The organism is Citrobacter sp. Cpo221, from assembly GCF_030332345.1.
GTDB lineage: Bacteria > Pseudomonadota > Gammaproteobacteria > Enterobacterales > Enterobacteriaceae > Citrobacter > Citrobacter portucalensis.
The window spans coordinates 303,378-347,537 of the sequence record NZ_JAOWIA010000057.1; the positions used below are offsets into that span (position 1 = coordinate 303,378).

Annotated in this window: 44 protein-coding genes, 2 tRNA genes and 1 pseudogene (1 of these 47 cut by a window edge); 30 read left to right on the forward strand and 17 right to left on the reverse strand. The window is 51.3% G+C overall.

The window, feature by feature from the left end; genetic code table 11:
- The 7 genes from OGY72_RS17090 to OGY72_RS17120 all read left to right on the forward strand — a co-directional run.
- On the forward strand, window positions 1-691 hold the 3' portion of the coding sequence (locus tag OGY72_RS17090) for an ABC transporter substrate-binding protein (RefSeq protein ID WP_003832024.1). Its footprint begins 365 nt before the window's first position; 691 of the gene's 1,056 nt are visible here — the last part of the coding sequence; its start codon lies beyond the left edge, outside the window; the stop codon is at window positions 689-691.
- A 66-nt stretch (window positions 692-757) separates the two neighbouring features.
- Complete coding sequence (locus OGY72_RS17095; RefSeq protein WP_003832023.1) at window positions 758-1,825, forward strand: FecCD family ABC transporter permease; 1,068 nt, start codon at window positions 758-760, stop codon at window positions 1,823-1,825.
- A complete protein-coding gene (locus tag OGY72_RS17100; RefSeq protein WP_003832021.1) occupies window positions 1,822-2,637 on the forward strand; it encodes an ABC transporter ATP-binding protein in 816 nt (271 codons plus the stop codon). The genes OGY72_RS17095 and OGY72_RS17100 overlap by 4 nt, the downstream gene beginning before the upstream one ends.
- Before the next feature lie 10 nt (window positions 2,638-2,647).
- Window positions 2,648-3,088, forward strand: a complete 441-nt coding sequence (locus OGY72_RS17105) for a pseudoazurin (protein WP_032934409.1) — start codon at window positions 2,648-2,650, stop codon at window positions 3,086-3,088.
- A gap of 27 nt (window positions 3,089-3,115) precedes the next feature.
- Window positions 3,116-3,667: a ubiquinol-cytochrome c reductase iron-sulfur subunit gene (gene petA / locus OGY72_RS17110; protein ID WP_286548451.1), complete on the forward strand. Its 552-nt coding sequence runs from the start codon at window positions 3,116-3,118 to the stop codon at window positions 3,665-3,667.
- A 1-nt stretch (window position 3,668) separates the two neighbouring features.
- Window positions 3,669-4,829 (forward strand): cytochrome b, encoded by a 1,161-nt coding sequence (locus OGY72_RS17115; protein ID WP_286548453.1) that lies wholly within the window; start codon window positions 3,669-3,671, stop codon window positions 4,827-4,829.
- Window positions 4,830-4,831: 2 nt separating this feature from the next.
- The gene (locus OGY72_RS17120) at window positions 4,832-5,635 is read left to right on the forward strand and encodes a cytochrome c1 (protein WP_286548454.1); all 804 of its coding nucleotides are present in this window, start codon (window positions 4,832-4,834) and stop codon (window positions 5,633-5,635) included.
- A 152-nt stretch (window positions 5,636-5,787) separates the two neighbouring features.
- Here the strand turns inward: OGY72_RS17120 and OGY72_RS17125 are convergent.
- A tRNA-Ser gene (locus OGY72_RS17125) sits at window positions 5,788-5,875 on the reverse strand.
- Between the two features lie 142 nt (window positions 5,876-6,017).
- A complete protein-coding gene (locus OGY72_RS17130; RefSeq protein ID WP_286548456.1) occupies window positions 6,018-7,646 on the reverse strand; it encodes an ABC transporter substrate-binding protein in 1,629 nt (542 codons plus the stop codon).
- Between the two features lie 270 nt (window positions 7,647-7,916).
- On the opposite strand from OGY72_RS17130, the gene yccA reads away from it, so the two are divergent.
- A complete protein-coding gene (yccA, locus tag OGY72_RS17135) occupies window positions 7,917-8,576 on the forward strand; it encodes an FtsH protease modulator YccA (protein WP_008784297.1) in 660 nt (219 codons plus the stop codon).
- An 88-nt stretch (window positions 8,577-8,664) separates the two neighbouring features.
- Window positions 8,665-8,994, forward strand: coding sequence for a sulfurtransferase TusE (tusE, locus tag OGY72_RS17140; RefSeq protein ID WP_003832010.1), 330 nt, complete (start codon window positions 8,665-8,667; stop codon window positions 8,992-8,994).
- On the opposite strand, the gene yccX is transcribed toward tusE, so the two are convergent.
- Complete coding sequence (yccX, locus tag OGY72_RS17145) at window positions 8,991-9,272, reverse strand: acylphosphatase (RefSeq protein WP_003832008.1); 282 nt, start codon at window positions 9,270-9,272, stop codon at window positions 8,991-8,993. The genes tusE and yccX overlap by 4 nt on opposite strands.
- 94 nt (window positions 9,273-9,366) lie before the next feature.
- On the opposite strand from yccX, the gene rlmI reads away from it, so the two are divergent.
- Together rlmI and hspQ are read left to right on the forward strand one after the other, a co-directional pair.
- On the forward strand, window positions 9,367-10,557 hold the full coding sequence (gene rlmI / locus OGY72_RS17150; RefSeq protein WP_008784294.1) for a 23S rRNA (cytosine(1962)-C(5))-methyltransferase RlmI: 1,191 nt from the start codon (window positions 9,367-9,369) through the stop codon (window positions 10,555-10,557).
- Window positions 10,558-10,614: 57 nt separating this feature from the next.
- Window positions 10,615-10,932 (forward strand): heat shock protein HspQ, encoded by a 318-nt coding sequence (hspQ, locus tag OGY72_RS17155; RefSeq protein WP_003035905.1) that lies wholly within the window; start codon window positions 10,615-10,617, stop codon window positions 10,930-10,932.
- Between the two features lie 67 nt (window positions 10,933-10,999).
- Here hspQ and OGY72_RS17160 read toward each other — a convergent pair whose 3' ends face one another.
- Window positions 11,000-11,413, reverse strand: a complete 414-nt coding sequence (locus OGY72_RS17160; RefSeq protein ID WP_032942909.1) for a CoA-binding protein — start codon at window positions 11,411-11,413, stop codon at window positions 11,000-11,002.
- A gap of 172 nt (window positions 11,414-11,585) precedes the next feature.
- On the opposite strand from OGY72_RS17160, the gene csgI reads away from it, so the two are divergent.
- Window positions 11,586-12,248 carry a curli synthesis inhibitor gene (gene csgI / locus OGY72_RS17165; RefSeq protein ID WP_008784291.1) on the forward strand — a complete coding sequence of 221 codons (663 nt, stop codon included), beginning with the start codon at window positions 11,586-11,588 and terminating at the stop codon, window positions 12,246-12,248.
- 93 nt (window positions 12,249-12,341) lie between these two features.
- The gene (gene mgsA / locus OGY72_RS17170) at window positions 12,342-12,800 is read left to right on the forward strand and encodes a methylglyoxal synthase (RefSeq protein ID WP_003035897.1); all 459 of its coding nucleotides are present in this window, start codon (window positions 12,342-12,344) and stop codon (window positions 12,798-12,800) included.
- A 32-nt stretch (window positions 12,801-12,832) separates the two neighbouring features.
- Here mgsA and helD read toward each other — a convergent pair whose 3' ends face one another.
- Entirely contained in the window at window positions 12,833-14,887 is a 2,055-nt protein-coding gene (gene helD / locus OGY72_RS17175) for a DNA helicase IV (RefSeq protein WP_149281423.1), read from the reverse strand.
- A 125-nt stretch (window positions 14,888-15,012) separates the two neighbouring features.
- Between helD and OGY72_RS17180 the strand changes: the two genes are divergently transcribed.
- A complete protein-coding gene (locus tag OGY72_RS17180; RefSeq protein WP_003831998.1) occupies window positions 15,013-15,459 on the forward strand; it encodes a YccF domain-containing protein in 447 nt (148 codons plus the stop codon).
- 18 nt (window positions 15,460-15,477) lie between these two features.
- On the forward strand, window positions 15,478-17,631 hold the full coding sequence (gene yccS, locus OGY72_RS17185; RefSeq protein ID WP_003831997.1) for a YccS family putative transporter: 2,154 nt from the start codon (window positions 15,478-15,480) through the stop codon (window positions 17,629-17,631).
- Here yccS and OGY72_RS17190 read toward each other — a convergent pair.
- On the reverse strand, window positions 17,609-18,223 hold the full coding sequence (locus OGY72_RS17190; protein ID WP_003831996.1) for a TfoX/Sxy family DNA transformation protein: 615 nt from the start codon (window positions 18,221-18,223) through the stop codon (window positions 17,609-17,611). The two genes, yccS and OGY72_RS17190, sit on opposite strands and share 23 nt — an antisense overlap.
- Window positions 18,224-18,440: 217 nt before the next feature.
- On the opposite strand from OGY72_RS17190, the gene sulA reads away from it, so the two are divergent.
- Entirely contained in the window at window positions 18,441-18,950 is a 510-nt protein-coding gene (gene sulA, locus OGY72_RS17195; protein WP_008784287.1) for an SOS-induced cell division inhibitor SulA, read from the forward strand.
- A 357-nt stretch (window positions 18,951-19,307) separates the two neighbouring features.
- Entirely contained in the window at window positions 19,308-20,354 is a 1,047-nt protein-coding gene (gene ompA, locus OGY72_RS17200; protein WP_063940603.1) for a porin OmpA, read from the forward strand.
- 88 nt (window positions 20,355-20,442) lie between these two features.
- On the opposite strand, the gene matP is transcribed toward ompA, so the two are convergent.
- Window positions 20,443-20,895 (reverse strand): macrodomain Ter protein MatP, encoded by a 453-nt coding sequence (gene matP, locus OGY72_RS17205; RefSeq protein WP_003831992.1) that lies wholly within the window; start codon window positions 20,893-20,895, stop codon window positions 20,443-20,445.
- 185 nt (window positions 20,896-21,080) lie between these two features.
- Here matP and OGY72_RS17210 point away from each other — a divergent pair, with 185 nt between their 5' ends.
- Window positions 21,081-22,841 (forward strand): AAA family ATPase, encoded by a 1,761-nt coding sequence (locus OGY72_RS17210; protein ID WP_286548466.1) that lies wholly within the window; start codon window positions 21,081-21,083, stop codon window positions 22,839-22,841.
- A 68-nt stretch (window positions 22,842-22,909) separates the two neighbouring features.
- Window positions 22,910-23,428: a bifunctional 3-hydroxydecanoyl-ACP dehydratase/trans-2-decenoyl-ACP isomerase gene (fabA, locus tag OGY72_RS17215; RefSeq protein ID WP_003035875.1), complete on the forward strand. Its 519-nt coding sequence runs from the start codon at window positions 22,910-22,912 to the stop codon at window positions 23,426-23,428.
- Window positions 23,429-23,535: 107 nt separating this feature from the next.
- On the opposite strand, the gene rmf is transcribed toward fabA, so the two are convergent.
- The 6 genes from rmf to rlmKL all read right to left on the reverse strand — a co-directional run bounded on the left by rmf (window position 23,536) and on the right by rlmKL (window position 31,462).
- On the reverse strand, window positions 23,536-23,703 hold the full coding sequence (gene rmf / locus OGY72_RS17220) for a ribosome modulation factor (RefSeq protein WP_003035871.1): 168 nt from the start codon (window positions 23,701-23,703) through the stop codon (window positions 23,536-23,538).
- Between the two features lie 256 nt (window positions 23,704-23,959).
- Entirely contained in the window at window positions 23,960-24,523 is a 564-nt protein-coding gene (gene pqiC / locus OGY72_RS17225; protein ID WP_003831985.1) for a membrane integrity-associated transporter subunit PqiC, read from the reverse strand.
- Window positions 24,520-26,160: an intermembrane transport protein PqiB gene (gene pqiB / locus OGY72_RS17230; protein WP_149281421.1), complete on the reverse strand. Its 1,641-nt coding sequence runs from the start codon at window positions 26,158-26,160 to the stop codon at window positions 24,520-24,522. Before pqiB ends, pqiC begins: the two co-directional genes overlap by 4 nt.
- Window positions 26,161-26,164: 4 nt before the next feature.
- The gene (gene pqiA, locus OGY72_RS17235; RefSeq protein ID WP_003831981.1) at window positions 26,165-27,418 is read right to left on the reverse strand and encodes a membrane integrity-associated transporter subunit PqiA; all 1,254 of its coding nucleotides are present in this window, start codon (window positions 27,416-27,418) and stop codon (window positions 26,165-26,167) included.
- Window positions 27,419-27,433: 15 nt separating this feature from the next.
- Window positions 27,434-29,341: an ABC transporter ATP-binding protein gene (locus OGY72_RS17240; RefSeq protein ID WP_003831978.1), complete on the reverse strand. Its 1,908-nt coding sequence runs from the start codon at window positions 29,339-29,341 to the stop codon at window positions 27,434-27,436.
- Between the two features lie 12 nt (window positions 29,342-29,353).
- On the reverse strand, window positions 29,354-31,462 hold the full coding sequence (gene rlmKL, locus OGY72_RS17245; RefSeq protein ID WP_003831977.1) for a bifunctional 23S rRNA (guanine(2069)-N(7))-methyltransferase RlmK/23S rRNA (guanine(2445)-N(2))-methyltransferase RlmL: 2,109 nt from the start codon (window positions 31,460-31,462) through the stop codon (window positions 29,354-29,356).
- Between the two features lie 98 nt (window positions 31,463-31,560).
- Between rlmKL and OGY72_RS17250 the strand changes: the two genes are divergently transcribed.
- Window positions 31,561-32,667 carry a YcbX family protein gene (locus OGY72_RS17250; RefSeq protein WP_286548471.1) on the forward strand — a complete coding sequence of 369 codons (1,107 nt, stop codon included), beginning with the start codon at window positions 31,561-31,563 and terminating at the stop codon, window positions 32,665-32,667.
- Here the strand turns inward: OGY72_RS17250 and zapC are convergent.
- Window positions 32,664-33,206, reverse strand: a complete 543-nt coding sequence (gene zapC / locus OGY72_RS17255; protein WP_286548475.1) for a cell division protein ZapC — start codon at window positions 33,204-33,206, stop codon at window positions 32,664-32,666. The genes OGY72_RS17250 and zapC overlap by 4 nt on opposite strands.
- 165 nt (window positions 33,207-33,371) lie before the next feature.
- On the reverse strand, window positions 33,372-34,382 hold the full coding sequence (pyrD, locus tag OGY72_RS17260; protein ID WP_003831973.1) for a quinone-dependent dihydroorotate dehydrogenase: 1,011 nt from the start codon (window positions 34,380-34,382) through the stop codon (window positions 33,372-33,374).
- 243 nt (window positions 34,383-34,625) lie between these two features.
- Between pyrD and ssuE the strand changes: the two genes are divergently transcribed.
- The 5 genes from ssuE to ssuB are packed head-to-tail and all read left to right on the forward strand — an operon-like array spanning window position 34,626 to window position 38,876.
- Window positions 34,626-35,201, forward strand: a complete 576-nt coding sequence (ssuE, locus tag OGY72_RS17265) for an NADPH-dependent FMN reductase (RefSeq protein WP_286548477.1) — start codon at window positions 34,626-34,628, stop codon at window positions 35,199-35,201.
- Entirely contained in the window at window positions 35,194-36,168 is a 975-nt protein-coding gene (locus OGY72_RS17270; protein ID WP_286548479.1) for a sulfonate ABC transporter substrate-binding protein, read from the forward strand. The genes ssuE and OGY72_RS17270 overlap by 8 nt, the downstream gene beginning before the upstream one ends.
- The gene (ssuD, locus tag OGY72_RS17275; RefSeq protein WP_003831965.1) at window positions 36,165-37,310 is read left to right on the forward strand and encodes an FMNH2-dependent alkanesulfonate monooxygenase; all 1,146 of its coding nucleotides are present in this window, start codon (window positions 36,165-36,167) and stop codon (window positions 37,308-37,310) included. The genes OGY72_RS17270 and ssuD overlap by 4 nt, the downstream gene beginning before the upstream one ends.
- A gap of 10 nt (window positions 37,311-37,320) precedes the next feature.
- Window positions 37,321-38,112, forward strand: a complete 792-nt coding sequence (ssuC, locus tag OGY72_RS17280) for an aliphatic sulfonate ABC transporter permease SsuC (RefSeq protein WP_149384723.1) — start codon at window positions 37,321-37,323, stop codon at window positions 38,110-38,112.
- Window positions 38,109-38,876 carry an aliphatic sulfonates ABC transporter ATP-binding protein gene (gene ssuB, locus OGY72_RS17285; protein WP_149384724.1) on the forward strand — a complete coding sequence of 256 codons (768 nt, stop codon included), beginning with the start codon at window positions 38,109-38,111 and terminating at the stop codon, window positions 38,874-38,876. Before ssuC ends, ssuB begins: the two co-directional genes overlap by 4 nt.
- Window positions 38,877-38,947: 71 nt before the next feature.
- Here the strand turns inward: ssuB and pepN are convergent, their stop codons facing one another.
- Window positions 38,948-41,560: an aminopeptidase N gene (gene pepN, locus OGY72_RS17290; RefSeq protein WP_286548481.1), complete on the reverse strand. Its 2,613-nt coding sequence runs from the start codon at window positions 41,558-41,560 to the stop codon at window positions 38,948-38,950.
- A 408-nt stretch (window positions 41,561-41,968) separates the two neighbouring features.
- Here pepN and OGY72_RS17295 point away from each other — a divergent pair, with 408 nt between their 5' ends.
- The 4 genes from OGY72_RS17295 (at window position 41,969) to OGY72_RS24810 (ending at window position 43,556) form a co-directional block, all read left to right on the forward strand.
- Window positions 41,969-42,613: an SOS response-associated peptidase gene (locus OGY72_RS17295; RefSeq protein ID WP_257661566.1), complete on the forward strand. Its 645-nt coding sequence runs from the start codon at window positions 41,969-41,971 to the stop codon at window positions 42,611-42,613.
- Window positions 42,614-42,823: 210 nt separating this feature from the next.
- Entirely contained in the window at window positions 42,824-43,087 is a 264-nt protein-coding gene (locus tag OGY72_RS17300) for a hypothetical protein (protein ID WP_128317703.1), read from the forward strand.
- A 47-nt stretch (window positions 43,088-43,134) separates the two neighbouring features.
- Window positions 43,135-43,216 (forward strand) — tRNA-Pro (locus OGY72_RS17305).
- Between the two features lie 223 nt (window positions 43,217-43,439).
- Window positions 43,440-43,556 (forward strand): YnaM/YnfT family protein, encoded by a 117-nt coding sequence (locus tag OGY72_RS24810; protein WP_352446998.1) that lies wholly within the window; start codon window positions 43,440-43,442, stop codon window positions 43,554-43,556.
- Window positions 43,557-43,603: 47 nt separating this feature from the next.
- On the opposite strand, the gene OGY72_RS17310 is transcribed toward OGY72_RS24810, so the two are convergent.
- On the reverse strand, window positions 43,604-43,993 hold the full coding sequence (locus tag OGY72_RS17310; protein ID WP_191235002.1) for a HumD family translesion DNA polymerase: 390 nt from the start codon (window positions 43,991-43,993) through the stop codon (window positions 43,604-43,606).
- A gap of 78 nt (window positions 43,994-44,071) precedes the next feature.
- On the opposite strand from OGY72_RS17310, the pseudogene OGY72_RS17315 reads away from it, so the two are divergent.
- Window positions 44,072-44,160, forward strand: a pseudogene (locus OGY72_RS17315) (DinI family protein); the annotation flags it as partial.

A 44,160-nucleotide genomic window follows, 5' to 3' on the forward strand; every position in this document is an offset into this window, starting at 1 on the left:
GTTTGAGTGGCAAATCGGCCCGGCTGGCACAGTTGCCTCTTATGAACAGTTTAGTGAACTGAAAGTTCCTGTTTACACCGCGCCAGCTGACTGTGCGAAAGATAACGAAGATGGTGGTGATGGTGTCCGTAAAGGGATGTTTGATATCACCATGGTGTATCAGGAAGTCGCCGATCTGGCAAAAATCTTCGATGTTCAGGATAAAGGCGAAGCGCTGATTGCCAGCCTTAAAGCACGTGAAGCCGCAGCGAAAAATAAAATTACCGGTATTGATAAGAATGTTTCCGCCGTGTTCTGGTTTTCAAGCGCCGATTTACAGCTCGATCCTTACGTTGCCGGGAAGTTTGGCCCAGCAGCATGGATAGCCCAAACACTGGGTGTGAAGAATGTGATTGATTCTGCCGAAGAATGGCCAACAGTGGGCTGGGAAACTATCGCTAAAGCTAATCCTTCTGTCATTGTGCTCGGCGAGATGAGCCGTCGCCGCTTCCCGGCAGATGACTGGAAGGTCAAGATGGAATACCTCAAGTCCGATCCTGTCACCAGGCTGGTTCCTGCCGTTAAGGAAAACCATCTGCCGGTCATTGACGTACAGACAATGAATGCTGGGATCAGAACTATTGATGGGCTGGAAAAACTGGCTGATGCCCTTGTTGAATATGGCTTAGCGCATCCGCAGGCTGCTCATTAATCTACGTTTTGCGCTATATCCTCGCACGGTATAGCGCATCTCTGTTACTCAGGAACGCAGATAATCATGAGTGATCCACGCAGGATGCGTCGTGCCGTTGGTCTGCTTGCGGTGAGAGTCGGTGGGCATGCCGTCTGGGTCAGTGCGCTGATGTGCTGCGTGCTGCTGGCGGGGATTTCCATCGGCGAAACGCTGATCCCCTGGCGGCATGTGCTCAGTACGCTGGCAAATCATCTTTTTGATACCCACTATCCTGTCGATGCGCTGGATGCTGGGATCGTCTGGAACTATCGCCTGACCCGAGCGCTGGTCTCTGCCAGTTGCGGTGCCTGCCTGGCTGTTTCCGGCGTAGTGTTACAGTCGTTGCTACGCAATGCGCTCGCCGAACCTTATCTACTGGGGATTTCTGCCGGAGCATCCACCGGAGCGGTGCTGATTGCTCTCACCGGGCTTGGGGCCGGCATTATCAGCATGTCATTGGGGGCTTTCATTGGCGCGCTAACGGCATTTATGTTCGTTGCACTATTGGCAATGGCTGCTGGCGGTAGACAAGGCGGCGGTGTGACAACCCAAATCATTCTTGCCGGCATCGCCAGCTCGCAGCTTTTCAATGCAATTACGTCGCTAATCATCACCCGCTCAGCAAATGCCGAGCAAGCGCGCGGAATTATGTTCTGGTTGTTAGGTAATTTGAGCGGTGTACGCTGGCCCGATGTTGTCTTAGCCATTCCTACCGCTCTGGTCGGTATTGCGCTGTGCTTTTGTTATGCCCGCCATCTCGACGCCTTCTCCTTTGGCGCTGAGTCTGCAGCATCGTTGGGCATTCCAGTAAAACGTACCCGTGCAGTACTGATTGCCGCCGTCACCGGCATGACGGCAATTATGGTCTCCATCGTTGGTGCGATCGGCTTTGTCGGTCTGGTTATCCCGCATGCCGCTCGTCTGCTGGTCGGCAACCAGCATCATCGACTGCTGCCAGTCAGTGCGCTTACCGGCGCGATTTTCCTCATTATCGCAGATGTTATTTCCCGCACGTTACTCCCCGGTCAGGTTCTACCAATAGGCGTGATCACCGCTCTGGTTGGCGCCCCTGCGTTTTCAATCATTCTGATTAGAGGAAACCAGAACAAATGACGGTGAATCTCGTATCCCCCCTTGTGAACTCTGCACAAGCCGTTATTGAAGCCTGTAATCTGCGATGGAAGGTAAAAGGCAAGACGATTGTTGATGATATTTCACTCAGCGTAACGCCTGGTGAGTTTGTCGGCATCATAGGTCCCAACGGCTCGGGCAAAACGTCACTGATTTCACTGCTGGCCGGTTTATTGAAGCCGACTTCCGGGCATATCACTCTGCAGCAAAAGGCGCTCCAGCATTATTCGCGGCGTCATCTTGCGCAACAGGTGGCGCTGGTCGAACAACAGGCTGAAACCAGCGAGCGTCTTACTGCTTTACAAGCCGTTTCTCTGGGGCGAACCCCCTGGCTTAGCATGCTCTCCCCCTGGTCCGCCAAAGATGACGATATTGTGCAAACTATGCTGGAAAAGGTCGATCTCAGTGAATTACAGCATCGCTGCTGGCATACCTTTTCAGGGGGAGAAAAACAGCGCCTGCATATCGCCCGGGCGCTGGCGCAACAACCACAGTTGTTGCTGATGGATGAACCCACCAACCACCTCGACATTCAACATCAGATTGGCCTGTTGAGTCTGGTTAAACGTGAAAAGCTCACGGTGATTGCCGCTCTGCACGATCTTAATCATGCCGCGATGTTCTGCGATCGCGTCATCGTCATGACGTCCGGACATATGGCGATGCAGGGGAAACCTTGCGCCGTTTTTACCCGCGAAAACCTCCACTCCTGGTTTGGAATCGACGCCATCATTGAAAAGGATGCGGGTGGTGAAAATTGTTTTATTCGTTATCAACGGCCTGATGAATTTTAAGGAAGAATCAATGAAATACCTCAAACAGAGTCTGCAAATTTTGTGTTTACTCGCCTTCGCCTCTTCTGCCTTCGCACAAACTCATGAAGTGTTGATGAAAAATCGTGGGACTGGGGGACCAATGGTCTATGAGCCAGATTATCTGGAGATCCAGCCAGGGGATACGGTGAAGTTTATCCGTAAACATAAGAGCCACAACGCGGCGTCAATCGCTGAATTGTCTCCGGCTGGCTATCCTGGATTTATGGGAAAAATAGATGAAGAGATCGAAGTTACTTATGACAATGCCGGGTTCTACGGCATCAAATGTACACCGCATTACGCTCAGGGCATGGTGATGCTGATTAAGGTTGGAGATGCCTCGTTACCAGAAAGCTACCGCGCGTTCAAAGCGCCGGGTATTGCTGACAAGCGCTTTCAGGAAATTTACGCGCGTATCGATAAACGTTAATCCGCGATACTCAGGGAGGTATACGAGGTGGCAGATAATAAACTTCCAGATGGCGAAATCCAGGAACAGCGTAGGGAATGCCTGTGTAAACTGACTAAATTTGTCGGTGCCGCAGGCGTCGCGGCTGCCGTCTGGCCGCTGGTTTCGGCCTTGGGCCCGGATGAAAAAACGCTTGGGGAAAATGAACCGATTGATGTCTCTCTTGCAGGTGTTGCTGCTGGACAAACAGTCAGACGTGTATGGCAAGGAAGCTTGATTCTTATACACCATCGCACCCCGGATGAAATTATTACTGCCAGAAGTGCCGACCTGGATACGCTTATCGACCCACAGCCAGACAGCGCCAGGGTCTCTGCAGCCCATCCTCAATGGCTGGTGGTTCAAGGTTATTGCCCACATGCCGGGTGTGTACCCAACGCCCGACCGGGGGGGATGGGTTGGATCTGTCCGTGCCACGGTTCAGAGTTTGATACCTCCGGGCGCGTGACGCGCGGGCCCGCAACTGCCAACCTGGCAATCCCAGACTACGTTATTCATTCCGATGGGCAGGTCGTGCGTATTGGCACGAAGGAAGCCTGAAATGAGGAATGAGCTTGTCTATTCGCTTCGCGGGCGTATCCCCTTCCCTCGCTCTGTTGCTGGACTCTGGGTATTTGCAATCGGCGCTATCCTGCTAATTATGCTCGGGGTGCAGATCTTTACGGGTATCGTGCTGGCGATGTTTTACGTGCCGACAGCTGAGCTGGCATTTGACTCCATTATTCATATTATGCGCGCGGTTCGCCATGGAGAGCTGTTACGCAACATGCATGCTATTGGCGCGTCGCTCTTTTTCTTTGCCTGCTATCTGCATATTTTTCGTGGTATGTACTACAACGTTTACCGCAAGCCCTGGACGACAATGTGGATGGTTAGCGTCACGCTGTATATCCTGCTGATGATAACTGCGTTTCTTGGTTATAGCCTTATCTGGGGGCAAAAAAGCTACTGGGCGGCAACGGTCATTACCCGCTTTGCCCAGGCTATCCCGCTGGTGGGTGATTCAATTTACGCATATTTAGTCGGCAGCCATACGCCGGGGACACCGATGCTTGGCCGCTTTTTTGTTATCCACTTTATTCTTCCCTTTGTGATTGTCGTCGCCACGGTTATCCATATACGTACCGTACAGTCGGCGTTTGCCCAGGCGATGAAAAAGAAGTTTAGTGAGAAAGAGTCCAGGAGTCTGTTGTTCGATTACAAAATTACCGATCTCGATGCTATCAAAATCACCCTTTTTTTAATGGTTTTCGCCTGGTTTTTATTCTTCGCTCCGCACTATCTGAGCAGCGCCGACAACTTTATTGCTGCGGACCCAACGATTACACCCGCGATTGTTGCGCCAGAATGGTATTTCCTTCCCTTCTTCTCTATCTTGCGCTGCTTCCCGAATGAATTCGTGGGGCTAGTCGCGATGTGCGGCTCAATACTGATTTTCTATTTTCTACCCTGGCTTGATACTTCCCGGGCTCGTTTTCGCCATTACAGCAAACTGGTTAAGTGCGGATTCTGGCTATGGGTTATTAATGCCTGCTTTTTAGGCTGGTTAGGGTCGAAAGCGCTGGTAGGCCCGGACCTTTTTGATGGCTTTCGTAATGAAGAGGGCTGGATCCGTGCCGCATCCCAGCTTTCGACACTGATTTGGTTTGCCTGGTTTTTAATCGTCTTACCTTGCCGTCGTTTTTTGGAAAAACAGGATTGAGGATGAAACAACTATTGAAATTCAGCGTCCTGTTCTTTTCTCTGTTGGGGCTGGGTTCCTCATATGCGCAGGAAGCCACGCCTGAACGCCAGGAATGGAGCTTCAGTGGTATTACCGGTCAATATGATAAGGAACAGCTTAGACGTGGTCTGCAGGTTTATGAAGAGAAGTGTCGCGCTTGTCACGGCATGAAACACCTTACCTTTCGGACGTTGACCAGGCCCGGTGGTCCGGAACTCACGGTTGAAGAAGCGAGAAGTATCGCCAGCGGCTATCAGTTTCCTGCGATTCAGGATGACGGCCAGATAAGTGAGCGCGACGGTACGCTAAATGACAGCTTTATATCACCATATCTAAACGACCGGGAAGCAAGATACCTTAACAATGGCGCTGAACCCGTTGACCTGAGCTATATCGTCCGTGCCCGTTCATACGATCGCGGATTCCCACAATTTTTGTTAGATGCTTTTCTGCCCTACACGGACCAGGGGGCAGATTACGTTTACGCGCTGCTAACCGGCTATCTGCCTGCCGATCCCGAACTGAAGGCTAATCGCTATTTTCCTGGCGGTGTGATTAACATGCCAAAACCGCTGACGAGTGGGGAGATCCAATGGAGCCCGGCGTCGAAAAAAGCTGAAACTGAGGAGCAATACGCCAGGGATGTTACCGCCTTTCTGGCATGGGCTGCCGACCCGGCGCTCTCTGAACGAAAGCAACAGGGAAATTACGTTATGGGCTATCTGGCTATTATGCTGGGCTTGCTATGGATAGCACGACGAATGAAGAGACGTTCGCTCATGTAGGTCTTGCGAGGCCGGGGATTACTCAGTTCACCAGCATTCAACCGGTCAGGTGCGCAGTTGCCCTTGCGCGAGTAAGACGAGTAAAGGAAGGCAAAATATAAACCGAGCAAAATGAAAAAACCCCAAGCTTTTTATAGCTTGGGGTTTATGTTTGGCGGAAGCGTAGAGATTCGAACTCTAGAACCCTTTCGGGTCGCCGGTTTTCAAGACCGGTGCCTTCAACCGCTCGGCCACGCTTCCAATGAGGCGCACTATAAACATCCCGAACGGACCTGTAAAGCACCAATGTGTTCGTTTGCCTGAAAAACAGCCAAAAAGTTGTTAATCGACTGAAATAACAACAGATTGACCATTTATTCAGCACAAATACCGGCTACAGCGCTTAATGTTTTTTGATGTACATATCTTTGGTGTAGTAATTTCCCCGGTTATCCGGCGCAAATCCCCCCACCCACGGCTTCACGAGATGCGTGCGGACGTAGTGGTAAACCGGAATCGCGGGCACATCCTCACCTAAAAGGTCTTCAGCCTGCTGATAGTATTTGCCTCGTTCTTCCAGCGAAGTTGCTTTCGCCGCATTACGCATCGCTTCATCAAAGGCGGGATTGCTGTACTTGGTGGTATTCTCGCTATCACCGGTACGGAAAATATTGAGGAAACTTGAGGCATCATCATAGTCGGCTATCCACGCATAGCGCACGACGTCAAAATTACCGGTGTGCATGGTGTCCAGCATGGTTTTCCATTCCTGGTTTTGCAGCTTCGCCTCGACGCCAAGGTTTTTCTTCCACATCGACGATGCGGCAATCGCAATACGCTGGTGCGTTTCGAAGGTATTGTAGAGCAGATTCAAGCTAAGCGGATGCTCAGGGCCAAAACCGGCTTCAGCCAGCAGTTTTTTGGCTTCAGCAATACGCTTTTCGAGCGGCCATGACGCATACTCCGGCGCATGCAGTTTCACCCCACCTATTTCCGGCTGGCTGATAACCCACGCTGCTCGCTGCCCCTGTCCCATTACCTTTTGCGCAATGATGTCTTTATCCAACGCCATATTCAGCGCCCGCCGCACGCGCGGATCATTAAACGGTGCGCGGGTTGTATTGAACTGATAGTAATACGTTGAAAGCTGGGGCGAGACATGCAGTTCATCCCCCATCGTTTTTTTCAGTTGCGCGAACTGATTGACCGGTACGCTATACACAATGTCGATTTCACCGGCCTTATAGCGATTTACGTCAGCCGACTCTGAGCTGATAGGCAAATAAGTAACTTTATTAATAACCGTATGCCGATCGTCCCAGTAATGTGGATTACGCTCGGCAACGATGCGCTCATTGACCACCCATTGCGATAGTTTGTACGCCCCGCTGCTGACAAAATGCTCTGGTCGGGTCCACTTATCGCCAAAACGACCTATCAACACTTTATCCAGCGGGACCAGAGATGGATGCGCCAGCATCGCCAGAAACGCCGCCGTCGGTTGCGTCAGGGTAATTTCCAGCGTGGTATCATCCAGGGCTTTGACCCCTAGTGTAGTGGGATCTTTATTCCCTTGGGCAATATCAACCGCGTTCGCAACGTGCATGTTGCCCAGATACGAAGCATAAGGTGAAGCCGTTTGCGGCGAAACCAGACGCTGCCAGCTCCAGACGACATCCTGTGCGGTAATAGCAGATCCATCTGACCAGGTTATGCCCGAGCGTAAATGGAAGGTCCAGACAGTGTTGCCTTTATTCTCCCAGGATGCGGCTAGACGGGGTTCGATAGACCCATCCTGCTTAACAGCCACCAGACCGTCGAACATATCGCTGATTAAATTAAACTCAACGTTGCTTTCGACTTTATGCGGATCCAGCGATGCCGGCTCACTACCGTTGTTTCTGACCAGTTCCTGCTTTTCTGCAAGTAATGTTCCTGCTGGAACATTTGCCGCCCTCACCGCGCCGTTTATAGACATCAAACAGACAGCCAACAGCGTAAACGTCAATATCTTCGATTTATGTTGAATCATTCCCTTTACCTTATTGATCTGTTTTATGTAGACACCGCTGTCACTGTCAGAGAGATTCAGGAATAACGCAATATTTTTCAGTTACCTGGTAGATAGCGATCTGACATTTTTGCACATACAGTGCTAACATCTAATTCGGGAACTTTTGTTGAAATATTATGCTTAAGTCTGGCGGGCTAAAATGCGTAAAGATGGGTAAAACCGCTGTGTCATTCCCCTTGATTTCATTATCCTCCATCATTAATTACATCTGTCATAAGAGAGTGACTCATGGATCGTATTATTAGTTCTTCGCGCGAGCGTACATCGCTACTCAGCACGCATAAGGTGCTGCGCAATACCTATTTCCTGCTCAGCCTGACGCTGGCGTTTTCAGCGATCACTGCAACCGCCAGTACCGTACTGATGTTACCTTCTCCGGGACTTATCCTGACGCTGGTGGGTATGTATGGTCTGATGTTCCTGACCTACAAAACGGCAGATAAGCCGGTTGGTATTTTGTCAGCGTTCGCTTTCACTGGCTTCCTGGGCTACATCCTGGGACCAATGCTGAATACATACCTGTCCGCAGGCATGGGTGATGTTATCGCCATGGCGCTGGGCGGTACGGCGCTGGTCTTCTTCAGCTGCTCGGCCTATGTGCTGACCACGCGTAAAGATATGTCCTTCCTCGGCGGTATGCTGATGGCGGGTGTGGTCGTGGTGTTGATTGGTATGGTTGCAAATATCTTCCTGCAACTGCCAGCATTACATCTGGCAATCAGCGCGGTGTTCATTCTGATTTCTTCAGGCGCAATCCTGTTTGAAACCAGCAATATCATCCGCGGCGGTGAAACCAACTATATTCGTGCCACCGTTAGCCTGTATGTTTCGCTGTACAACATCTTCGTCAGCCTGCTGAGTATTCTGGGCTTCGCCAGCCGCGATTAAGATGTCCACACGCATTATCCAGCCCCGCTTATGCGGGGCTTTCTTTTTTGGTAAACTGCCGCCAGTTTGACTAACGAAGTGACGAATTATGTTGATCTTTGAAGGTAAAGAAATCAGTACCGATAGCGAAGGCTATCTGAAAGATACCACGCTGTGGAGCGAGGCGCTGGCGGAGAGAATCGCCGAAAACGAAGGCATTACGCTCTCCGCGGAACACTGGGAAGTGGTGCGTTTTGTCCGCGAGTTTTATCTGGAGTTTAATACCTCCCCCGCTATCCGCATGCTGGTAAAAGCGATGGCCAGCAAGTTTGGCGAAGAGAAAGGCAACAGCCGTTATCTCTACCGCCTGTTCCCGAAAGGTCCGGCCAAGCAGGCGACTAAAATTGCCGGCCTGCCGAAACCGGTGAAATGTATTTAATAGCGGATACTAAATCCTTTTAGCTCGTCGCCAGGACGATGTGGTTCACTGAGAACCCGATCAACCCTGGCGCTGCTCGGCCCCCCGGCTTTCAACCACTTCATCAGTTGTTCTACCCGGTTGCTTTCACCGCAGGCGACAACCTCTACGCTGCCGTCATCCATATTCTTCGCGTAGCCGGTCAACCCCAGCCGTTGTGCTTCATGCTGGGTGGTGTAGCGAAACCCTACCCCCTGAACCCGGCCATAGACCCAGGCGATTATGCAGACTTTCGACATTGCGGTTCTCCTTATCATCACAGCGTGCGTTGCAAATATGCGAAAAACTCAGGACAATGGCGCCCATTTCTTTGAATTGACAGAATAGTAAATTATGAGTGTACGTTTAGTGTTAGCCAAAGGGCGCGAAAAATCATTACTTCGCCGCCATCCGTGGGTATTTTCCGGTGCTGTCGCCCGTATGGAAGGTAAAGCCAACCTCGGTGAAACCATCGATATTGTTGACCATCAGGGTAAATGGTTAGCACGCGGCGCGTACTCACCCGCGTCGCAGATCCGTGCACGCGTTTGGACATTCGACAAGTCTGAGTCCATCGATATTGATTTCTTCACCCGTCGTCTGCAGCAGGCGCAGACATGGCGTGACTGGCTGGCGAAAAAAGACGGCCTGGACAGTTACCGTCTGATCGCCGGAGAATCCGATGGCCTGCCGGGCATCACCATTGACCGCTTCGGCAACTTCCTGGTGTTGCAGTTGCTCAGTGCGGGGGCTGAATACCAACGCGCCGCGCTGATTAGCGCTCTGCAAATTGTTTTCCCGGACTGCGCCATTTATGACCGTAGCGATGTGGCCGTACGTAAAAAAGAAGGTATGGAGCTGACTCAAGGGCCAGTAACGGGTGAGCTTCCGCCAGCCCTGCTGCCAATTGAAGAGCACGGAATGAAGCTGCTGGTTGATATTCAGCATGGTCACAAAACCGGCTATTACCTCGATCAACGCGACAGCCGCCTGGCCACGCGTCGTTATGTGGAAAATCAGCGTGTGCTGAACTGTTTCTCTTACACCGGCGGCTTTGCGGTCTCAGCATTAATGGGCGGATGCCGTCAGGTCGTCAGCGTTGACACCTCTCAGGAAGCGCTCGATATTGCCCGCCAGAACGTGGAACTGAACAAGCTGGATCTGAGCAAAGCTGAGTTCGTGCGTGATGATGTGTTCAAACTTCTGCGTGCTTATCGCGATCGTGGTGAGAAATTCGACGTCATCGTTATGGATCCGCCGAAATTTGTCGAAAACAAAAGCCAGTTGATGGGCGCCTGCCGCGGCTATAAGGACATCAATATGCTGGCTATTCAGTTGCTCAATCCGGGCGGTGTGCTGCTGACTTTCTCCTGCTCTGGGCTAATGACCACCGATTTATTTCAGAAAATCATCGCTGATGCCGCAATAGATGCTGGTCGTGATGTACAATTTATAGAGCAGTTCCGTCAGGCCGCCGATCACCCGGTGATCGCTACCTACCCGGAAGGGCTGTATCTGAAAGGGTTTGCCTGTCGCATCATGTAACTTGAAAAGTGGAATATTACCCTTACATAAAGGGTATCTATTTCCCGGGAGGTGACTATGATTGCCAGCAAATTCGGTATCGGCCAGCAGGTCCGCCATTCCCTGTTAGGTTACCTCGGAGTGGTCGTGGATATCGACCCGGAATATTCGCTTGATCAACCGTCAGCCGATGAGTTGGCGGTTAACGACGAACTTCGCGCCGCTCCCTGGTATCACGTGGTGATGGAAGACGATAATGGTCTGCCAGTGCATACATATCTGGCCGAAGCACAACTGAGTAGTGAGCTACAGGAAGAACATCCGGAGCAACCGTCGATGGATGAACTGGCGCGAACAATTCGAAAACAGCTCCAGGCCCCGCGCCTGCGCAATTGATGCTAAAACAGACCCGATGGCGATTCGCTAATCGGGCCTGTGCGTTTTGTTCGGCTACAGATCAGTCTTACTTCGCCAGTCCCAACCGCGGGATCTCAATCGCCGGGCAGCGATCCATCACCACCGTCATCCCTGCATCGCGAGCCAGCACGGCTGCCTGCTCGTTAATCACGCCGAGCTGCATCCATAGGGTCTTCGCGCCGATGGCAATTGCCTCCTGAGCAACACCCCACGCCGCTTCAGAATTACGGAAGACATCTACCATATCCACTTTCTCTGGTACATCTGCCAGCGTCGCATAGCCCTGCTGCCCCAGCAGCGTTTTTCCAGCAACCTTCGGTGAAACAGGAATAACGTGATAGCCCTGATCGAGTAAATATTTCATCACCCGATAGCTTGGACGATCGGGTTTATCGCTTGCCCCCACCAGTGCAATCGTGCGGGTTGTTGTCAAAATGCCAGCAATATCGGTCTCTTTCATCGTTTTCCTCCAGGCTGTTTAGCAAAGTGTACGACAAACCTGACTTTGCAACCATTCATCCCATACTGGCGCATGAGAGCTAAACTCAAAAATATGTCTATATGTTAGTAAACATGATTATCGAAAAATTTAGATACATCTTATACAGATATTTTCTGGACAGGAGAAACCTATGAAAGCCGGCATTGTGACAGCCTTGATTGCCCTATGTTTGCCGGCAACCGTTTTTGCTACCTCTTTACGTCTGTCCAATGATATTGACCTTCTGGTACTGGACGGAAAAAAAGTCTCCAGCTCATTACTGCGTGGTGCCGACAGTATTGAGCTGGAAAATGGTCGGCACCAGCTCGTGTTTCGCGTAGAAAAAACCATTCGCCTGTCCAGCCACGAAGAACGTCTGTATATTTCGCCTCCGTTGGTCATCAGCTTTGATACCCAACTCGTCAGTCAGGTTAATTTCCACCTCCCACGTCTGAGCAACGAGCGGGATGCAACGCATTTTGATGATGCCCCGCGCGTAGAACTGCTGGATGGGGATTCCATGCCTATACCGGTTAAGCTGGATATTCTGTCAATCACGTCCACCGCAAAAATCGTAGATTATGAAATGGAAACAGAGCGCTATAACAAAGCGGCTAAGCATGCATCTTTACCGCAATTTGCCACAATGATGGCCGATGACAGTTCGCTGCTTTCCGGGGTGTCTGAACTGGATCGCGTGCCGCCTCAGTCGCAAACACTGACCGAGCAGCGCTTAAAATATTGGTTTCAACAGGCTGACGCACAAACGCGAAGTAACTTCTTACAATGGGCGGAGAAACAACCCCCATCGTGACATTTATGTTCGTATACGCATTTTTTTTGTCTTTCTCTTGCAGCGTCAAGTGCTTCCAGTACTCTGTAACAAGGTTAACTTGGGAGCTGTACTATGGAATTAACGACTCGCACATTGCCAGCGCAGAAACATATTGCGTTGGTCGCACACGATCACTGCAAAAAGATGTTGATGAGCTGGGTTGAACGCCACCAGCCATTACTGGAAAAACACGTTCTGTATGCTACAGGAACAACAGGAAACTTAATTCAACGCGCGACAGGAATGGACGTCAACGCCATGCTGAGCGGCCCAATGGGGGGTGACCAGCAGGTAGGTGCGCTGATTTCAGAAGGGAAAATTGATGTGCTGATTTTCTTCTGGGATCCGCTCAACGCCGTTCCCCACGATCCTGATGTCAAAGCCCTGCTACGCCTGGCCACGGTCTGGAACATTCCAGTCGCCACTAACGTGTCAACCGCTGATTTTATTATCCAGTCGCCAAACTTCAACGACGCAACGGATATCTTGATCCCGGATTACGCCCGTTATCTGGCAGAACGTCTCAAATAAGCGCTAAGCAGGCGGTAATTACCGCCTGCTTTTCAGGGTTTCCGGGTCACCGGAACGTCTAATTGCTTAAGCTCATCAACAAAGCATGATGGCGCGTCTTTGCTAAACAGTAGCCATACCCGATGCCGCGCACGCGTTAGCGCCACATACAGCAACCGTCTCTCTTCTGCATCAGGAAAATCTTCAACAGCCGGGAGTAACGCCTCTTCCATAATCGACTCACGAGCCGGAGCCGGGAAACCGTCATTCCCTTCATGAAGCCCCATAACAATGACGTAATCCGCCTGCTGCCCTTTGCTGGCATGAATAGTCATAAAATCCAGCTGCAGCTTGGGCCAGCGGGTGGCCGCTTTGTCCAGGCTGGCAGGTTTGAGATGATGGTATCGCGCCAGCACCAGAATTCTCTCTTCGGCTTTCACAAAACCCGACAGCTTATCCAGCAACAGATCTAACTGGCTTTCGTCGAGCAACGTGACGGCTTTTTTATCACCGGTCGCCAGACTGTTCAGCGGTTTTTTGAGCTGGTGTGGGTTTTGCTGGATAAACTGGTTTGCGACTTCGCCAATACGGCTATTAAAACGGTAAGTCGTATCCAGATTACAGCTATCGCCCTCACCAAAATTTTGCTGAAATGCGGTTGTCAGAGAAAGTTGTGCTCCGCTGAACCGGTAAATGGCCTGCCAGTCATCTCCCACGGCAAACAGCGTAGTCTGCGAGTTTTGCTTACGCAAGGCGGCTAACAGGGCGGCGCGCTGAGGGGAAATATCCTGAAATTCATCGACCAGAATATGTTTCCACGGACTGATAAACCGCCCCTTCTCCAGAATGACAATAGCCTGATGGATCAACCCGGAGAAATCGACGGCATTCTCATCCTTCAGGGCACTCTTCCAGGCCTTGAGCAGCGGCGCCATTAGCTTTATGCGTTTACTGAACAGATCACGGATCTCCTCCGGAGCATTAGCAATCATCTCCGCCTGCGCTCCGCCATGCATTCGCATCAAACTAACCCAGCGATCCAACCGGGAAGCCAGACGACGCTGTAATTTTTCGTCATCCCAGAAGTTACCTTCGGGTACAGACCACTGCATTTCTTCTTCTAACCATTGTCGCCAGCCTTTAGCCTGAGCCTTTTTCTCACTGCACTGCTGACGCCAGGTTGTTATAAAGAGTTTGTTGCGCGCGATAGCATCATTTTCCAGTCTGCTCACCGTTGGAACTTTTTTGCTACCTTGCGAAATAATGTGCAACGCCAGTGCATGGAACGTCCGCGCGGTGACCTCATCCGTATGCAGACGCTCACGAATGCGGTCATCCATCTCCTGGGCTGCTTTGCGTCCAAACGCCAGCAACAGGATCTGTTCTGGTGCGGCTTCTCCTCGTGCAAGCAACCAACCCGCCCGGGCAACCAACACAGATGTTTTACCGCTTCCAGCACCTGCAAGTACCAACAATGATTGCTCACCGTTCACCACCGCGCGCGCCTGAGCAGGGTTCAACGGCGAAGATTCAACATGCTGGAAAAACTCGTCATACTCTTCCAGCATTGCATCGGTGTACGCCTGATTGTGCTGTAAGCGGCAGGCTTCAATGTCTTTCAGCCATGCCTGGCATTGACGTAACGCCTCCCGGCAATTTTCAAATTCCTCCAGCCGATTAACCGGGAGCGGTAACGCGGCAAAGGCACGGCGAATCTGCTGCTGCAGCCCTGATGTTTGTTCGCGCGTCAGCCACTTACTTTCACTAGTACGCGCCGCTATCGCATCCAACTGCTGCTGTAAAACCCCCGCAGCAACGTCACTCATTTCCTGGCTCCACTGTTGCCAGAGCGCATTCAAATGATGATGGAAGCGCTGGGTTTCCGCCCACTCTGTACCGTGAAGACGAACCACCTTCTCATCCGGGAGTACAAACTCCAGCTCGCCCCATACCAGGCCGCGTTTGCAATGAATAGCCAGTAACTGATTGAAGGGAATAAGATACTCGTGACGATCGCCGGAAACTTTAATCCCGGCATTGAGAATAACGGCCCGATCGTAAGGGTGTTGTGCCAGACGTTTTCCAAGAGAAGTTGCTTTCAGTTCCATAAGACTCAAGCGGATCCACACGAAGAGGTTTGCTTATCAGTGTAACCGCCAGAGAAAACGTGCTCCAGCCCAAAAAAACGTTACAATTGCCGAATTCACAGAAAACCAGAGTTAACCGAGGGTTTATGCGTACTGTTCTGAATATTTTAAATTTTGTGCTTGGGGGGTTCGCCACCACCCTTGCCTGGTTACTGGCAACGCTGGTCAGTGTCGTGCTTATTTTTACTTTACCCTTGACCCGTTCATGCTGGGAGATAACCCGACTTTCGCTGTTTCCCTATGGTAACGAAGCGATTCATGTCGATGAACTGAATCCGGCCGGTAAAAGCGTCCTGTTAAATACCGGCGGCACCGTGCTCAATATTTTCTGGCTGATTTTCTTCGGCTGGTGGTTGTGCCTGATGCACATTATCTCTGGTATTGCCCAGTGCATAACGATTATTGGTATTCCGGTTGGCATTGCAAACTTTAAAATCGCTGCCATTGCGCTCTGGCCGGTGGGTCGCCGTGTGGTTTCAGTAGAAGTTGCCCGTGCAGCGCGTGAAGCCAATGCGCGTCGTCGTTTTGAATAATCAGGACCGATGGCCTTTATGTTAAGTCCTCTGCTCAAACGCTATACCTGGAACAGCACATGGCTGTACTACGTGCGGATTTTTATCGCGCTATGCGGCACAACAGCGCTGCCCTGGTGGCTGGGCGATGTCAAGCTGACCATCCCGCTCACGCTGGGCATGGTCGCTGCCGCACTTACCGATCTGGACGATCGTCTCGCAGGCCGACTGCGCAATTTAATCATCACACTGGTGTGCTTTTTTATTGCCTCAGCCTCCGTTGAACTGCTCTTCCCATGGCCATGGCTGTTTGCTATTGGGTTAACGCTTTCCACCAGCGGCTTTATTCTGCTGGGGGGATTAGGCCAGCGCTATGCAACTATTGCTTTTGGTGCATTGCTGATCGCCATTTACACGATGCTGGGCACCTCGCTTTACGATCAGTGGTATCAACAACCAATCCTGCTGCTCGCTGGTGCTATCTGGTATAACCTGCTGACGCTCACCGGACATCTTCTGTTCCCCATCCGCCCCTTACAGGACAATCTGGCACGCAGCTACGAACAGTTAGCGCACTACCTGGAACTGAAATCGCGTCTTTTTGACCCCGACATAGAAGATGAAAGCCAGGCACCGTTGTATGATTTAGCTCTCGCGAATGGCCAACTGATGGCAACGCTGAATCAGACTAAAGTGTCGCTGCTGACCCGCCTGCGCGGTGACCGTGGACAACGGGGAACACGTCGCACGCTACATTACTATTTTGTGGCACAGGATATTCATGAACGCGCAAGCTCCTCACATATTCAGTATCAAACGCTACGCGATCATTTCCGTCACAGCGATGTGATGTTCCGTTTCCAGCGGTTGATGTCGATGCAAGGGCAAGCCTGTTCACAATTATCTCGCTGTATTTTATTGCGCACGCCTTACCAGCACGATCCGCACTTTGAGCGAGCCTTCACCCATATAGATGCTGCACTTGAGCGCATGCGCGCCAGTGGTGAACCTGCCGACCTGCTCAATACGCTGGGTTTTTTACTGTCAAACCTACGGGCAATCGACGCGCAGCTTGCTACCATCGAATCCGAACAGGCTCAGGTACTCTCGCGCAATGAGTCTGAAAATCAGCTTGCCGATGACAGTCCCCATGGATTCAGTGATATCTGGTTACGTCTGAGCCGTAATTTCACCCCTGAGTCTGCTCTGTTTCGCCATGCCGTTCGCATGTCGTTAGTACTCTGTGTTGGTTATGCCATTATCCAGATAACCGGCATGAATCACGGATACTGGATCTTGCTGACCAGCCTGTTTGTCTGTCAGCCAAACTACAACGCCACCCGACATCGCCTGGCGCTCAGGATTATCGGCACGTTGGTTGGGATTGCCATTGGTTTACCGATCCTGTGGTTTGTGCCCTCTCTCGAGGGGCAACTGATACTCCTGGTGATCACTGGCGTACTGTTTTTTGCCTTTCGCAACGTCCAGTATGCGCATGCCACCATGTTTATCACGCTGCTGGTGTTACTGTGCTTTAACCTGCTCGGCGAAGGTTTTGAGGTTGCGCTGCCGCGTGTCATCGATACGCTAATTGGCTGTGCTATCGCCTGGGCTGCTGTCAGTTTCATCTGGCCAGACTGGCGTTTTCGTAACCTACCACGGGTAATTGAACGGGCGACTGACGCTAACTGCCGCTACCTTGATGCAATTCTCGAACAATATCATCAGGGTCGTGATAATCGTCTGGCCTACCGTATCGCTCGCCGTGATGCGCATAATCGTGATGCTGAACTCGCCTCCGTGGTATCAAACATGTCGAGCGAGCCGGATGTCACGGCCCAAACCCGCGAAACGGCGTTCCGTTTACTGTGTCTCAACCATACGTTTACCAGTTATATTTCTGCGCTAGGCGCACATCGCGAACAGTTGACCAATCCAGACGTTTTGGCATTGCTGGATGACGCTGTTTGCTATGTTGATGATGCCCTTCACCATCAACCCGCTGACGAGCAGCGTGTATACCAGGCGTTAGAAGGGCTGAAGCAGCGAATTCAGCATCTGGAACCACGCCCGGACAGTAAAGAGCCGCTGGTCGTTCAGCAAGTTGGGCTATTGATCGCTCTACTCCCGGAGATCCGGCGATTACAGCAGCAAATTGACGTGCTGCCGTCTAATACCCCGGTTCCGGCGTAAGAGAACTTACCCACTCAACCAGCTCCTGGCGACGCGTCGCCGGGAGTGCGGCTTCATGTATCCCCCCTACCGCGCCTTCAAGGGCATAGAGTACTTTTACCGTCAGAGCCGGGTTATTTTGCCGAAGTTTCAGCCAGCACATTTGTGCTCCCAACGATCGCATGGTCCCCTCATCTTTAATTCCAGCTTCATTCAGCAGGGTCTCCAGATGAAACGTCATATTCGGCAATTCCCGCAGACGATGCTGGGCAAAGCGACTTTGTTTCTCCTTAACCGCAGCATCCAACGAATATCGCGATAACGACACCAGTTGCTGCTGGTTTTGCCACAGGGCATCGTTCACCTGGTAATAATTAAGTACAAGAGGACGTCCGCGCTTAATAAATGTCAGCCAGACAGGAGAATTTTGTACACAATACTGGGCGCTCTGCTCACAGGCGCGAAGATACAGCTCACCATTAGCGACCATGGCAAAGACCGTATCGCCAACCGTCAGACTGTAGCCACCAAACAGTGAGCGATAGTGAATTGTCCCCAGAGAAGCCAGATATTCCTGCGATTTATAGATCCTTGCATAAGAAAGCTCTTTCATAAAAATCCTTTTTAAATCATAACGTAAGCAAATGATTTTCAGTAGCGGATCCGTTAATGACGAAAATAGGCAACTTATGCGTATGGGGCAAGATGAATTTTATTTTTCCCGTGACGACGACTAAAAATTGCGAACCTGTTTCCGAAAATAAGGTTGATCTTTGTTGATGGCAGGGTTACTGTATATCCATACAGTAACTCACAGGGCTGGATTGATTATGTACACTTCAGGCTATGCAAATCGTTCATCGTCGTTCTCTTCCACATCAAGCAACATTGCGCGCGTTTCATCAGAGAACGCAACCGCTGGGCTTATCAGTGAAGTTGTCTATCGCGAGGACCAGCCCATGATGACACAACTGCTGCTGCTTCCCCTGCTGCAACAGTTAGGGCAACAATCACGCTGGCAGCTGTGGCTGACGCCTCAGCAAAAATTAAGTCGGGAGTGGGTGCAGTCAGCTGGACTTCCATTGACGAAAGTCATGCAAATTAGTCAGCTCTCCCCCTGCAATACGCTGGAATCAATGATTCGTGCGCTACGCACGGGTAATTACAGTGTTGTCATTGGCTGGCTGGCGGAAGAATTAACGGAAGATGAACATGCCGAACTGGTCAAAGCGGCTGATGAAGGTAATGCGATGGGTTTTATCATGCGTCCGGTTCGCGCCCAGACACTTGCGGGGAGACAGCATTCCGGGCTAAAAATTCACTCGAATTTGTATCATTGAGTAAAATTAGGATTTATCCTGGAATTTTTTTTCATCTCTCAATTTGTCTTTGAGCTGTAATGTGTTTTTCGTCTGAACGCTTGTCAGAAGCGGTTTTCAGGATATCCTCAGTACATTTATTCAGCTATAAATGTTAAATATTGTGTATACAAGCCTTTTTTTTTCATATGCCTGACGGACTTCACACTTGTAAGTTTTCAACTACGTTGTAGACTTTACATCGCCAGGGGTGCTCGGCGTAAGCCGCAGATATCGGTAGAGTAACTATTGAACTGGTCCCCGGGTGAAGGATTTAACCGTGTTATCTCTCTTCGGAGATATTCATGGCGAATTTTGGATGATAACGAGGCGCAAAAAATGAAAAAGACAGCTATCGCAATTGCAGTGGCACTGGCTGGTTTCGCTACCGTGGCGCAGGCCGCTCCGAAAGATAACACCTGGTATACTGGTGCTAAACTGGGCTGGTCTCAGTTCCATGATATTGGCAACAACCGTATCGACAACAACGGTCCGACCCACGAAAGCCAACTGGGTGCCGGTGCGTTCGGTGGTTACCAGGTTAACCCGTACGTTGGTTTTGAAATGGGTTACGACTGGTTAGGCCGTATGCCATACAAAGGCAGCGAGCAGAATGGCGCTTTCAAAGCTCAGGGCGTTCAGCTGACCGCTAAACTGGGTTACCCAATCACTGACGATCTGGACGTTTATACCCGTCTGGGTGGTATGGTTTGGCGTGCAGACGCTAAAAACAACGAAGGCTTCAAAGACCACGACACTGGTGTATCCCCAGTATTCGCTGGTGGCGTAGAGTACGCAATTACTCCTGAAATCGCTACCCGTCTGGAATACCAGTGGACCAACAACATCGGTGACGCGAACACCGTTGGTGGTCGTCCAGATAACGGTCTGTTGAGCGTTGGTGTTTCTTACCGTTTCGGCCAGCAGGAAGAAGCAGCTCCAGTAGTTGTTGCTCCGGCTCCGGCTCCAGAAGTACAGACCAAGCACTTCACTCTGAAGTCTGACGTTCTGTTCAACTTCAACAAAGCAACTCTGAAACCAGAAGGCCAGCAGGCTCTGGACCAGATGTACAGCCAGCTGAGCAACCTGGATCCGAAAGACGGTTCCGTAGTGGTTCTGGGCTTCACTGACCGCATCGGTTCTGACGCTTACAACCAGGCGCTGTCCGAGAAACGTGCTCAGTCCGTTGTTGATTACCTGATCTCTAAAGGTATTCCTTCTGACAAAATCTCTGCACGTGGCATGGGTGAATCCAACCCAGTTACTGGCAACACCTGTGACAACGTGAAAGCTCGCGCTGCACTGATCGACTGCCTGGCTCCGGATCGTCGTGTTGAGATCGAAGTTAAAGGCATCAAAGACGTTGTAACTCAGCCTCAGGCTTAAGTTATCGTCTTATAAAAAACCCCGCTATGCGGGGTTTTTTTTCATCTGTTTTCATCCAAAGTAAGCCACGTGTTAAACCACCCGACCGCTACTCTTTTCCCAGCAACGCCTGTAAATCCTGTTTCAATGTCGACATTTTGTTCGCGTACTTCTCTTTATGCTCTGCGTCTTCAATCAACTGCACAATGGTTTCAGAAAGCGTTTTGCCACGCCGCTGCGCAAGACCAGCCAGACGCTGCCAGACCATAAATTCCAGATCGATTGATTTCTTCCGCGTATGCTGATGCTCAGCATTAAAGTGCCGCTTGCGCCTCGCACGTATGGTTTGTTTCATACGATTAAGCAGCGCAGAATTCATGTGTTCTTCAATCCAGGCATTAACCCGAACCGGTTCATTCTCGAGGGTTAGCAATAAATCAACGGCTTCTTTGGCAGCGCTGGCCTCGACGTAACGGGTGATTAATTCCCCCTCACGATGCTTCTTCACCAGATACTTCCATTTCCAGCCGCTTTCAAGGTTTTCAAGTTGTTGATATTTCATTGCGATCTCAATGTTACCGTGTAACTCTTATCAGAATATCAGCTTTTTCGGCATCTGAAGAAAAGAATATCCAGCCTGTGAACTGCCGCGCGTCATCACAACCGTTTCACGGCGCTTTCCAGGTGTTTAGTGGTGAGGGTTACGGTATAATCTCGTTTTTTACAACAGACTAAAAAACATCAACTTTGACCATTACGAAACTTGCATGGCGTGATCTGGTTCCTGATACCGACAGTTATCAGGAAGTATTTGCACAGCCGCACGTCACTGACGACACCGACACCTTACTTAGTGATACTCAGCCACGTTTACAATTCGCGCTAGAGCAGCTTCTTCAGCACTGGACAACATCCTCGTTCATGTTGGTAAAAGCACCGGAAGAGCTTGAGTATCTCAACCTTATTGCAAAGGCTGCACGTCCCTTGCACACGGATGCAGGAAGCCTGACTGGCGGTCATTACGACATCTCCGGTCACACTATTCGTTATCGTACAGCTGAGAAATCGGAAGACAATTTTGCGACGTTGACGCAGGTGGTCAGCGCTGACTGGGCCGAAGCCGAACAACTGTTTGGCTGTCTGCGTCAGTTCAATGGAGAAATTACGCTGCAGCCAGGTCTGGTACATCAGGCCAATGGAGGTGTGCTGGTTATCTCATTGCGCACGCTGTTGGCCCAACCTCTGTTGTGGATGCGCCTGAAAGCCATTGTCAGCCACGAACGTTTTGATTGGGTAGCTTTTGATGAGTCTCGCCCGCTGCCTGTCTCCGTTCCCCCTATGCCGCTTAAACTGAAAGTTATTTTGGTGGGTGAGCGTGAATCGCTGGCGGATTTCCAGGACATGGAACCAGAGCTGGCTGAGCAGGCCATTTACAGCGAGTTTGAAGATAATCTGCAGATAGTGGATGCCGAAACCATGACGCAATGGTGTCAGTGGGTCACGCATACCGCCATACGCAATAATTTGCCCTACCCCGCTCCTGATGCCTGGCAGGTTCTGATCCGTGAAGCCGTTCGCTATACCGGTGAACAGGATACATTGCCGCTTAACCCGCTGTGGATCACCCGACAGTTCAAAGAGGTGGCTCCGTTATGCGAGGGCGAAACCTGCAACGCTGAGCAGTTCAGCCTGATGCTGGCTCAGCGCGAATGGCGTGAGGGATTCCTGGCTGAACGCATGCAGGATGAAATTCTGCAAGAGCAGATCCTTATCGAGACAGAAGGCGAGCGTATTGGCCAGATCAACGCCTTGTCGGTAATTGAGTTTCCAGGCCACCCACGCGCATTTGGCGAGCCTTCTCGTATCAGTTGCGTCGTGCATATTGGCGACGGCGAGTTTACGGATATTGAGCGCAAAGCCGAGCTCGGCGGAAATATTCATGCCAAGGGTATGATGATTATGCAGGCGTTCCTGATGTCGGAACTCCAGCTTGAGCAACAAATCCCCTTCTCTGCCTCACTGACCTTTGAGCAATCTTACAGCGAAGTGGACGGTGACAGCGCGTCTATGGCAGAACTGTGCGCATTGATTAGCGCCCTCGCCGACGTTCCTGTTAATCAAAGTATCGCCATTACAGGTTCTGTCGATCAGTTTGGTCGGGCACAACCTGTCGGTGGTCTGAATGAGAAAATTGAAGGTTTCTTCACCATCTGCCAGCAGCGCGAACTGACAGGCACACAGGGCGTTATCATTCCTTCGGCTAACGTCAGACACCTCAGCCTGCAGCCTGCGCTGCTACAGGCCATAGAAGAAGAAAAATTCACTATCTGGGCGGTGGACGACGTGACTGATGCGCTGCCACTGTTGTTAAATCTGGTGTGGGATGGCGAAGGCCAGACAACGCTGATGCAAACCATTCAGGAGCGTATTGCCACGGCAACGCAACAGGAAGGTCGTCACCGTTTCCCATGGCCGCTACGTTGGCTGAACTGGATTATTCCGAACTGATCGGACTTGTTCAGCGTACACGTGTTAGCTATCCTGCGTGCTTCAATAAAATAAGGCTTACAGAGAACATGGTAGATAAACGCGAATCCTATACGAAAGAAGACCTTCTTGCCTCTGGTCGCGGTGAGCTGTTTGGCGCTAAAGGGCCACAACTGCCAGCACCAAGCATGCTGATGATGGACCGTGTCATCAAGATGACCGAAACCGGTGGCAACTTTGACAAAGGTTATGTTGAAGCTGAACTGGATATCAACCCGGACCTGTGGTTCTTCGGTTGTCACTTTATCGGCGATCCGGTGATGCCGGGCTGTCTGGGTCTCGACGCCATGTGGCAACTGGTTGGATTCTATCTCGGCTGGCTGGGCGGCGAAGGTAAAGGCCGTGCGCTGGGCGTAGGCGAAGTTAAATTCACCGGCCAGGTTCTGCCGACCGCGAAGAAAGTCACTTACCGCATTCACTTCAAACGCATCGTTAACCGTCGCCTGATCATGGGCCTGGCAGATGGTGAAGTGCTGGTTGATGGTCGTCTGATCTATACCGCAAACGATCTGAAAGTGGGTCTGTTCCAGGACACTTCCGCGTTCTAATCCAGAACTGCGAAGCAGCCAGACATTAACGTTTCCCCGTTTTTTCAGGTGTGCAAAAAGGCGAAACCTCCGCTCTGCGGAGGTTTCTTTTATCTAAAGAGACAGAATCAGGCCATTAAAACCCTATCCCCCATGGCTTCTCGCCAGCCTCCCAGCCAGTATGACCTCTGATTCAGCGTCTGATAGGGACACATTTCTTTTGAGCGTCCGGCAATGCCGGCCTGATATCCACGTTGATGTGCCCGTTCCAGGCGATCTCGTTTTTGTCTCTTCATGCCTCGTTTCCCTCATTTTTGGGTCTGGTGGAAAAGAAAACAGTGATTACTAAGTGTGCAATCACACTAAACGAATACCCCTAAACATCAGGCTCGTCAATGCGCAAAATTCACGCCAGTGTCATATTTGTGAGCTACTCGCTAAATCATTTGTACAAAAATAGTCAGTCAGAACAGCTATCTCCACGGCTAAAAAAATAAAAAAAACCGCCCCGGGCAATGAACCAGGGGCGGTATAATTTACAATTATTTAAGCTTAAGGGATGCGTTTCAGCTCTTGAGCAATGGCCATTGCTTCCTGACTCCAGGCATTGGCAAGAACCTTCACCATCTCATCGTAGCCGTCTTTAGTCTGTACAGCTTCGATATGGAATGGACGTTTGATCAGTTGTCCCTGATGATTCAGCAACCATTCACCGCTCACGATAACCTTACCATCGTACCGACCGTGGAAGCCGGTTACGGTAACGTTCAGCGTGTCCTGAGTGCTTCCCAGCGGCTGTGAAGCGACAACCCAGCCAGGCAACTGCATACTGAGGTTCGCAACCAGCGTATTGCGCAATTGCTGATCTAATGGGCTGGCCCAGAGATTATTATTGGCTATCACATATTGCACATCGCTGGTCTGGTAAACCACCCCATTACCGGCCAGATAATCAGGTACCGCAATCTGTTCAACCCACAGCAGACGGTTTCCCTGATTGGCGGAGCTTTGTACGCCCCCTTGTGCGATAGGGAGCTGGTAATAGCTTTTATTTTCTCCGCTGGAGCTGCATGACGTCAGCCAGACCGCCATCATCACCACTAGCCACTTTTTCATTGTTTCGCCCTCTTCGGCTCTGGATCTTTTTTGTCCTTCGCTTCAAATACCAGCGCATTACTCTTATCGTTCAGCGTTTTCAGTACCGGTTGCAGTTCACGCAGCACCTGATCAAGACGCTGCATATCCGCCACCATCTTGTTGTAGGCCGCGGAACCAGGCTGGAAGCCCTGCATACTACGATTTAGTTCACGCAATGTGTTTTGCATATCCGCCGGCAGATCCTGCATCGACTGGCTGGACGTGATCTTGTTCATGTTATCCAGCGTGGTTTGCAGATGCTTCATCGTGCGCTGGCTTTCCGACAGCGTATTGGTTGCCTGCTCAATCATCGGGTTCAGCGGCAGATTGTTAATCTTATCCAACGCTTCCATCAGACGCTGTTGGATCTGCGCCAGACCACCGCTCACGGTCGGAATAATTTGATAACCATTAAATTCACGCACCCCAGTAATAGGCGGCTCTTTCGGGTAGAAGTCGAGATCGACATACAGCGCGCCGGTTACCAGGTTCCCGGTTTTGAGCGATCCTCGTAATCCGCGTTTAAGCAGTTGCTCCAAATGAGCGCCAACATCGGTATCCTCTCCCAGTTGCGCCTTCAGACGTTCTGGTTCAATACGTACCAGCACCGGAATGCGGTAATCATTGTTAAATACCTGACGCATATTCGGTGAGAAGAAAGGTACTTTACTCACCGTACCCAAGCGGATGCCACGGAATTCCAGCGGCGCACCAGGCTGCAGGCCACGAATCGAATCTTTAAAGAACATCAGGTAATCAATATGATCGGTATACAGTGAATCCTGAATACTTTTTTGATCGTCATAGAGATTAAACGCTGATTGTTGTGCGACCGGCTCGCCCTGCTCTAAACCTTCTGGCACATCAAAACTTACACCACCGCCAAACAGCGTGGAGAGCGATCCCATTTCCACGCGCATACCTGCCGAGGTAAGATCAACGGCGATCCCGCTGTCTTTCCAGAAACGCACATTACTGGTCACCAGACGATCGTTAGGCGCATTGATGAAAAGCTGATAGCTGATGGTACGCTTTTGGGCATCAAATGTGCTGGTTTCAACCGAACCTACACGATAGCCGCGGAAAAGCACCGGATCGCCAGGGCTCAACTGACCGGCTTTTTTGCTGTCCAGAATCACACGGATCCCTTTTGCATCTGGCGGGGCCAGCGGCGGTGAATCCAGCAGTTGATAATTTTCCAGCCTACTGCCTTTATTGCCAGGCTGCAGTTCAATATATGCCCCGGACAATAGCGTGCCGAGTCCACTGATACCTTCACGTCCAACCTGCGGCTTCACCACCCAAAAGACAGAATCTTTATGCAGCAGCTTTTCCATTCCGGAGTTAAGACGCGCTTTAATCTCCACATGGGTCAAATCATCAGTCAGGGTTGCGCTCTCGACGATACCGACATCCACGCTGCGGCTTTTAATCGTCGTTTTGCCCCCTTCAATACCTTCGGCATTGGTGGTAATAAGCGTGACCTGTGGCCCCTGATGACTGTAGTGATAAAACAGTACCCACGCGCCAATGAGTGCAGTGACGATAGGGAATATCCACACGGGCGACCAGTTTTTTACCTTTTGCACTTTGGCTTCCCCACTTTTAGATTCCATGCTGTCAGGACTCCTCATGGCCTGGTTCTGGTTCACGGTCCCACGACAGACGCGGATCAAATGTCATCGCAGAAAACATTGTCATAATGACGACTAAAGCAAACATCAAAGCACCCATTGCAGGATAAATGTTCATTAACCCTCCCATGCGCACCAGCGCAGAGAGTACCGCAATCACAAAGACGTCGATCATTGACCAGCGACCGACAAATTCCACAACTTCATAAATCAGGTGCATACGTTCGCTGTCGCGTTTGCCGTGCCCTTTGGCATCCCAGCATAGCCAGGCAATGGCGATCATTTTCAACGTCGGCACCATAATACTGGCGATAAAAATAACCGCAGCCACCGGATAAGAGCCTTCGCTCCAGATTAAAACCACCCCCTCAAGTATCGTTGATGGCAGCTTTGACCCGAGCAGATCGGTAATCATAATCGGCAAAATATTGGCAGGAAGATAAAGCATGATTGACGTAAACAGTAATGCCAACGTCCATTGCAGACTGTTTTTACGCCGCACATAGCCTTTCGTCTGGCAGCGCGGACACACCCGTTCATTAGCGGGAAGTATCGCAGTGCAGCAAGAGCAGGAACGCAGTCCCTGTCGAATGCCGGGTACACCAGGTTTTAACTCCTGCTTAATCACTGGCATTGGCGCAATATCATCCCACAGCCAGCGACGGTCAACGCACTGGAATGCGCGCAGTTGCAAAACGCAAAAGAAGCACCACGGAATAAAGCTGCTGCCCACGCCGATATCGCCGTAAGCCATGAGCTTAACGAAGCTGACCAGCACGCCGGCGAGGAAGATTTCCGCCATCCCCCAGCTTTTTAACTGGAACAGGACGCGTGCAAGACCCGCCTTAAGTCTTGCGGGCATCTGCACCCGATTCACCAGCAGCAGGATAGTCAGCAGGCAAAACGCGGGGACCAACTGCACGAATAATAAAAAGAAGGTGCCGAGACTGGCGTAGTCTTCAGAAAAGAGAACGCTGGGGATCTCCAGCAACGTGACTTCGCTGCTCACCCCTGCAACGTTCATATTCACAAAGGGGAAGAGGTTTGACAGAAGCAGCATGAATAATGCTGCTAAAACATAGGCGGTAGGACGCTGCCGCGGCGCGTCCCACTCCACCGTTAACGTAGTGCCACATCGTGGACATGCCGCTTTCTGACCATGCTCAAGGCGAGGTAACGCCACCAGCATGTCACACTGCGAGCACAAAATATGCTTCGCGGCATGGTGATGTTCGCACATATGTGCTCCTTTAAATTATGCGCCGTTCTTCAAAGACTCAAGATACTCCCAGCGCTCAAAGGCTTGCTCAAGTTCTTGTTCCGCTTCGTTCAGACTAGCTAATACCTGTTGTGTTTGCTCATGTGGCTGACTGAAAAAAGCGGCGTCAGCAACCTGCGCTTGTAGCCTTTCCAGTTTAGCTTCCAGTTCTTCAAGCTGCGCGGGGAGTTGCTCGAGTTCGCGCTGCAGTTTATAGCTTAGTTTGCTCGTGCCACGTTTGACAATTTCTGCTTTAGGAGCAACGGCTTCCTCTGTTTTTTTCGTGACCGGTTGTTTAAACGCCACATACTGAGATTGCTGGCTGCGCGCATCATGATAACCACCGACATAACGACCAATTTTACCGCCGCCTTCGAAGATCCAGCATTCAGTTACAGTATTATCCACAAACTGACGGTCGTGGCTTACCAGCAGTACAGTCCCCTGATAGCTATCAATTAGTTCTTCGAGCAGTTCCAGCGTTTCGACGTCAAGATCGTTCGTTGGTTCATCGAGAATCAAAAGATTGCTGGGTTTCAGAAAAAGACGCGCCAACAGCAGGCGATTTCGTTCCCCACCAGAAAGCGCACGCACTGGCGTCATCGCGCGTTTCGGATGGAACAGGAAATCCTGCAGATAACCCAGCACATGGCGAGGTTTACCGTTAACCATCACCTCTTGCTTACCTTCAGCCAGGTTGTCCATCACGGTTTTATCTGGATCCAGTTCGGCGCGGTGCTGATCGAAATAGGCCACTTCCAGCTTGGTGCCGACGTGAATGCGTCCACTGTCAGCCTGAAGCTGGCCTAACATCAACTTCAGCAGCGTTGTTTTGCCGCAGCCGTTCGGTCCGATTAGCGCAATTTTGTCGCTACGTTGTACCTGTGCGGAGAAATCTTTTACCAGCTGCTTTCCATCAACCTGGTAATCCACGTTCTCCATTTCGAAAACAATCTTGCCTGAACGGCTCGCCTCTTCGACCTGCATCTTCGCCGTACCCATCACTTCGCGGCGTTCGCCACGCTCGCGACGCATGGCTTTCAGTGCGCGCACGCGGCCTTCGTTGCGGGTACGGCGCGCTTTGATCCCCTGACGGATCCAGACCTCTTCCTGCGCCAGCTTGCGATCAAACTCTGCATTTTGTAACTCTTCTACGCGCAGCGCTTCTTCTTTCTCCAGCAGATACTGATCGTAATTCCCCGGATAAGTCACCAGCTTGCCACGATCGAGGTCGACGATACGTGTCGCCATATTGCGTATAAATGAACGGTCATGGGAAATGAAGATGATTGTCCCATTGAAGGATTTCAGGAACCCTTCCAGCCAGTCGATGGTTTCAATATCCAGGTGGTTTGTTGGTTCATCCAGCAGCAGTACACGCGGATTACTCACTAACGCGCGGCCCAGCGCCGCTTTACGCAGCCAACCGCCTGAAAGCGAAGAAAGTGCGGCGTTTGGATCCAGCCCCAACTGCTCCAGCACTTCATTAATACGGCTTTCGAGCTGCCACAGATTGTGATGATCGAGCATTTCCTGAACCCGCGCCATCTCATTCAGATTTCTGTCGCTCGGATCAGTCATCACCAGACGCGAAATATCGTGATAACGCTTGAGATACTCGGCCTGCTCTTCGATACCCTCGGCAACGAAATCATACACGCTGCCCTCAACATTACGCGGCGGATCCTGTTGCAGACGCGCCACAACCAGATCCTGCTCATAAATGATACGCCCGTCGTCAAGCCCCTGCTCACGGTTCAGGATCTTCATCAGCGTCGATTTACCTGCGCCGTTACGGCCAACCAGACAGACGCGTTCGTTATCTTCGATATGCAGTTCTGCATTATCAAGAAGCGGCGCATCGCTGAACGACAGCCATGCACCATGCATACTGATCAATGACATTTATTTATCCTTTCAGGCTGCGGTAATCAGCCAGCAATTGTGGATCTGACGGTTACGGGCAAAATCCTGGGAAAGCGTTTTTTGGGTAATTTCTTGTGCTTTCAATCCCAGTTCAGCCAAACCGTCGAGATCCATACGGAACCCACGTTTGTTGTTGGAGAACATGATCGTGCCGTCTTTACGCAGCAGACGTTTCAGATCTTTCATCAGCGCCAGATGATCGCGCTGCACATCAAACGAATCTTCCATACGTTTTGAGTTAGAGAACGTCGGCGGATCGATGAAAATCAGATCAAACTGTTCATTCGCATCACGCAGCCAGCCCAGGCAATCGGCCTGAATTAAACGGTGAGCGCGACCGCTCAGGCCGTTCAGACGCAAGTTGCGTTCCGCCCATTCCAGATAGGTACGCGACATATCGACCGTCGTAGTACTACGCGCACCGCCCAATCCTGCATGTACGCTGGCGCTTCCGGTATAGGAAAACAGGTTGAGGAAGTCCTTACCTTTACTCATCTGCCCCAGCATGCGGCGCGCAATACGGTGGTCGAGGAATAAACCCGTATCAAGGTAGTCAGTCAGGTTCACCCACAGGCGCGCGTTGTACTCGCTTACCTCAATGAATTCACCCTTCTCATTCATCTTCTGATACTGATTCTTGCCTTTCTGTCGCTCACGGGTTTTCAGCACCAGTTTGTTTGGCGCGATTTCCAGTACTGACAGCGTGGCGGCAATGATGTCGAACAGGCGTTGACGTGCTTTTTGCGCATCAACCGTCTTCGGCGGGGCGTATTCCTGAACCACGACCCAATCACCGTAACGATCTACTGCAACGTTGTATTCCGGCAGGTCAGCGTCATACAGGCGATAACATTCAATTCCTTCCTGACGCGCCCATTTTTCCAGCTTCTTAATATTCTTGCGCAGGCGGTTGGCATAATCTTCCGCTACCGTGGCAGGCTTGCTGTCCGCAGTGGTCTCTGCAACGTGATAATTCTTCTGCACACAATCCAGCGGGCCGTTTTTCGCTTTGAACTGCTTGTCGGCACGTAATTGCAGGCTGCTAAGCAGATCCGGCGAGGCGCTGAACAGCGACAAATTCCAGCCGCCAAACTGGTTTTTCATCGTACGGCCCAGCAGGCTGTGCAGGGCAATCAGCGCCGGTTCGCTATCCAGACGTTCGCCGTAAGGCGGGTTACTGATAACTGTCCCATACGGTCCTTTCGGCAGCGGATTGCTCAATTTGGCGACATCTTTCACGTCAAACGTCATCAGATCGGCGATACCGGCGCGGCGAGCATTACTACGCGCTTTTTCAATCACGCGCGCATCGCTATCGGATCCATAAAAATGCGAGGTATAGTCAGCCAGTCCCTTACGCGCACGCACCTGCGCTTCGGCTTTAACTTCTTGCCAGACGGCTTCGTCGTGTTGCGCCCAACCGCTGAAGCCCCAGTATCCACGGTGCAGACCCGGCGCGCGATCGGTCGCCCACATTGCCGCTTCAATCAGCAGCGTGCCGGAACCACACATCGGATCGAGTAACGGGGTTCCCGGCTGCCAGCCAGAACGCATAACAATTGCCGCGGCCAGCGTCTCTTTAATCGGTGCCTGACCCGCGCGATCGCGATAGCCACGCTGATGCAAACCGTCACCGCTCAGATCGAGCGCAATGCTGGCAGTATCCTTGTTCAACCAGACGTTGATGCGCAGATCCGGAGATTCACGATCCACATTCGGACGCGGCATATTTTTGCGGGTAAAGGCATCGACAATCGCATCCTTGACCTTCAGCGCGCCGTACTGGCTGTTACGAATGGTCTCGTTCAGTCCGCTAAAATGGACGGCAAACGTAGCACCAGGGTTAAATATCTCTGTCCAGTCGATTGCCTGAACGCCGAGGTACAGATCAAGATCGCTGTAGACCTTGCACTCTCCCATCGGCAGGATAATGCGCGAGGCCAGGCGGCTCCACATCAGGCTCTGGTAAACAAGCCGCGTGTCGCCCTTAAAATGGACCCCACCCTGAACGACCTGACACTCCAGCGCGCCGAGGTTTTCCAGTTCAGTTTTTAACAGCTCTTCCAGCCCGCGGGCCGTACTGGCAAACAGAGAATTCATAATGTCACTTTTACTCCGAGAAAATTGCTGCGCATTATAGCTAATATGGGCTGTATGTCATAAAGTTGAAGGCTTATTTTCATTCGAGGGGCTGTACAGTGGTCACGTTAACCCGACTTTTTATTCATCCGGTTAAATCAATGCGCGGCATTGGGCTTACGCATGCCCTGGCAGATATTAGCGGTCTCGCCTTTGATCGCATATTTATGATCACTGAACCTGACGGAACATTCATAACCGCCCGCCAGTTCCCACAAATGGTCCGTTTTACGCCTTCCCCATTCCACGATGGGCTGCATCTTACGGCGCCAGACGGCAGCAGTGCGCTCGTACGATTTGCCGATTTCGCTCCTCAGGATGCACCAACAGAAGTATGGGGAAACCATTTTACCGCGCGTGTTGCGCCAGCGGCTATCAACCAGTGGCTTAGCGGCTTTTTCTCCCGTGAAGTGCAGTTACGCTGGGTCGGCCCGCAGCTGACGCGCCGTGTAAAACGCCATGTTGATGTTCCTTTATCCTTCGCTGATGGTTATCCCTATCTGCTGGCCAACGAAGCATCCCTGCGCGATCTGCAACAGCGCTGTCCGGCAAGCGTCAAAATGGAACAGTTTCGCCCCAATATAGTGGTTTCGGGAGCAGGTGCCTGGGAAGAAGATACCTGGAAAGTGATTCGTATTGGCGACGTCATTTTTGATGTAGCAAAACCCTGTAGCCGCTGTATTTTCACGACAGTTAGCCCGGAAAAAGGCCAGAAACATCCATCCGGTGAACCGCTTGCCACATTGCAAACCTTCCGTACTGCGGTAGATAACGGCGATGTCGATTTCGGTCAGAATCTTATCGCGCGTAACAGTGGCGTTATTCGCGTCGGCGATGAGGTAGAAATTTTGGCAACCGGCCCCGCCAGAGCGTACGGCGCGGCTGAATCAGACGAAACTACACCCGAACAACAACCTGATGCCACGGTGCTTATTGACTGGCAGGGACAGACCTTTCACGGAAATAATCAGCAGGTATTGCTTGAGCAGTTGGAGAACCAGGGTATCCGGGTTCCCTATTCATGCCGGGCAGGCATTTGCGGATGCTGTCGAATTCGACTGGTAGAAGGCGAAGTTAGCCCGTTGAAGAAATCAGCGATGGGGGACGACGGAACGATTCTGTGCTGTAGCTGTGTTCCCAAAACGGCAATCAGGCTGGAGAGCTAAACCGCCTGTTCAAGGCTGAAACTGTCAACAACGGCCTGCGGTTTCAGTCTGTCATTCATTATTTTAATCGCATCGCCAAGCTGCATCGTACGCCCGGCGATAACCACGCCAGGTTGCGCAAGCAGGCAAAGCGCGGCGTTTTTACCCGGCTCAACCACTAACAGGTTTACCTGTTCATCGGTATCGCTTAAATCAACACAGGCTGCGTCACCCACGACCGGCGACCAGTTAATACCGTGTGCGACAAAGTGCCAGCTTTTTGGCATTTGCGGTTTGAGATAACGAATCGCCACCAGCGCATTAAGCACCAGTTCCGCTTTTTGTTCTTTGGCTAAATCCAGGTAGCGACATTTTTCTTCAAAGGAAAAATAAAGCGCGGCGTCATCAACACAAAAACCAGACGGAGAAAATGCATCAGGAGTGAGCATTTTACGAGCAAAACGCGAACGGAATAACATGCCATTGGCTAAATCGAGCATCATACGATCGTGCTCTTCATCATAATACCAGCGCCAGTTATCGTCGGGTTTAATTCGCATCAGTTTCTCTCCTTTCCTTAATCATCACCGTTACGACAGTATCCTTTTGCCGCTTCGTTTATTGCCCTAATAATAAAAGCTCAGAATGTTTAAATAAGCAACAGTAAAGGAATATAAAACAACCAGGGCTAGAAATAAAGCCCTGGTTTGTGATTAAGGTAGCATTCAGATATTGCTGACGATTTCTTTTATCAACGGCGGACCTTTAAAAATAAAGCCCGAATAAATCTGTACGAGGGTTGCACCAGCAGCTATTTTCTCACGTGCAGCAATCACCGAGTCGATACCACCAACGCCAATAATCGGCAGCTGACCTTTTAATTCCTGAGACAACTGGCGAATAATTTCTGTACTTTTTAATTGTAACGGTCGACCGCTCAGACCACCCATTTGATCGCAATTTTTCATTCCCTGAACAAGAGAACGATCGAGGGTGGTGTTAGTCGCAATTACGCCATCAATATTATGACGAACTAAACTATCGGCGACCTGGATCAGTTCTTCCACAGAAAGATCCGGCGCGATCTTTACCGCCACCGGAACATATTTATGGTGGATCGCTTGCAGATCGTTTTGCTTATTTTTAATTGCCGTCAGGAGATCGTCCAGCGCTTCGCCGTATTGCAGCGTACGTAATCCCGGCGTATTCGGTGAAGATATATTAATCGCGATATAACCAGCATAAGCATAGACTTTTTCCATACAAATCAGATAGTCATCTTTGCCGTTCTCTACTGGGGTATCTTTGTTCTTACCAATATTAATACCCAGAATACCGTCAAAATGCGATTTTTTAACGTTCTCAACCAGGTTATCAACCCCGTGGTTATTAAACCCCATGCGGTTGATCAGACCTTCTGCATCGACCAGACGGAACAGACGCGGTTTATCGTTACCCGGCTGAGGGCGTGGCGTCACGGTACCAATCTCAATGGAACCAAATCCCATAGCGCCGAGCGCATCAATGCACTCCCCGTCTTTATCCAGTCCGGCAGCAAGCCCGAGCGGATTTTTGAACGTCAACCCCATACAGGTGACCGGTTTTGCCGGTACTTTCTGGCGCACAAGCGCTTCAAGCGGCGTGCCGGTAATACGACGTAATTGCTGGAATGTCAATTCATGAGCGCGCTCTGGATCGAGCTGAAAAAGGGCTTTACGAACGAAGGGGTAGTACATGAACTCTCCTGGATTCCCGGTGTGCAAACCGGGGGCGTATTATGTGCGATCGCGAGCAAAAAGGGAATTGACCTGCGGCAATAAATAGCAATCGTTTTCCTCGCCTCTGCCTTTTTATTCAATTTCCAACTTTTCTATCCCGTATAAATCATTTCGATAAACAAAATCTCTCTGCCAGACTGCTCAAATTGTTATCGATGTTAACAAAAAGCAAACAATTAGTTATAAGGGGAGAATGAAATTATGCGCGTCATCACTCTGGCGGGGAGCCCTCGCTTTCCCTCTCGATCCAGTGCGTTACTGGAATATGCCCGAGAAAAACTTCACGGTCAGAATGTCGAAGTCTTTCACTGGAACCTACACAATTTTTCCCCGGAAGACCTGATCTATGCTCGTTTCGACAGTCCAGCGCTGAACACATTTATCGAACAATTGCAGGATGCAGACGGGCTGATTGTCGCAACACCAGTCTATAAAGCCGCTTACTCTGGCGCCCTGAAAACCCTGCTCGATCTACTCCCCGAGCGGGCGCTGGAAGGGAAAGTGGTTTTGCCGCTGGCGACCGGCGGCAGCGTGGCGCATTTACTTGCCGTCGATTACGCGCTGAAACCGGTACTGAGCGCATTAAAGGCCCAGGAGATCCTGCACGGTGTGTTTGCTGATGATTCACAGGTAATTGATTATCAACATAAACCTCAGTTTACGCCCAACCTTCAGCAGCGTCTGGACAGTGCGCTCGATACCTTCTGGCTGGCGTTGCATCGTCGCGATGTCCAACTTCCTCAACTGAACACCCTGCGAGGTGCCGCTCATGCTTGATTTTCTCAGGCGTCACACGTCATGGCTGGCACTGACCGGGTTGTTGTCGCTGTCAACTCTGGGGCATGCCGCAGAATCGGCCCCCGATGCTATGCGTATTGGTTACCAGAAAGGAAGCGTCAGTATGGTGCTGGCCAAAAGCCATCAGCTACTCGAGAAACGCTATCCGCAGACTAAAATCTCGTGGGTCGAATTCCCGGCTGGACCGCAAATGCTGGAAGCACTCAATATCGGCAGTATCGATCTCGGCAGTACCGGTGACATTCCGCCGATTTTCGCCCAGGCAGCCGGGGCCGATCTGGTTTACGTGGGCGTCGAGCCGCCCAAACCGAAAGCCGAAGTGATTCTGGTGCCAAAAAATAGCCCAATTCAGAGCGTCGCGCAGCTTAAAGGACATAAAGTCGCCTTCCAGAAAGGCTCCAGCGCCCACAATTTACTGCTCCGGGCGCTGCAACAGGCCGGACTGAAATTTACCGATATTCAACCGACGTATCTGACTCCCGCCGATGCGCGAGCGGCCTTTCAGCAAGGGAACGTTGATGCGTGGGCTATCTGGGATCCCTATTATTCCGCCGCGTTACTGCAAGGTGATGTACGCGTACTGAAGGACGGCTCAGACCTCAAGCAAACCGGTTCGTTTTATCTCGCCGCCCGTCCTTATGCCGAGAAAAATAGCGCTTTTGTACTTGGCGTACTGGATACCTTTAGCCAGGCCGATGCGTTAACGCTCAACCAGCGCCAGCAAAGCATTACCCTGCTGGCCAAAACCATGGGGCTGCCCGAACCGGTGATTGCGTCTTATCTGGATCACCGTCCGCCAACCACCATTGTGCCAGTCAACGCCTCCGTTGCTGCCCTGCAACAACAAACCGCCGATTTGTTTTATGACAACCGTTTGGTGCCGAAAAAAATCGATATTCGCCAGCGTATCTGGCAACCCACCCAGCAGGCAGGAGAAAAATTATGAGTCTGAATATGTTCTGGTTTTTACCCACCCACGGTGACGGTCATTATCTTGGAACGGAAGAAGGTTCGCGCCCGGTCGATCACAGTTATCTGCAACTAATCGCGCAAACGGCCGATCGTCTTGGATTTACCGGCGTCCTGATCCCAACCGGTCGCTCTTGCGAAGATGCCTGGCTGGTCGCCGCTTCGATGATCCCGGTCACCCAGAGATTAAAGTTTCTGGTCGCGCTGCGCCCAAGCGTCACCTCGCCAACGGTTGCCGCACGTCAGGCTGCGACGCTCGACAGACTCTCAAATGGCCGGGCGTTATTTAACCTGGTGACCGGCAGCGATCCACAGGAGCTGGCAGGTGACGGTGTGTTCCTCGATCACACAGAACGATATGAAGCCTCTGCTGAATTTACTCAGGTCTGGCGGCGCTTGCTGCAAGGTGAAACGGTGGATTTCAACGGCAAACATATTCATGTCCGCGGCGCGAAGCTGCTTTTCCCTCCCGTACAACAACCCCGGCCACCGCTTTATTTCGGCGGCTCGTCTGATGTCGCACAAGACCTTGCTGCCGAGCAGGTTGATCTCTATCTGACCTGGGGCGAGCCGCCGGAACAGGTGAAAGCGAAGATTGAACAGGTGCGGGCCAAAGCAGCGGCGCTCGGGCGCAAGATCCGCTTTGGTATTCGTCTGCATGTGATCGTACGGGAGACAACCCACGAGGCGTGGCAGGCAGCGGATCGTCTGATAGCCCACCTGGATGACGACACCATTGCCAAAGCCCAGGACGCCTTCTCAAGAACGGATTCGGTTGGTCAGCAGCGAATGGCTGCACTGCACAATGGTAAACGCGACAAATTGGAAATTAGTCCGAACCTGTGGGCAGGCGTTGGACTGGTACGCGGTGGCGCGGGTACCGCGCTGGTCGGAGATGGTCCGACTGTCGCGGCGCGTATCAACGAGTATGCCGCGCTGGGAATCGACAGCTTTGTGTTGTCCGGATACCCACATTTGGAAGAGGCATACAAGGTTGGCGAGCTGCTGTTCCCGCATCTGGATGTTGCTATACCGGAAATTCCGCAGCCGCAATACCTGCAACAACAAGGTGAAGCGGTAGCAAACGAATTTATCCCGCGCAAAGTCGCGCAAAGCTAAGGAGCGGCTAATGGCAACGCCGAAAAACAGATGGTTATTACGCCTCGCGCCCTGGTTTTTACCGGTAGGTCTGGTGGCGCTCTGGCAGCTCGCATCTTCAATGGGCTGGCTGTCCACTCGCATCCTGCCCTCTCCGGAGGGTGTTATCGAAGCCTTCTGGACGCTTTCCGCCAGCGGCGAGCTTTGGCAGCATCTGGCCATCAGTTCCTGGCGCGCGCTAATCGGATTCTCCATCGGTGGATCGATTGGCCTGACGCTGGGACTGATCAGCGGTCTTTCGCGTTGGGGAGAACGTCTGCTGGATACCTCAGTGCAGATGCTGCGTAACGTACCGCATCTGGCGCTGATCCCGCTGGTGATTCTGTGGTTCGGCATTGATGAATCCGCCAAGATCTTTCTCGTTGCGTTGGGCACGCTGTTCCCGATTTACATCAACACCTGGCATGGGATTCGTAGTATCGATCGTGCACTGGTAGAAATGGCGCGCAGCTATGGATTATCCGGCTTTTCACTGTTTGTTCATGTGATCCTCCCCGGCGCCCTGCCCTCGATTATGGTCGGCGTACGTTTTGCTCTCGGTCTGATGTGGCTGACGCTGATTGTGGCAGAAACCATTTCTGCCAATGCTGGTATTGGTTACCTGGCGATGAACGCCCGCGAATTTCTGCAAACCGATGTGGTCGTGGTGGCCATTATTCTCTACGCCTTGCTCGGCAAACTTGCCGACGTCAGCGCCCAATTGCTGGAGCGAGTCTGGCTACGCTGGCACCCGGCTTACCATGTAAAGGAGGCTACCGTATGAATACCGCTCGCTTGAACCAGGGTACGCCGCTATTGCTGAGCGCCGTGACAAAACAATACGCCGCCAATACGGTGCTCAATCAGTTAGATTTGCATATTCCGGCCGGACAGTTTGTTGCCGTGGTTGGCCGCAGCGGCGGTGGTAAAAGTACGTTGCTGCGTCTGCTGGCAGGGCTGGAATCGCCGACCTCAGGCGCATTACTTGCCGGAACCACCCCACTGGCGGAAATTCAGGATGATACGCGTATGATGTTCCAGGATGCGCGTCTGCTGCCATGGAAGACGGTTATCGATAATGTGGGCCTGGGTCTGAAAGGTCAGTGGCGCGATGCGGCCCGAGATGCGCTGGCCGCCGTTGGGCTGGAGAGTCGTGCTCACGAATGGCCGGCTGCGCTATCCGGTGGACAAAAACAGCGTGTAGCCCTGGCACGGGCATTAATTCATCGCCCCGGTTTGCTGCTGCTGGATGAACCCCTCGGCGCTCTGGATGCCCTAACCCGCCTTGAAATGCAGGATCTGATCGTCTCTTTATGGCAAGAGCACGGCTTTACCGTACTGCTGGTCACTCATGACGTCAGTGAAGCGGTGGCAATGGCCGATCGCGTGTTGCTGATTGAGGACGGAAAAATCGGACTGGATCTTACGGTGGATATTCAGCGCCCCCGCCGTTTGGGATCGGGACGGTTAGCCGATCTGGAAGCGGAAGTGTTGAACCGGGTTATGCAGCGTGGCGACAATGAAGTTCAGTTACGCAAGCAGGGTTAAAAATGCCGGATGGCGCTACCGCTTATCCGGCCTACGCGTGAATGGTAGGCCGGACCCATCCGGCAATATTATCAGGCTAACGCTTTAGAGATCTTCTCGAACAGATCGCCTGAGAGATTCTCCAGACCTTTCAGCTTTTCCAGCGCCGCACGCATTTTCGCCTGACGTTTTGCATCATAACGTTTTAAGCGAATCAGCGGCTCAATCAGACGTGACGCCACCTGCGGGTTACGACTATTAAGCTCAGTCAACATGTCGACCAGGAACTGATATCCACTACCATCTTCCGCATGGAATGCCGCCGGGTTGCTACCTGCAAAGGCACCGATCAGCGAACGGATTCGGTTCGGGTTACTCATACTGAAAGAGCGATGCTTCAGCAGGCCGCGTACGGTTTCCAGCACGTTTTTCGCCGGGCTGGTGGATTGCAGGATAAACCATTTGTCCATCACCAGACCGTCATGATGCCACTTATCATCATACTCTTGCATTAGCGCGTCGCGACATGGCAGCTGCGCCGCTACTGCCGCGGATAGCGCCGCCAGCGCATCGGTCATATTGTTCGCTTCACGATACTGCTTGCTTACCAGCGTGTCAGCCAGATGGGTTTCGCCAAAGGCCAGGAAACGCAGGCAGGCGTTACGCAGCGTACGCTTGCCAATATCGGCATGCTCAACGCGGTACTCATCAAGATGATTAGCGTTATAGATGGCGAGGAATTCATCTGCCAGTTCGGCCGCCAGCGTGCGGGTTAATGCTTCGCGTACTTCGGTTATCGCCACCGGATCGATGATGTCGAACAGTTCAGCTATTTCATTTACTGAAGGCAGCGTCAGGATCTCTGCCGCCAGCGCCGGATCGATTTTCTCATCCAGTAAAATTGCGCGGAATGCATCAGCCACGTGTACCGGCAGCGACAGCGGTTGTCCCTGCTGATGACGGGCAACGTTAAGCTTAATATAGGTCGCCAGCAGGCTTTGCGCCGCGTCCCAACGAGAGAAATCGTTACGCGCATGACGCATCAGGAAGGTCAGCTGCTGATCGCTCCATTTGTATTCCAGTTTTACCGGCGCGGAGAATTCGCACAGCAGCGCCGGAACCGGCTGGAAGTAGACGTTATCAAAGACAAACGTCTGCTCTGCCTGGGTGACGTTGAGTACAGAATTCACCGGGTGCCCGCCTTTTTGTAGCGGGATCACTTTCCCTTCGTTGTCATACAACTCGAGGGCGAAAGGAATATGCAGCGGCTGTTTTTCGGCCTGATCCGGCGTGGCCGGCGTGCGCTGGCTGATCGTCAGCGTGTACTGCTCAGTTGACGGATTGTAGTCATCACGCACGGTCAGAATCGGCGTACCGGACTGACTGTACCAGCGGCGGAAATGGGAGAGATCAACGTTAGAAGCATCTTCCATCGCCTGCACGAAATCATCACAGGTTGCAGCACTGCCGTCATGACGCTCAAAGTACAGTTGCATCCCTTTCTGGAAGTTAGCCTCACCGAGCAGGGTGTGGATCATACGAATCACTTCAGCGCCCTTTTCATACACGGTCAGGGTATAGAAGTTGTTCATTTCAATGACCATATCCGGACGGATAGGATGCGCCATCGGGCTGGCATCTTCAGCAAACTGCAGACCACGCATGGTGCGCACATTGCTGATGCGGTTTACCGCGCGTGAGCCGAGATCGGAACTGAACTCTTGATCGCGGAACACGGTTAAGCCTTCTTTCAGGCTCAACTGGAACCAGTCACGGCAGGTCACACGGTTGCCGGTCCAGTTGTGAAAATACTCATGACCGATAACGCGCTCAATATCGAGGTAGTCTTTGTCGGTGGCGGTATCGGTACGTGCCAGCACATATTTGGAGTTAAAGATGTTCAGACCTTTATTCTCCATCGCGCCCATATTGAAGAAATCCACGGCGACAATCATATAGATGTCGAGGTCATACTCGAGGCCAAAGCGCTCTTCATCCCATTTCATGGAGTTTTTCAGCGAGGTCATCGCCCACAGCGCGCGATCCAGATTACCGCGATCGACGTAAAGTTCCAGCGCCACTTCACGCCCGGAACGGGTAGTAAAAGTGTCGCGCAGGACGTCAAAATCACCGGCCACCAGCGCAAACAAATAGCACGGTTTCGGGAACGGATCCTGCCACTGTACCCAGTGACGACCATTTTCCAGTTCGCCCTGCGCCACACGGTTACCGTTGGAGAGCAGGAACGGATATTGGGTTTTATCGGCGATAATTTTGGTGGTAAAACGCGCCAGGACATCAGGCCTGTCGAGATACCAGGTAATATGGCGGAAACCTTCCGCTTCACACTGGGTGCACAGCGCGTCGCCAGACTTGTACAGCCCTTCCAGCGCGGTATTGGCCGCCGGGCTAATTTCATTCACGATACGCAGCGTAAAACGTTCCGGCAACTGACTAATGACCAGAGCGCCCTCTTCTTCTTTATACTCTGTCCACGGCTCGTCGTTCACGTGGATCGACACCAGGGTCAGATCTTCGCCATTCAGGCGCAGGGGCACATCGGACGCGCCATGACGGACAGCCTGGCTCACTGCGGTGACCACGGTTTTTTCAGCATCCAGGTCAAAGGTCAAGTCAATATCAGTAATCTGGTAATCCGGCGCACGATAGTCGTGACGGTATTTGGCTTGTGGCTGTTGTGTCATAAAAAAACCTTTAGCATCTTTAATAGAGTCTCGGCTTCAGTCTATTCCTGTTGCGTAAATCGCGCTACGCAGAATGTTCATCTTTTCAGGCACAAACACCCTTTTTGCTACATTTTCATAATATGTACTCATAGTTTTTAAAATCGATAAAGATCGTCCAGGAGCGCATAAAACAAGGGATGAGCGAGATCGATGAAAGTCAGAGTTAATGAACTTTAACGAACTTCACAGACCACTTTTGCCCCATCCATGCCCCATGACTGAATTTAGCTAACACCAGGAACCATCCATGTTCCAGAACAAATCAGCTATATAATTCCGTCGAGCATGCCCCATAAACGTCATTGCTCTAGCTTCTCAGATATTCATTGAGTGCCTATACTTTCAGTCTTAAGACTGGAGGTATCTATGTGTGGACGTTTTTCACAGTCAATGACGCGTGAAGACTACCTCGCCTTTCTCGCTGATGAATCAGAACGCGACATTCCATACGATCCAGAACCCATCGGAAGATTCAACGTAGCGCCAGGAACAAAAGTTCTGCTTCTTAGCGAACGTGATGAGCAGTTGCATCTTGATCCAGTTATCTGGGGATATGCCCCCGGTTGGTGGGATAAACCGCCGCTCATTAACGCACGGTCTGAAACTGCGGCCACCAGCAGAATGTTTAAACCACTCTGGCAGCATGGTCGTGCAATTTGCTTTGCTGATGGCTGGTATGAATGGAAAAAGGAAGGTGACAAAAAGCAGCCCTACTTCATTCATCGAGCCGATGGCCAGCCGATATTCATGGCGGCAATCGGCAGCACACCATTCGAACGTGGAGATGAAGCAGAAGGATTCCTGATAGTGACGGTTGCTGCAGACAAAGGACTGGTAGATATTCACGACAGGCGGCCACTGGTACTGTCACCAGATGCTGCTCGCGAATGGATGAGGCAGGACGTTGGAGGGAAAGAAGCTGCGGAAATTGCGGCCGATGGTTCCGTACCGGCTGATAAATTTATATGGCATGCCGTGACGCGTGCAGTTGGGAATGTGAAAAATCAATGACCAGAGTTAATACAAACTATGCGTTAATGTACGATGCGGCAGGAAAAACGTCTGCTTTGAGCGAGGGGCGGCCATTTCCTGTGGAATGAAATCACAGCAGCTAGCGACAATAAATATGGTTATTAAAGCTGTAGCGATTAAGTAGTTTCTGTAAAATTCTACGACAACTATGCAGCCATGGCTGTCATTTCAGCTCATAGGTAATCTGTTATGCCAATTTCTATTAAAGCCACGAAAAACACCAGTACAGGCATCAGGGGAGTACAGCGATATGGAGAAATGTATCGCTGGCGTGTTGATGCTGTCAGGTTCAGAAGCCTAACAGGACAAGATCCAACACCGCTATTCATTGCGCGTCTTAATGAGCGTGAATCGGGATGTGTAGACTCTGTTAGTTTTCATACTATTGAGGATGCAGGGGATGACCTTTGTAAGTTTTTAAAAGCTATGACTGGTGCTTCATTTGAGTACTAATGCCACTACTCGAAATTACTCATTACTCTTTTCATAACGTCCGCTCCTGGCACATAGCTGCCATTGAAATGGTTGCGCACCGTCATGGGGTGTCGGGGGTCGGAGGTTCAAATCCTCTCGTGCCGACCAAAAATCCTTTAAGAACCAGCCTGTTACGGCTGGTTTTTTTATGTCTGTTTTCTGTACGGGGAAACTCCGGGGAATTATTGGGGTGAAACTATCGACAGATCACCAGCCAACTACGATCTATCGGATTGTAATATCCTCTTGAGTAGCAAGCACGATAATTGCCAGGAACCTTTTCTCTATACAGTTGTCTGACAATAGAATTCATCTGACATTAAGAAGCCCTATGATTACTAGTCTCTCATTGGTATTTGCCGTGATTACCACTCTGTGCATCATGTTGTTCGCTGCGGTAAAAGTAGGGATTGGTTTGTCTAACAATCCAGACAGAAATGATAATTAACCTCAACCACGTAACCACACTTCATACTTCACTTAACAGTGATGTGCTCACATCACCGGGCAGTCATCAAACTCCGCATTCCTGGCATCATTAATGATGTACGTGATAACCCCGAATATAGCGGGTGCAGAACTGTAGCCGTCATCATCTACTGGCAGCGCCTCTCTTCTCCCGTTCTCCAGATTAACCAAGTGGGGCTGAGGGTGAGTTCTATATCGCTTGATCCTGAATTCCCCGTCGATTGCACATATCAGCAGTGAACCATCGCAGGCAGTAAGTGACGCATCCACAACAAGCAACGCTCCCTGGATTATCCCTTCCCTGAAATGTGAACGCGATGCCCGCATGAAATAAGTCGCTGCGGGCTGACTGATTAGCTGCTGATCGAGGGAGATTCGTGTTTCAACATAATCTGCCGCAGGTGAAGGAAAGCCCATGTTTACGCCCTCTCTTGAATACCGGATAAAAACACAGTATAAATACTGTATATCCATCCAGTAAAGGAGCAATGAGCAATGTTCGTGGAACTCGTTTATGACAAAAGGAATTTTGATGGTCTGCCCGGTGCGAAAGATATCATCCTGGGCGAATTGAGTAAGAGGGT

Excerpts from the sequence above, each read along its gene's own strand:
- OGY72_RS17095 (WP_003832023.1), top strand. The coding sequence starts at position 758 with ATGAGTGATCCACGCAGGATGCGTCGTGCCGTTGGTCTGCTTGCGGTG.
- OGY72_RS17100 (WP_003832021.1), top strand. The coding sequence starts at position 1,822 with ATGACGGTGAATCTCGTATCCCCCCTTGTGAACTCTGCACAAGCCGTT.
- OGY72_RS17105 (WP_032934409.1), top strand. The coding sequence starts at position 2,648 with ATGAAATACCTCAAACAGAGTCTGCAAATTTTGTGTTTACTCGCCTTC.
- OGY72_RS17115 (WP_286548453.1), top strand. The coding sequence starts at position 3,669 with ATGAGGAATGAGCTTGTCTATTCGCTTCGCGGGCGTATCCCCTTCCCT.
- OGY72_RS17120 (WP_286548454.1), top strand. The coding sequence starts at position 4,832 with ATGAAACAACTATTGAAATTCAGCGTCCTGTTCTTTTCTCTGTTGGGG.
- OGY72_RS17130 (WP_286548456.1), bottom strand. The coding sequence starts at position 7,646 with ATGATTCAACATAAATCGAAGATATTGACGTTTACGCTGTTGGCTGTC.
- yccA (WP_008784297.1), top strand. The coding sequence starts at position 7,917 with ATGGATCGTATTATTAGTTCTTCGCGCGAGCGTACATCGCTACTCAGC.
- tusE (WP_003832010.1), top strand. The coding sequence starts at position 8,665 with ATGTTGATCTTTGAAGGTAAAGAAATCAGTACCGATAGCGAAGGCTAT.
- yccX (WP_003832008.1), bottom strand. The coding sequence starts at position 9,272 with ATGTCGAAAGTCTGCATAATCGCCTGGGTCTATGGCCGGGTTCAGGGG.
- rlmI (WP_008784294.1), top strand. The coding sequence starts at position 9,367 with ATGAGTGTACGTTTAGTGTTAGCCAAAGGGCGCGAAAAATCATTACTT.
- hspQ (WP_003035905.1), top strand. The coding sequence starts at position 10,615 with ATGATTGCCAGCAAATTCGGTATCGGCCAGCAGGTCCGCCATTCCCTG.
- OGY72_RS17160 (WP_032942909.1), bottom strand. The coding sequence starts at position 11,413 with ATGAAAGAGACCGATATTGCTGGCATTTTGACAACAACCCGCACGATT.
- csgI (WP_008784291.1), top strand. The coding sequence starts at position 11,586 with ATGAAAGCCGGCATTGTGACAGCCTTGATTGCCCTATGTTTGCCGGCA.
- mgsA (WP_003035897.1), top strand. The coding sequence starts at position 12,342 with ATGGAATTAACGACTCGCACATTGCCAGCGCAGAAACATATTGCGTTG.
- helD (WP_149281423.1), bottom strand. The coding sequence starts at position 14,887 with ATGGAACTGAAAGCAACTTCTCTTGGAAAACGTCTGGCACAACACCCT.
- OGY72_RS17180 (WP_003831998.1), top strand. The coding sequence starts at position 15,013 with ATGCGTACTGTTCTGAATATTTTAAATTTTGTGCTTGGGGGGTTCGCC.
- yccS (WP_003831997.1), top strand. The coding sequence starts at position 15,478 with ATGTTAAGTCCTCTGCTCAAACGCTATACCTGGAACAGCACATGGCTG.
- OGY72_RS17190 (WP_003831996.1), bottom strand. The coding sequence starts at position 18,223 with ATGAAAGAGCTTTCTTATGCAAGGATCTATAAATCGCAGGAATATCTG.
- sulA (WP_008784287.1), top strand. The coding sequence starts at position 18,441 with ATGTACACTTCAGGCTATGCAAATCGTTCATCGTCGTTCTCTTCCACA.
- ompA (WP_063940603.1), top strand. The coding sequence starts at position 19,308 with ATGAAAAAGACAGCTATCGCAATTGCAGTGGCACTGGCTGGTTTCGCT.
- matP (WP_003831992.1), bottom strand. The coding sequence starts at position 20,895 with ATGAAATATCAACAACTTGAAAACCTTGAAAGCGGCTGGAAATGGAAG.
- fabA (WP_003035875.1), top strand. The coding sequence starts at position 22,910 with ATGGTAGATAAACGCGAATCCTATACGAAAGAAGACCTTCTTGCCTCT.
- rmf (WP_003035871.1), bottom strand. The coding sequence starts at position 23,703 with ATGAAGAGACAAAAACGAGATCGCCTGGAACGGGCACATCAACGTGGA.
- pqiC (WP_003831985.1), bottom strand. The coding sequence starts at position 24,523 with ATGAAAAAGTGGCTAGTGGTGATGATGGCGGTCTGGCTGACGTCATGC.
- pqiB (WP_149281421.1), bottom strand. The coding sequence starts at position 26,160 with ATGGAATCTAAAAGTGGGGAAGCCAAAGTGCAAAAGGTAAAAAACTGG.
- pqiA (WP_003831981.1), bottom strand. The coding sequence starts at position 27,418 with ATGTGCGAACATCACCATGCCGCGAAGCATATTTTGTGCTCGCAGTGT.
- OGY72_RS17240 (WP_003831978.1), bottom strand. The coding sequence starts at position 29,341 with ATGTCATTGATCAGTATGCATGGTGCATGGCTGTCGTTCAGCGATGCG.
- rlmKL (WP_003831977.1), bottom strand. The coding sequence starts at position 31,462 with ATGAATTCTCTGTTTGCCAGTACGGCCCGCGGGCTGGAAGAGCTGTTA.
- zapC (WP_286548475.1), bottom strand. The coding sequence starts at position 33,206 with ATGCGAATTAAACCCGACGATAACTGGCGCTGGTATTATGATGAAGAG.
- pyrD (WP_003831973.1), bottom strand. The coding sequence starts at position 34,382 with ATGTACTACCCCTTCGTTCGTAAAGCCCTTTTTCAGCTCGATCCAGAG.
- ssuE (WP_286548477.1), top strand. The coding sequence starts at position 34,626 with ATGCGCGTCATCACTCTGGCGGGGAGCCCTCGCTTTCCCTCTCGATCC.
- OGY72_RS17270 (WP_286548479.1), top strand. The coding sequence starts at position 35,194 with ATGCTTGATTTTCTCAGGCGTCACACGTCATGGCTGGCACTGACCGGG.
- ssuD (WP_003831965.1), top strand. The coding sequence starts at position 36,165 with ATGAGTCTGAATATGTTCTGGTTTTTACCCACCCACGGTGACGGTCAT.
- ssuC (WP_149384723.1), top strand. The coding sequence starts at position 37,321 with ATGGCAACGCCGAAAAACAGATGGTTATTACGCCTCGCGCCCTGGTTT.
- ssuB (WP_149384724.1), top strand. The coding sequence starts at position 38,109 with ATGAATACCGCTCGCTTGAACCAGGGTACGCCGCTATTGCTGAGCGCC.
- pepN (WP_286548481.1), bottom strand. The coding sequence starts at position 41,560 with ATGACACAACAGCCACAAGCCAAATACCGTCACGACTATCGTGCGCCG.
- OGY72_RS17295 (WP_257661566.1), top strand. The coding sequence starts at position 41,969 with ATGTGTGGACGTTTTTCACAGTCAATGACGCGTGAAGACTACCTCGCC.
- OGY72_RS17300 (WP_128317703.1), top strand. The coding sequence starts at position 42,824 with ATGCCAATTTCTATTAAAGCCACGAAAAACACCAGTACAGGCATCAGG.
- OGY72_RS24810 (WP_352446998.1), top strand. The coding sequence starts at position 43,440 with ATGATTACTAGTCTCTCATTGGTATTTGCCGTGATTACCACTCTGTGC.
- OGY72_RS17310 (WP_191235002.1), bottom strand. The coding sequence starts at position 43,993 with ATGGGCTTTCCTTCACCTGCGGCAGATTATGTTGAAACACGAATCTCC.